We start from the raw sequence: 56,476 nt of genomic DNA, 5'->3' as shown, positions 1-56,476 counted from the left end.
GCGGCGGTCCTCTCGAGATCCAAGGCTGACACCCATAGTCCACATCGGATCCGATCGTCCCGCTGCGCCGCCTCGACCACGAGCTCGTTGAACCCGAACGCCACCGCCGGGTCGGGCACGCCGTAGTTGGGCAACACCAGCGCCCGTTCCGTACCCTCGCGGTCAAGGTCTTTCAGCAGCTCGTCGATGGTCGCGCGGGCGGTCACGTCCGGGTTCACCGGCGGGCCGCCATAGAAGGTGTACGCCGGGAGCATGCCGAGGTGCCGATGGCCGTCGTTCATGCCGCTTTCCACCAGTCGAGGCTGGGGTAGGTCTCGGTCGGCGTCCCGGCCAGCCACGAGACGTCCTCGACGACCCGGCGCCGGCGGGTCTCGACGATCCGGCCGGTCAGGTGCTCGGCGTCCCGGGCCACGCCCGCGAACCGTCCCGACCCCCACGTCCACTGCCACGGCAGCCCGAGGAAGTACAGCCCCGGTTCGCTGGTCACGCCGCGGTCGTGGGTCGGGTAGCCGCGCCCGTCGAAGACCGGCACCTCGATCCAGCGGTGATCCCGGTGGAACCCGGTCGCCCACACCACCGCCGCGACGTCCCCGAGCTCGAGCGCCCGCGGCGACCGGCCCGGCTGCCACACCGGCACGTAGCGGTCCTCGTGCGGCGCCTCGATGTGCGAGGCGGCGATCCAGGCGTCGATGGCGTCCTTGATGCCGTCGGCCACCGCATCGGCGTGATCCAGATGCCGGGCGAGGTCGTCGCCGAAGGTGGCCGTGCCGTCGTCCACGCCGAGCAGCCGCCCGTACAGCCGCATCCCGTCCCGCGCGAACGCCCGCAGATCGATGTCCCGCCCGCCGTCGCGCCCGGTCATGTAGTGGTTGGCCCGCAGCCGCACCTCGTCCGCGTCGCCGAACTGGTCGATCCCCCGCGTGTAGTGCCCCATCTCGGCCAGCCAGGCCAGCGTGTCCCGCCCGCGGTAGCGCCGGGCCGCCCGTGGCGCGCTCCCCACCGCGAGGTGCACGCGCCGCCCGGCCAGATGCAGGTCCTCGGCGATCTGGCAGCCCGACTGTCCCGTCCCGACGACCAGCACCTCACCCTCGGGCAGCTGCTCCGGATTGCGGTACTGCGACGAGTGCACCTGCGCGATGCGACTCGGCAGCCGCTCGGCGAGGCGGGGCACGGCCGCCCGGTGGTAGGGCCCGGTCGCGACGACCACCTGATCGGCCGTGCACGACCCGTCCGAGGTGACCAGATCAAAAACGCCTTCCCGGGTACGCCGTAAGCGCCGCACCTCCACGCCTTCGACGACCGGCGGATCGAACGCGGCGGCGTACTTCTCGAGGAGGTCGACGACCTCGGCGCCGAGCATGAACCCGTCCGGATCGTCGCCCTGATAGGGGAACCCGGGCAGATCACACTGCCAGTTGGGGGTGACCAGACAGAACGAGTCCCACCGCCGGTCCCGCCACTCGTGCCCGACCCGGTCCCGCTCGAACACCACGTGGTCCAGGCCGGCCCGGCGCAGGTGCCAGCTCATCGAGAGCCCGGCCTGTCCCCCACCGATCACCGCGACGCCGTAGTGCATGCGATCACCTCGTCAGCCCCATTCGGCGGCTTGCCAACGAGATTCAGTAGAGGAAGGCGGGGTTTCCCCGCGGTTTCATCCGGAACAACCGGCCGTTAGATAAACCTCTCCGCGACCACGATCCGCTCGCCCGGGAAGACGGCCAGGTCACGGCCGATCGGGGCGAGCAGGCGGCTCCGGTGCTCGTCGGCCCCGAAGTCGTCCCGCACGGTCAGGCCGTGGGCGGCGAGCCGGGCGGCGATCTCGTCCGGGCGGAAGGCGCTGCGCCAGCGGAGGCGGCGGGACCACCAGCCGTCGGCGTTCGCGTCGGCCGCGTCGCGGGGCAGGTAGGTGAGGATCAGGCGGCTGCCCGGCGGCAGGCTCCCGGCGTACGCGAGGAACCGCTCCACCGCCTCGCCCGGCAGGTACATCGTCACGGCCTCACAGAGCAGCAGCGTGGGCGCGTCGCCGAGGCCGGCGCCGGCCAGCACCTCGGCCGCCGCCGGGGAGACCAGGTCGACCGGGGTGTACGTGACGTGGCCGGCGGGCGCGGGCAGCGCCGCCCGCTTGGCCGACTGGACGGTCGGCAGGTCGAACTCCCAGACCCGGGCGGCGGCCAGCTCGGGCATCCGGTACGGCCGGGTGTCGAAGCCCGCCCCGACGATCACCACCTGGTCGATGCCCCCGGCGAGGGCGGCCCGGCAAAGGTCGTCGATGGCTCGCGTACGGCAGACCACCGCGCCGTACAGCCCCGGCCCGATCCGCTCCATCACCCCCAGGAAGAGCCGCCGCAGCGGCGCGTGCGCGGCCATCACCGCCGGCCAGCCGGACAGCATCCGGCCGGACAGCGGGTCGTCGAACAGCGGCGTCCGGGCGTGCTGCTCGATCGCCCGCATCACCGCGACACCGTCGGCGGTCTTCTCGACGCGCATCCGTCAGGCCGCGATCGCCTCGATCACCACATACGGCGGCTGGACCGGTGTGGCCCGGATCCGCCGCAGGCCGGCCGCCGTCAGCAGCTCGTCGAACTCGGCCACCGTCCGTTCCCGGCTGCCCGCCGACGCGAGCATGGCCAGGTCCATCAGGGCGGCGATGCCCGGCGCGTGGTCGTCGATCGCGATCTCGGTGATCACCACCCGCCCGCCCGGGCGCAGCGCCTCACGGCAGTTGGTGAGGATGCGGACGCACTCGTCGTCGGGCCAGTCGTGCAGGATGAACTTCAGCAGCATGAGGTCGCCGGCCGGCACCGCCTGGAAGAAGTCGCCGGGCACCCCGGTGAACCGGTCGTCGAGGCCCTGCGCCACGGCGGCCGCCCGCGCGCCCGGGATGGCGTGGCCCAGGTCGAGCACGATGCCGTCGAGCCCCGGGTGCTTCGCCAGCATGGCCAGCGCGAAGGTTCCGTGCGCGCCGCCCACGTCGACCACGGTGGTCGCGCCGGCCACGTCGATCACCTCGACGGCGTCCTGGATGACCGGCGCCGACATGCTGGCCATCGCCGCGCCGAAGATCGCGCCCTCCTCCGGGTTCGCGGCCAGGTAGTCGAAGAACGGCATGCCCAGCGCCTGCGTGGTCTGCACCTCGCCGCTGCGCACCGCCTCGGGGATGCGCGCCCACGTGCGCCAGGCCCACGGGCTCGACTGGGACGCCGCGAGCCCCCGCAGCGACAGGGGCGCGTCACGGTGCAGCACGGCCAGCGTTTCGGTTCCGGCAAAACCCTTCTCGGCGTACGCGACCAGCCCCATCGAAGCGCAGGCACGCAGAAAGCGTGCCGTCGCCGCCGGATCCGCACCCTCCGCCTCGGCGATCTCCTCGGCCGTCTTCGGCCCGTCGGCGAGGTGTTCGGCCAGCGAAAGATCGACGGCCGCGCGTACGGCCTGAGCCAGCCACGGCCCGATGATGAATCCCATTACCGTCTCATATGGACTCTGCCCCGTCATGCCCGGCAACCTACTGGTAAGGGCCCGTCGGCGCAGCCCGCCATCGGACTGTGCGAATTTCTCCGCACGCGATCCGATCTTCGCCGAGGCCTGCCCCGCCGAGTACGGCACGTCCTGCCCCGACCGCCCGAACGCCGGACCCTGGCACGCGGCCCGGCCCGGTCACGCGGCCGGGCCCAGCAGACCGGTCATGATGCGGGTGACGACGTCGTCGAAGCCGTCCGGGCCGCGGCCGTCGGCCAGCGCGGCGGCCAGATGGGGGTGCCCGCCCTCCCGCGTGACCTGCCGCAGGTAGCCGGTCAGCTCGGCCTGCCGGTCGCCGAGGCCGGTGTGTTCGGCGCGGGCGATCAGCCCGATCACCCCGTTGAGGATGGCGTAGGCCTGAAGTTTGGTCGCCCCCGAGGCGGGATGCCCGGCCAGCGTCGCCAGCACATGCTCGAGCAGCGCGAGCGAATGCGGTCCCACCGTCGGCCGCAACGGCATCGCGACGGTCAGCCAGGGATGCCGCCCCATCAGGTCCCGGGTCTGACGAGCGACCTCGACCACACCACCGAGCCAATCCCCCTCGGCCGACCCCCCGAGAGCCGCCTCCGCCTCAGGCGATTCCCCTGCCCGCGACCCCTCTTCGGGTGGCCCGTCCGCGCGGGGATTCGGCGTGGGTGGCGTCAGTCTGTACTCGGCGGCCACCGCGTCGATCATGAGGTCGAGGAGTTCGTCGCGGGTCTTCACGTAGCGGTAGAGCGACGCGGGCCCGGTGCCCATCGCGGACGCGACGCGGCGCATGGTGACCGCGTCCAGGCCTTCGGCGTCGGCGAGGGTGATCGCGGCGGCGGTGATCTGGGCGCGGCTGCGTTCGGCCGGGCGGCCGATGGCGAAGGTCTCCGGACGTTTCCAGATCGGGCCGTCGGTCATGGGTGCTAGCCTAGTTCGAGAACGATGTTCGCAAACTCTGAGGAGGAGGGTGTCGCGATGCGGGTTCTGCTGATCACGCCGGGGACGCGGGGCGACGTGGCGCCGGCGGCGGGGCTGGGCGCGCGGCTGCGCGCGGCCGGGCATGAGGTGGCGATCGCGGCGAACCCTCCGTACCGGAACGTGGTCGAAGCCTCGGGTTGCACCTGGCGTGAGCTGCCCGGCGACCTCGCGCCGCTGCTCGCCGGCGAAGGGAGCGGGTCCTCATTCCGGCAGCTCACCGCCTACATGGACCTCGCCGCCGAGGGCGCCCTCACCGCCGCCGCCGAGGGCGTCGACGCGATCCTGGTCAACGCGGTGGCGCCGTTCGGCCACGACATCGCCGACCGCCTGGGCGTGCCGAGCGCGGGCGCCTTCCTGCAGCCGATGCATCCGAGCGCGGCCTACCCGCCGATGCTCCTCGGCCTGCCCCGAAGCCTCGGCCCCCGGGGAAACCGCCTGGCCGGGCTGGCCCTGGCCGCCGCCCCGGCGCCCCATGACAAGGCCCGCCGCCGCATCGGCCGCTCCCGGCGCAAGCCGCACGTCTTCCACGGTTTCAGCGAGGTGGTGGTCCCGCGCCCGCACGACTGGCCGGCCCGGCTGAGCATCACCGGCTATTGGTGGCCCGCAATGCCCGCCGGCTGGCAGCCGCCGGCCGACCTGCTGGAGTTCCTCGACGCCGGCCCGCCCCCGGTGTTCCTGGGTTTCGGCAGCAACGGCGCCACCGATCAGGCCCTCATCATCGAAGCCGCCCGCCTGGCCGGCGTGCGAGCGGTGGTCCAGAGCGCTCGCCCGAGCGGGTCCGGCACCCGAACACGGATCGAGGTCGGCGAGGTCCCGCACGAGTGGCTGTTCCCCCGGATGGCCGCGGTGGTCCACCACGGCGGCGCGGGCACCACGGCGGCGGGATTGCGGGCGGGCGTCCCGACCGTGGCGGTCCCCCGCTACACCGACCAGCCGTTCTGGGCGCGACGCGTCCACGCGCTGGGCGCCGGCCCGGCGCCCGTGCCCCACCGCCTGCTGGCCAACCCGCCCCGAGGCGGCACGTCACCGGCGGAGACACTGGCCGCCGCGATCCGGGCGGCCGTCACCGAACCGCGCTACCGGCAGAACGCGCGCGCCATGGCCCGACGACTGTCCACCGAGGACGGCGCCGCGCCGATCGTCAACTGGCTCGAGCAGCCTCGGGCGTGACCTCCACGATCAGCCCGTCCGTCAACACGTGCGTCCCCGGCCTCAACGCCCCCGGCAACGCGCCCACCAGGCCCGGCGGCAGGTCCAGCTCGAGCGCCGCACCATCGGACCGGGCCGCGTAGGTCTCCGCCGGATGGAGCACAGCCGTAGCCCCGTTGGCCGTCAGGGTCAGGCTCCGCCCGTGCGGCAGCCGATCGCGGACGGCATCGGCCACGGACGGCGCCGTCACGTCGCTGAAGCGCAACCGGACCCGGTCGGCCTCGGTGCTCCAGGCGAACCCGGCGACCATCAGCATGCCGGTCGACGAGCCGTCCCGGGCGCGCCCCGCCTCGATCGCCGCGCGGGCCGCCGGGTCGTCGGTGAGCGACGGCCGGTCGAGGTCGGTGACGAGCAGCGGCTGCCGCGCGGCGAGCAGTCCCAGCACACCGGCGGTGTCCCAGTGGCGCGCGGCCGCGTACTCATCGGAGGTCAACCCCACCACCTGCAGGAACTGAAGCCTGCCGTGCGGGGTGTCGATGGCGCCGAGCTCGAGGTCCTCGACGAAGGCCAGCGCGGTCATGGCGGTCGGATGGTCCTGCCGGATCGGCCCGTTGGCGTTCATGTGGTGGCCGGCCTCGAACCAGTTGCCGCTGCTGAACACATAGCGGGCCAGGTTCTGCAGCAGACCGGCGGCCCACAGGGGCGGATCCGTCTCGTCCGGCCGGCGCGCCACCCGGAACGTGAGCTCGAAGCCCCACCCCGACCGGTCCGCCTCCGACGACTCCTTGGCGTAGAGCTCACTCAGCCCGTACCCGACGATGTGCCAGTGCGGCACCGGCTCGACCCGCTGGTAGAAGCTGATGCCGTCAAGCGGGTCGGGCCCACCCAGCGCGAACTTGATGATCGTCCCGTAGTGCTGCGGCTCCACCCCCGGATAGAACTCCGCCAGCCGCCCGTCAATCGCGTCCCACCCGGGAGTCTCCGCATCCACCGGGCGATCATTCCACCCGCCCCGCCGCAAATCTGCCCCGCCAGAAGACCTTGCGAATGCCGTGAACCACCTGCGCGTGGTGGTGGTGGTGAGTCCGTCACCGGGAAGGGCCACCGCACCATCCTGGCCGCCATGCCCTCGGACCGGAGGGTCACGTGCTACCCGGACCTGCCGACAACCAAGGACGCGCAGTACACCTGGGTCAGCCGAGCCCGTGCTCGCCCGGCTGGGTGTTGAGCAGCCACGCAAGCGGCATCGAGGCCTGGACGGTGTAGTGGTCACCGTCCAGGCGGTGCATGGTGACGGTCTGCGCCTGGTCCTGGTCGATCACCCAGTACTGCGGGATGCCGGCCGCGGCGTACTCCACGCGCTTGGTCACCAGGTCGGTGCCTTCCGACCCGGGCGACAGGATCTCGACGACCAGCCACACGTCCGTCACCGGCAGCCAGACCGCCTCAGCCTGAACCTTGCTCCACACCACCAGGTCGGGAATGCGCCCGCCGACACCGCCGTGCCGGCCCAGAATCCGCAATCCGACCGCCTGAGCGACCTGCTTCGCCGGCACCCCGCCCGCCAACAGCCAGCCCATGAGCTCCGTGGCGATGATGGCGTGCGCATAGCCGGGAGGCGGCATTACCGAGAGGACTCCTTCGGGACTGATTTCGTACCGGTGGTGTTCGTCCGCCGCCATCATCGCGGTGAGGTCATCAAGCGTGACCTCCGCGGGCATGTACCTGCCGACAGCTTCCGAGCTCATGACCCATAGCCTACCGGCCACCGCGGCCGGCCCGGGCCGGCTGTGGACAAGGCCGCATCGGCGTCAGCAACGGCCTGACAGAATGACGATCATGCTTCAGCGGTACGACGAGCGGAACGCCGGACTGCGGTACTGGGTCAACGGGGTGCTGCGGCACCGGGATGAGCCGGGCCTCTCGCCCTTCGACTCGGTGGTGCAGGGCGGCGACGCCGTGTGGGAGGGGCTGCGGCTCTACCGGGGCAAGGTCTTCGGGCTGTACGAGCATCTGGCCCGGCTGCGGCGGTCGGCCAAGGCGCTCGGGTTCACCGACATCCCGGCCGACGCCGACATCGTGGCCGCCCTGGCCGAGACCCTTGGGGCCAACGACATGACCGACGGCGTGCATGTGCGGCTCACGCTCACCCGCGGCGTCAAGGTGACCAGCGGCATGGATCCGCGGCTGAACGAGGCCGGCGGCACGCTGATCGTGCTGGCCGAGTTCAAGGCGCCGGTGTACGACACGGGCGGCCTGCGCCTGGTCACGGCCAGTGTCCGGCGCCCGGGCCCGGATGTGCTCGACCCCAGGATCCACCACAACAACCTGATCAATTCGATCCTGGCCAAGATCGAGGCGAACGTGGCGGGGGCGGACGACGCGCTGATGCTCGACGGGCGGGGTTTCGTGGCCGAGACGAACGCCACGCACCTGTTCGCCGTGGCCGGCGGCGCGCTGCTCACCCCGTACGCGATGGCCTGCCCGGAGGGCATCACCCGGCAGACGGTGCTCGACCTGGCGGCGCACCACGAGATCCCGGCCGTGGTGCGCGACCTGTCGCTGACCGAGATGTACACGGCCGACGAGGTCTTCTGCACCGGCACCATGGGTGAGATCGCCGCGGTCACCGAGATCGACGGGCGCCGGATCGGCGACGGCGCCGTAGGCCCGCTGACGTCCAGGATCGCCGCGATCTACCGGGCCCACGCGACCGAGAACGGCGTGCCGGTGATCTAGAGGCGGTGCGCGGCCAGTTCCTCGTAGTAGGGCATGGCCTCGGCGACCAGCGACCGCAGGCGTGCGGGCACGTCGGCCGGGCGCGGGTCGTACGGCGCGAACCCGGTCGACGACTCGACGGACGAGTACCAGTGCGGCGCCCACACCCCGTCGGTGTCGCGCCGGCCGGGCGGCCAGGACAGCATCGCCTCGGTCCAGGGGATGCCGAGGGCCGCGCAGAGCCGCCCGAGCACCCCGGCCGGGTCGCGCAGCAGGTCGGCCGCGTCGATCACCGGTCCGCCGTACGCGCGATAGATCTCGGCCTGCTGGGCATAGCCCAGATCGGCCAGGTCGGGGGTGCCGCGGACCTTCGCGTAGGAGGCCACGACATGCGCCGGGTCGCGGATCAGGAACGCGTTGGACAGCCGGCCGATCCAGTCGCGGCCCACCTCGGGCAGCAGGTGGTGGGTCATGTGCTTCTGGTAGTGCACGGTCACGCCGGCCGGCAGCGGGCCGGTCAGCGACGCGGCCACGTCGGCCCACGCCCGCGGTTGGCCGGCCAGCACGTCGGCCCGGCCCGGGTGGTCGAGGCCGGTGGCCGACAGGTAGTACGCGTACAGCGGCTCGTCCACGACCAGCGTGTCCGGCCGCGCCCCGAAGCTGCGCATCAGGGCCGTGGACACGTTGCGCGGGCCCGACCACATGGCCACCCGGGTCACGTGGCGGCCGGCGCGACGATCGAGAACGTCATGGGCGCAACTTATCGCGTTCGAAACAACTCCGGCGCAGACTGTGCGGTAGGCCTGACCCCTGCGCCCCCGCCCGGCGCGATGTTGCGGGCGGACCTGTCCGGTTGCCGCCGCTCGATCCGCCCGCAACTCAAGACCGCCTCCCGATCGACGGCCTTTTCGTCGCATGCCGGCCACGAGCAAGACCGCGGGCCTCCCTGCCGACGGTCGATTTCCGGCAGGATGGGGATCATGCCCGCCGAACGCCTCGCCCGCGACATCCGGCCGCCGGTCCGCATCGCCCACCTCGGATTAGGCAACTTCTTCCGCGCCCACCAGGCCTGGTACACGGCAACCGCGCCCGACGCCGCCCGCTGGGGCATCGCGGCCTTCACCGGCCGGTCCCGCCCCTTGGCGACGGCCCTGACCAGCCAGGGCGGGCTCTACACCCTGATCGTCCGCGGCCCCGACGCCGACCGGCTCGAGGTGATCGGTTCGGTGGCCGAGGCCCATCCCGGCGACGACATCGCGAGCTGGCGAACCGTCCTGACCCGCCGTGAGCTGTCCGTGGTGACGCTGACCGTGACCGAGGCCGCCTACCGCCGGGGCCGTGGCGGCGGCCTGGACGACACCGATCCCGACGTACGCGCCGACCTGGCCGCCTTCCGCGCCGGCGCCCCGATGGTCACGGTTCCCGGCCGCCTGGTCGCCGGCCTGAACGCCCGCCGCCTGGCCTACGGCGGCCCGATCGCCGTGGTCTGCTGCGACAACCTGCCCGGCAACGGCACCGCCACGGCCCGGGTGGTCCTCGACTTCGCCGGCGCCGCCGAGCCCGCCCTGCTCCCGTGGATCCGCGACAACGTCTCGTTCGTGACGACGATGGTCGACCGCATCACCCCGCGCACCACCCCCGAGGACGTCGCGTCGGTGGCCGCCGCCGGCCGGCCGGACGAGGTCCCGGTGGTGACCGAGCCGTTCACCGAGTGGCTCCTGGAGGGCGAGTTCCCCCGCGGCCGCCCCGCCTGGGATGCCGCCGGCGCCCGTTTCGTGTCCGACGTGACCCCGCACGAGCTGCGCAAGCTCCTGCTCCTGAACGGCGGCCACTCGCTGCTGGCCTACGCCGGCAGCGCCCGAGGCCTGACCACGATCGCCGACGCCGTGACCGATCCGACCTGCCGGGCCTGGCTGGACGAGTGGTGGGACGAGGCCGTCCGCCACGTCCCCCTCCCGGCGGCCGAACTGACCGACTACCGGGCCGCGCTCCTGGAGCGTTTCGCCAACCCGCGCATCCGTCACACGCTGGCCCAGATCGCCGCCGACGGCTCCCAGAAGATCCCGATCCGCGTCCTGCCGGTCCTGCGCGGCGAACGTGCCGCCGGCCGTCCCGCGACGGGCGCCATCCGAGCCCTGGCCGCCTGGATCACCCACCTGCGCGGCCAGGGCGCCCCGATCACGGACGACGGCGCCCAGCCCTATGTGGACCGTGCCGCTTCCCCCCGCGATGTCCTCACGCTGCTCGCCCCCGACCTCGCCGCAGACCGCGACCTGACCGCGAAACTCGACGAACTGACCTGAGAAAGATCAAGATGTCGTGGCGAGGCGGGTGGTGCTGACCGCAGCTCCCGCCGAGGGTCGGCTCGCCTCCGGCGACGCCTCCACGCCCATGCCCACTCACCCTTCTGCGCGAACCCACAGCCTCCCGCCACGCTCAAAGCCCCGCACAACACAGAGCAAGACCCCGGGTGCCATCCCCGCGACCGTGCTTGCTCCGGGGCGAATCACATCGCAGAACGTGCATCGACGGGTCGGACGGGCGAGTGACGGGAGGCGACGGGCTACGTAAGCTCAGCCGATGATCAGTGATGCCCGGGCCACGTTCCGTGAGCTGCACCGCAGCGGGACGTTTGTGCTCCCCAACCCGTTCGACGCCGGGTCGGCCCGGCTGCTGCAGAGTCTCGGGGCCAAGGCGCTGGCCACCACCAGTTCGGGCTTCGCCGCGACGCTCGGCCGTGAGGACCAGAGCGTGACCGCCGACGAGCTGATCGCCCACGTCCGAGCGCTCACCCACGCGGTCACCGTGCCGGTCGCGGTGGACGCCGAGCGGGGCTACGCCGACGACCCCCAGGGTGTGGCCGCCGTGGTCGAGGCGCTGGCCGAGGCCGGCGCCAGCGGGATCTCCATCGAGGACTACGACCCGACGGCCGACGCCATCGAGCCGGTGGCGCGGGCGGCGGAACGGATCGCCGCGGCGGCCGAGGTGTGTGCCCGGCACGGGATGGTGCTCACCGGGCGCTCGGAGAACCACCTGTACGGCGTCGCCGATCTGGACGACACGATCGCGCGGTTGCGGACCTACGCCGAGGCGGGGGCGACCTGCGTCTACGCGCCGGGCCTGACGAACCTGGACGACATCCGCCGGCTGACCGGCGCCATGGACGTACCCGTAAATGTCCTGGCGCTGCACGACGGCCCCAGCGTGCCGGAGCTGGCCGGTGCGGGGGTCCGGCGGGTGTCGACCGGCGGGAGCCTGACCTGGGCGGCCTACGGCGGGCTGGTCGCGGCGGCGACCGAGCTGCTGGAGCGGGGAACCTTGAAGCCGCGGGAGGGCAGCCCTTTCCCAGGAACGGATGACATGCTGAAGTGAGACGGTCGTCACAGCTCGGGAGGGAACCCCATGCTCAACCTGTCGATCCTGCTCGAGGACTCCGCCCGGACGTTCGGTGGCCGGGACGCCGTCGTGCTCGGCGCGACCCGGCTGACCTACGCCCAGGTCGACGCGGCCGCCAAGCAGGTGGCGGGCCTGCTGGTCAGCCGGGGTATCCAGCCGGGCGACAAGGTGGCCCTGTCCTGCCCGAACCTGCCGTTCTTCCCGGTCGTCTACTACGGCATCCTCAAGGCCGGCGCGGTCGTCGTCCCACTGAACGTGCTGCTCAAGGGGCGTGAGATCGCCTACCACCTGGCCGACTCGGACGCCAAGGCGTACTTCTGCTTCCAGGGCACGCCCGAGCTGCCGATGGGCGCCGAGGGCAAGGCCGGCTTCGACCAGACCGACGACTGCGAGCACTTCTTCCTGATCACGGCCGACCCGGGCGCCGCGTCGCCGACCGAGGGCGCCGAGACGATGGGCCAGGCGCTGCGGGGTCAGGCGCCGCTCGCCGAGACGGTGCTGAGGAACGAGTCCGACGCGGCCGTCATCCTCTACACCAGCGGCACCACGGGACAGGCCAAAGGCGCCGAATTGTCGCATTCGAACCTCGTGCTGAACGCGCTGACCTGCAACCGCCTGTTCCAGGCGTCCCCGGGCACCGACACCCACCTGGCCGTGCTGCCGCTGTTCCACTCGTTCGGCTCGACGGTGAACATGAACGCCGGTTTCGCCACCGCGTCGACGCTGGTGCTGCTGCCCCGGTTCGAGGCGGCCGCGGCGGTCAAGCTGCTGGAGCAGGAGTCGGTGACGTTCTTCGCGGGCGTACCCACCATGTATTGGGGTTTGCTCAACGCCCTGTCCGACGGCGTCGACGTGGAGCGGATCGCCCGGAACATGCGGGTCGCGGTCAGTGGCGGGTCCAGTCTGCCCGTGGAGATCATCCACCAGGTCAAGGACCGGTTCGGGCTGCAGATCCTGGAGGGGTACGGCCTGAGTGAGACGTCTCCCGTCGCGACGTTCTCGGATCCGCACTCCGAGCCCCGCCCGGGTTCCATCGGCATCCCGATCTGGGGGGTCGAGGTGAAGCTGATCGACCCGGAGTGGAACACCGTCGATGCCGCGGACGAGATCGGCGAGGTGGCCATCCGCGGGCACAACATCATGCGCGGCTACTACAACCGGCCCGAGGCGACCGCCGAGGTCATGCGGGACGGCTGGTTCCGCAGCGGCGACCTGGGCCGGCGCGACAAGGACGGCTTCTACTACATCGTCGACCGGGCCAAGGACATGATCATCCGTGGCGGCTTCAACGTCTACCCGCGGGAGATCGAGGAGGTGCTGATGACCCACGAGGCGGTGTCGCTGGCCGCGGTCATCGGGGTGCCCCACCCGAGCCACGGCGAGGAGATCAAGGCGTACGTCATCCGTGTCGCCGGCGCCACCACGACCGAGGACGAGCTGGTCGCCTGGGCCAAGGAGCAGATGGCCAGCTACAAGTACCCGAGGATCGTCCAGTTCGTGGATTCGCTTCCGATGACCGCCACCGGCAAACTTCTCAAACGGGAGCTGGACTAGCCACCTCCCGGATTCGCGGGCGCGGCGAGGCCACTGTGCTCGAATCCGGGAGGTGGCTCAGGTCTCATAACATTGCGCGCATGACGGAGGACGCGTGACCACGCTTCAGTTGGACCGGCCCGGGTTCACGCGCGTCGCCCAGTTGCGGCACACCTCCCCCGGGCGGCTCCAGCTCATGCTGTCCGCCCTGCTGGCGCTCGGTCTGCTCACCGGGCTGCTGGCCGGGGTGGCCGCGAGCTCGGCCGACTCGGGCACGGGCGACCTGGGCGGGCGGGCCCAGCCGCTGCTCACCGAGGCCGAGACAATCTACTCGGCGCTGGCCGACGCGGACACCACCGCGGCGCAGGCGTTCCTGGGCGGCGGGCTCGAGCCGGCCGCGCTGACCCGGCGGTACGAGGACGACCTGACCCGGGTCACCACGGCGCTGACGTCGGCGGCCCGGCGCACCCCGGCCGGCGGCGAGTCGGCCGACACGGTGCGCGAGCTGGCCACCGGGGTGACCCGGTACGCGGCGCTGGTGGCGGCGGCCCGGGCCAACAACCGGCAGGGGTTGCCGGTCGGCTCGGCGTACCTCTCACAGGCCTCGGCCCTGAACCGCGAGGTCCTCCAGCCGCAGGCCGACCGGTTGCTCCGGATCGCCCAGCAGGAGGTCGAAGATGGGTACTCGTCGGCCCGCAGCAGCGTCTGGGTGACGTTCTACGTGCTGCTGATGGCGGTGCTGTTCGCCACCCTGCTCCACGTGCAGCTGCGGCTCAGCCGCACCACGAAGCGCACCTTCAACGTCCCGCTGGTGGCCGCGACCGGCCTGCTGGTGGTGCTGGGGCTGATCTCGTCAGGTGTGCTGTTCGCCCAGCGGGCCCACCTGGACACCGCCGAGAAGGACGGCTCGACGCCGGTGACGCTGCTGTCCAAGGCCCGGATCTTCGTGCTGCGGGAACGCGGCGACGAGGCGCTGGCGCTGACCGCGCGGGGCAGCGGCGGGGCCTACGAGGAAGACTTCGGCACCGTCTCGCAGCGGCTGACCGGGCCGTACGGGCTGCTCGAGGTGGCCGCCGGCTCGATCGGCGACGACTCCGCCGAAGAGCATGTCCGCGACGCCATGGTCGCCCACGGGAGATATCTCAACCTGCACCGCAAGGTCCGCGAGCTGGACGACAGCGGCCAGCACGACGCGGCGGTCAAGCTGGCCGTGGGCGCCGAGGCGTCGAACGCCTTCCAGGGCATCAACGACGGCATCGGCGCGGCCATGGACGACCGGATGGCGCTGTTCACCCGCGAGGTCGGCGCGGCCGGCCGGGGCCTGGGCGCGCTGACCGTGCTCGGCCCGCTGCTCGCCCTGATGATCTGCGCGCTGTCCTGGCTGGGCCTGCGCGCCCGGCTGGAGGAATATCGATGACCCGCCGCCACACCCTGGCCGCGGTGGTCGCGGTCGCGCTGCTCGGGGTGACCGCGGGCTGCACGGCCGACCGGGACGGCGCCCGCGTCGAGCCACCCACCGCGGCTCAGCCGTCCGCTCCCCCGCAGGCCGCCCCCGAGGAGTCGTGCAACGCCCGGGCCAGCCTGCGCCCCACCGGCGCGCTGCCGGCGCCGCGGAAGATGCCCGCCGGCACGCACATGGCCGAGATCTTCAAGCGTGGCCGGCTGATCCTCGGCACCAGCCAGGACACCCTGCTGTTCAGCTCGCGCAACCCGTTCACCGGCCGGATCGAGGGCTTCGACGTCGACATGGGCCGGCAGATCGCCGAGGCCATCTTCGGCGACCCCGACAAGATCCAGATCAAGGTCATCGGGTACGACCAACGCGTGCAACTGGCCGCGAACGGCACCGTCGACCTGGTCGCCGACACCATGACCGTGAACTGCGAGCGGCTGGCCGAGGTCGACTTCTCCGCCGTCTACTACGAGGCCGGGCAGCAGGTGCTGGTCAACAAGGGTTCGACGGCCAAGGGCATCGAAGACCTCGGGGGCAAGCGGGTCTGCGCGGTCACCGGCTCGACCTCGCTGGAGAACATCGCCAAGGTCGGCTCGCGGCCGCAGCCGGTCGGGCGGGCCGGCTGGGCCGACTGCCTGGTCGCCTTCCAGCAGAACGAGGTCGACGCGATCTCCACCGACGACACGATCCTGGCCGGGCTGGCCGCCCAGGATCCGTATGCCAAGGTGGTCGGACCGAAGTTCACCTCCGAGCCGTACGCGATGGCCATCTCGAAGCAGTACCCCGAGTTCACCCGGTTCGTGAACCAGGTGCTGGCGCGCAACAAGGCCGACGGCCGATGGAAGAGGACGTACGACACGTGGCTGGGCGACTTCGGGACGGCGCCGGCGCCGCCGCGGGCCGCGTACCGATGATCACCGATCCTCGCGCCGAGCTGGCGCGTCTCGAAGCCGCCGTGGCCCGGGTGGCGGAAAACCTGGTCGAGCTGGACGACAGCGTGGCCAAACGCGACCTCGACGCCCGCGCCCTGACCGGGCGGACCGCCTCGGCGTGGGCGCAGGCCAAGGAGTCGCTGACCCGGCTCTGGGACGGCTACAAGCAGCTGACCACCGCGATCACCGAGGCGCGGGTGCTGCGCGACCAGGGCGGCCCGGCCTTCGCCCACCAGGTGCTGGGCCGGTCGATCACGCTGTCGCTGTCGGTGGTGCCGCTGGCCGAGCGCGGGCTGCTCGGTGCCGGGCAGGAGCGGCGGGCCTGCTCCCCGGGCGAGCTGCTGGCGACGATGGAGGACGCGTTCCGTACGGTCGCCGACGTGGTGACCCGGGCCGGCGACGCGTGGCAGCGCCTGCTCCCGGCCAGCGCCGACGCCGCCGCGGCGGTCGAGAACGTGCGCCGGCTGATCGGCCGTGACCAGCAGGGGCTGGCCGCGCTCGAGGAGGCCGACCGGCGGCTGCGCTACTTCACCCAGACGATGGGTTCCGACCCGCTGGGCGTGGACGAGGCCGAGCTGACCGCCATCCGGGCCCTGGTCGACCGGGCCGACGCCGAGCGCACGTCGGCCGGCGAGCTGAAGGAGATGCTGGCGCAGCGGCTGGCCGAGGCCCACAAGCTGCTGGCCGAGATCGACGCGGCGGAACGGGACGCGGCCGAGGCGGCCGCCCGGGCGACCGACCGGTTCGGGTCCGGGTTCGTCGTGGCCGTCGGCCCCGACCTGCGGCCCGACCTGATGGCGGTGGACGCGCTGGCCTCGGCCGGGCACTGGGCGCTGATCAGCCCCCGGCTGGCCGAGTGGACCCGCCGGGCGCGGGCCCGGCTGGACGAGGTCGCCACGACCGCCGACCGGGCCGGCGAGCTGTTGTCGTCACGCAACGAGCTGCGCGGGCGGTTCGAGTCGTACGAGGCCAAGGCGAAACGGCGCGGGCTCGACGGGTCGCTGGGCCCGGCGGCTGATCGAGTACGCGAGGCGCTCTACACCGCGCCGTGCGATCTGGAGACGGCGCGCGCCGCGGTGAACGCCTACCAGGACGCGTTGCGGGAGGCCGCGTCGTGAGGTGCCTCCGCAACTGTCCGGGTTCCATCATGGATGGCTACTGCGACACCTGTGGCATGGCGCCGGCCCGGGTCGAGGCCACGCCCCCGCCGCCGGTGGTGGCCATCCCGATGCCGGCCGGGCCGACCCCGCGGGTCGAGGAGCCGACGCTCGATCTGGCCGCGCCGGCCCCGCAGCCGGCCCCGGCCCCGGCGGTGGCGCCGACTGTGGCTGTGGCACATGCGCCGACGCCTGCGCCGGTCTCCACGCCGACCCGATCGGCCCGCAGCACCCGGGCGATCTCCACGCGCACCGGAACCCGCCGCCGGCGCTTCGGGGGCGGGCTCGTCGACATCGCCCCGATCACCCAGGCCGACCCGTCGACCGCGGTCATGTCGCCGGCCGAGGTGCCCGAGAACAAGCGGTACTGCGCCAAGTGCAACAAGGAGGTCGGCCGGGGGCGGAACGGGCGCTCCGGGCGTACCTCAGGATTCTGTCCCAACTGCGGTGAAGCCTTCGACTTCAACCCGAAGCTGGTCAAGGGCGACCTGGTCGGCGGGCAGTACGAGGTGGTCGGTCCGCTCGCGCACGGCGGCCTGGGCTGGATCTACCTGGCCATCGACCGGAACGTCTCGGACCGCTGGGTGGTGCTCAAGGGCCTGCTCAACGCCGGTGACGACGACGCGCTCGCGGCCGCGGTGGCCGAGCGCCGGTTCCTGGCCGAGGTCGAACACCCGAACATCGTCAAGATCTACAACTTCGTCGAGCACGACGGCGCCGGCTACATCGTCATGGAGTACGTCGGCGGCGAGTCGCTCAAGGGCATCCTCAAGGACCGGATGGCGGCCAACGGCGGGGTGCACGACCCGCTGCCGGTCGAGCAGGCGCTGGCGTACCTGCTGGAGATCATGCCCGCGTTCGGCTACCTGCACGACCGCGGCCTGATCTACTGCGACTTCAAGCCGGACAACGTGATCCAGACCGGCGACCAGGTGAAGCTGATCGACCTGGGCGGCGTGGTCCAGGAGGACGACCTCGACTCGGCGCTGTACGGCACGGTCGGCTACCAGGCGCCGGAGATCGCCACCCAGGGCCCGAGCCCGGCGTCGGACATCTTCACCATCGGCCGCACCCTGGCCGTGCTCACCACCGACTTCCGCGGCTACCAGAGCACCTACGCCACCAGCCTCCCGGCCCCCGACTCGGTCGACGTCTACCACCGGCACGAGTCGTTCTACCGGCTGCTGGTCCGGGCCACCCAGGGCGACCCGACCGCCCGGTTCGCCGACGCCGGCGAGATGAGCGAGCAGATGCTCGGGGTGCTGCGCGAGGTGCTGGCCGCCGGGGGCGACCCGCGTCCGGCCACATCCCGGCTGTTCACCGGCGAGCTGCGGACCGACCCGCGCAGCGACGCCCCGGAGTGGCGGTTCCTGCCGTCGCCGCTGGTCGACATCACCGACCCGGCGGCCGCGTTCCTCGCCTCGGTCACCGTCACCGACCCGCAGGAGGTGCTCACCCTGCTCGGGCGGGCGCCCGCGCACACCATCGAGGTCCAGCTGCGGGCCATGCGGGCGATGATCGACCTGGGCGCCTCGGCCCAGCACGACCACCCCGGGCTCGACACGTTCTCGCACGCCAAGCGGGCCCGGGACGCGCTCGGCGCGGCGTCACCCTCGGACTGGCGGGTGGCCTGGTACGACGGCGTGCTCGGGCTGGCCTCCGGCGACCTGGGCCTGGCCCGGCGCCGGTTCGACGAGGTGTTCTCGGCGCTGCCCGGCGAGCTCGCGCCCAAGCTGGCCCTGGCCCTCGCGCTCGAGCTGGCCGGCGACCACCAGGTGGCGGCCGGCTACTACGACGTGGTGAGCCGCACCGACCCGGCCTACACGACCGCCTCGGCCGGGCTGGCCCGGTGCCGGATGGCCACCGGTGATCGCAACGGTGCGGTGGAGGCATACCATCGCGTCCCCGGCACCTCGGCGGCCTACCGGAGTTCCCAGGTCGGCGCGGTGCGGGCGCTGGTCCGGCCGCACACACAGGCCACCGCGGCGGTCACCGCGCTGGCCGCGGCGGCCGAGATGATCACCAAGCTGGAGGCGGAGGCGGCGCAGGTGGCCGAACTACGGGCGGAACTGCTCGAACAGGCGCTGGTGGTGTCCGGCGCCGGCACGCCGGTGCCGGGCACGATCCTGGGCCGGGGCGACGGCATCGCGGGCGAACGCGACCTGCGGTTCGCGCTGGAGTCCGCGTACCGGGAGATGGCCCGGGCCACCCACGGCCCGGACCGGGTCCGGCTGGTCGACCTGGCCAACGCCTCCCGCCCGAGGACCCGGACATGACCACCATCGAGTGCGCCGCGTGCGACGACGAGCGCGCGGCCGGGGCCACGTTCTGCGAGGAGTGCGGGCGGCGGCTGATCACCTGCGCCCACTGCGGGGGCGGCGTCGGTGACGACGGATACTGCGAGAGCTGCGGGATGATGGCGGAACGAGAGAGCGACCACGCCGAGGACGACGCCGGGCCGCTCGGGGCGGCGGTCACCGACCGCGGCAAACGACATCACCGCAACGAGGACGCGTTCTTCTTCTCCGCCCGTGCCGCCGACGTCGATCTGGTCGTCTGCGACGGGGTGTCCGCGTCGGCGCGGGCCGACGAGGCCTCCCTGCTCGCCGCTCGCACCGCCGGCGAGGCGCTCAGCTCGGCCGATCCGGCTGACGCGATCGTCGTCGCCGGCAAGGCCGTCAACGCGCTCGGCACCGATCACGACTCGCCGGCCTGCACGATCGTGGCCGCCTCGGTTCGCGGCGACACGGTCAGCTGGGCCTGGGTGGGCGACAGCCGGGCCTATTTCGTGCCCGGTGAAGGCCCGGCCGAACAGCTCACCCAGGACGACTCGTGGGCGCGGCACGCCGTCGATCTGGGCGCCGACCCGGAGAAGGCGATGCTCAGCCCGCAGGCGCACGCCATCACCGCATGGCTGGGAGCGGACGCCCCGGCGTTGCGGCCCTCGTCCGGCTCGAGAGATTTCGACGCGCCCGGGACGCTGGTCCTGTGCAGCGACGGGCTGTGGAACTACCTCGACGACCCGGCCGGCTTCGCCGACGCGGTCCGTGGCAGCCTCGACGGAGGCCCGCTCGCGGCGGCACGGGCGCTGGTCGACTTCGCGAACGAACGTGGCGGCGCGGACAACATCACCGTCGCCCTGACACCTGTGGGAGGTCCGCGTGGCGTACACCGCTGAGGCGTTCCAGAACGAGTTCCTCCCGCTCGGCGGGACCGAGGTGAACGCGATCGTCACGGTCACGTCGACCGGCTCGGCGACCGGGCGGCGGACCACCGGGGCGACCGAGGTGATCATCGTCGACGCGTCCGGCTCGATGCAGGCCGAGGGCCGGATGGCGGCCGCGCGCCAGGCCGCCAAGGCCGCGGTGACCTGCCTCGACGACGGCGTGCACTTCGCGATCATCGCCGGGGTCAGCACCGCCCAGCAGCTCTTCCCCGCGCCCGGGCAGCTCGCGGTGTCCAGCCCGCAGAGCCGCGCCGACGCGATCCGCTCGATCGACCGGCTCCAGGCCAGCGGCGGCACCGCGATGGGCGCCTGGCTCAAGCTCGCCGCGCAGCTGTTCGCCCAGCGGCCCGGCGACATCGCGCACGCCATCCTGCTCACCGACGGCGACAACGGCGAGCACGCCGGCTACCTGGAGAAGGTGCTGGAGAGCATCGGCGGCAAGTTCCAGTGCGACTCCCGCGGCGTCGGCACCAACTGGAAGGTCGCCGAGCTGCGCAAGATCGCCGGCGCGCTGCTGGGCACGGTCGACATCGTGGCCCGGCCGACCGACCTCACCGCCGCCTTCGAGCAGATGATCACCAACGCCATGGGCAAGACCTCGGCCGACGTCCAGCTCAAGGTCTGGACCCCGGTCAACACCAAGATCCGGTACGTGAAGCAGGTCGAGCCGTCGGTCGTCGACCTGTCGGGCAAACGGGTCGAGGACGGTCCCCGGGCCGGCCGCTACCCGCTCGGCGCCTGGGGCAACGAGAGCCGCGACTACCACATCAGCGTCGAGGTGAATCCCGGCCAGGCCGGCGACGAGATGCTGGCCGCGCGGGTGTCCGTGGTCGAGGGCGACGACGTGCACGCCCAGTGCCTGATCCGGGCCGTCTGGACCAGCGACAGCGGGCTCTCCACCCGCATCAACCGGCAGGTCGCCCACTACACCGGGCAAGCCGAGCTGGCCGACGCGATCCAGGCCGGGCTGGAGGCGCGCAAGGCCGGTGACGAGCACACCGCCACCATCAAGCTGGGCCGGGCCGCGCAGCTCGCGCACGAGAGCGGCAACAGCGCCACCACCGAGCTGCTGGCCACGGTGGTCGACATCGACGACGCGGTGACCGGCACGGTCCGGCTGCGCCGCCGGGTGGACGCGGCCGACGAGATGGCCCTGGACACCCGGTCCACCAAGACGGTGCGGGTCGGACGGTCGTCCTCGTGATCTGTCCCCGCGGTCACGACTCGTCGACCGACGACTTCTGCGACGTCTGCGGCGTCCGTATGGGCGTGGCCACGGCGCCGCTGCCGGTACAGACGTTGGCGCCGCCGGCCACGCCGCCCTGCCCGAACTGCGGCGCGGCGCTGCCCGAGTCGGGCCGGTTCTGCGAGGACTGCGGCTACGACTCGAACACCGGCCGGGTGCCGGTCCTGGCCCCCGCGGCGGCCGCCGCCCAGACCGCCGGCGAGTGGCTGGTCACCATCACCGCCGACCGCGCGTGGTTCGACGCCAACTCGGTCGACGGCGTCGTCTTCCCCACCGACCACCTGACCCGCGACGTCCGCCTGCCGCCGCCCCAGGTGCGGGTCGGCCGCAAGAGCGCCTCCAAGGGCACCGACCCCGAGATCGACCTGGCCGACGACCCCGGCGTCTCCCACAGCCACGCCATCCTCACCCAGAACATGGACGGCCGCTGGCTGGTCGCCGACGTCGGCTCCACCAACGGCACCTACGTCAACGACGACTCCCTGCCCCTGGAGCCCGGCCGAGGTGTCGTTCTGGCCGACGGCGACCGCTTCCACGTCGGCGCCTGGACCTGCATCACCCTTCACGCGCCGACGGGGTGAGGTCGCTCCCGCACAGCTGACGTCCCGGGCACCCCTCTTAGTTACCAACTAGTCGGTAACTGACGAGCGCGCCTTGCCCCTCAGGGGTGACCTTCGTGCATCTCGCCACCGCAGGCCTCCCGCGGCGATACCTTCGCGCCGATGAGGGACGAACGGGTGGCCGGCGCGGAACGCCTCGAAGTGCTCGACCTGCTCAACCGCGCCCTCGACGCCGGCGACGTGGCGCTGAGCGACTACGACCGCCGGGTCGCGGCGGTCGGCTCGGCCACGTACACGTCGGAGCTGGTGGCCCAGCTCATCGACCTCCCACCGGAGTACGCCTGGCTCCCCCTGATCGCCGTGGCCCCGCCCGCGCGACGCCCCGTGGCCGGCGCCGACCGCGGTGCCCTGATCCTCGGCATCCTGAGCCTGCCCACCTCGTTCTGCGTCTTCGGCGGCGTCCTCGGCATCATCGCGATCTTCCTGAGCCGCCGGGGCGCCCGCACCCGAGGCTTCTCCCCCGCCCTGCTCGGCCGCGTCTTCGGAATCATCGGCGTGGCCCTGTCGATCGCCGCCCTGATCAGCCTGATCTTCGTCCTCAACAAGCCGACGTCACCCTGAGCCCGTCAGCCTTCCTCACCACGGCCCACCTCACCGCGGCTCATCTCGCCCGGGCCCACCTCATCGCGGCCCGGCCACCTCCACCGCAGCCGAGCCCCCGCCATCACGGCCCAACCCCCGCCATCACGGCCCGCGGCCTTCTGAAATCGCGGTTCACGCCAGGTGGGTGGCGGCCTCGGCGGCCAGCTCAGGGTTCCGCGCGAAGATCGACAGACCACGGCCGGGCCGGGTGTCCCCCGCCCGCGTCCGGTAGTAGCCGCCGGCCTCCCGCACGATCAGCGAGGTCGCCGCGAAGTCCCAGATGTACCCGCTGCTCTGCACCGCCACATCCAGATCACCCCGGGCCACGAGCAGCGGCGGGTGCAGCCGCCACGGCCGCCCCGGAATCGCCGCCAGCAGCACATCCACCTCGGCGACCGACGGCAGCGGCACGACGCTGAGCCGAACATCCGGAGCCGCCGGCTCGGCCGCGCCCACGCTCACGCTGATCTCTGGAGCGGCCGCCCCCACCGCGAGCCGCCGGGCCGACCCGAGGTCATCGAGCGGCGCCTCCCAGGCGCCACCGTCACGTTCGGCCCAGAACACCCGCCGCTGGGCCGGAATCACCGCGACCCCGGCGACGATCTCGCCCTCGTCCTCCAGCGCGACCAGCACCAGCCAGCGATCGTCCCCGGCGACGAACAGCGCCGTCCCGTCGATCGGATCGACGATCCACCGCCGCCCAGCGTCCCCCGACTGCCCGCCCTCTTCACCGAGCACGGCGTCATCGGGCCGCTCCGCCGACAGCACCGTCCGGATCTCCGCCTCAACGGCCCGATCCGCCTCGGTGACCACGGTCCCGTCGGGCTTCATCTCCTGCCGCAGCCGGGCCAGATCGGCGAACCAGCGCATCCCGACCGCGGCGCCGGCCAGAGCCGCCCGCCGCGCAACCTGAAGATCGTCACCCACAATGTTCATCAGACCACGGCCCGCTACCCCGGGCACGCAACCACACCTTCGGCCACCCAACGTTCACCATTTGCCACGGCTCGAAGGGGGTGGCCTGACACAGTGGATGCCCCGGTTGCAAGCGAGGTACCGCTGACGCGTCTCCTACTCGTAGGACGACGACGCCGCGCTGCGGGGTTGCCGCGGCTGACCTGGACGACGCCGATCTCGCGCTCGCCCGGACGATCTACGAGTACGTCGTGCGCGACCGGTCTCCGCCCGGGGACGACGCCCTCGCCTACGTCGAAGATCGACGGACGACGGACGACGGACGGTCCCGGTCGGCCACACCTCCCGCTCCGGGACGACGACGGCGCTCACCCGAGGGTGAGCGCGTACAGGGTCGAATGTCATGTCCAGCGCCGCGGGCAGGTCAGGCGGTGATCCACTCCGTGGCGACCCGCCGCCCGGACACGTCGCACTCGATCCGCACCGGACCGGTTCGGGCCGACGGGAACGAGAAGCACCCGACCTCGTCGGCGGTGGTCTCGGCGACCGGGCCGCTGGCGTCGAGCAGCCACACCCGGCCCGGCTCGGGCGGGATCAGCTGCCCCTCGATGCCCTCGTCGCTGATCTCGATCTCGACCCGGATCTCGCCGAGGGAGAAGACCAGGCTGCGCGGGGCGCCCGAGATCGGGCCGCGGACCGCGGCGAGACCGTCCACCCGGGAGTCGTAGGTCAGCGCGGCCAGCGCCTTGTCCAGGTCGGTCACGTGGTAGGCGAAGACCAGCCGACCGGCCGCCATGATCTGCTGCTCGAGCGGCTCCGGGCGTACCGCGTCGGCGATGTCGCGCATCAGCTCGTCGTCGTCGCTCCAGTTACGCCAGGGCATCACGGACACCTTCCCATCTGTGCGGATCGATCCGCCTCGAGATATGCCCGCACGGCGTCTGTATCACGCAGCTTTTCGAGCACTCGGCTGCGGGTCGGCCCGATGCTGCCGATCGGGATGCCGAGGATCCGGCTGATCTCCGCGTATGAGTAGGGCGGGTCGGCGGACAGCATCAGCAGCAGCTCACGTTGTTGAGGGGCCAGTTCGCCGAGGCCGTCGAGCAGCACCTGCCGGCGCTCCACCGCCAGCAGCATCTCGTCGACCTCCGGCGCGGCGGACCGGTCCTCCCGCATGGTCATCGGGTCCACGGCCACGCTCCGGCCGTTGACCCGCAGGTATCGCTCGCACTCGTGGCGCGTCGTGGTGGCCAGCCAGCCCGGCAGGGCGGCCGGTTCCCGGATCTGTCCCAGGTGTTCGACCAGGCGCAGCCAGACCAGTTGGCTGACGTCCTGGGTGTCGGCCGCGGAGAGCCGGTAGTGCCGGATGACGTACGCGACCAGTCCGGCGAACCTCCGTACCAGCTCGTTCCACGCGTCCTCATCGTGATCGATGCTCGCTTTGACCAGCTCGGACAGGTCCCAGTCGTGCATGTCCGATGTGTCTGATGCCATGTCGTCCCCGCTCTGCCGCGACGTGGACCGGACGGCCCCCCAGCCGTCCGGTCCATCACTTGGTCCGGAGCCGTGCACGGGATCAACCGAGCCCCTGCAGGATCCGCATCGCCTTGCCGTACCCGGCGATCGCCTTGCCGAAGTCGTCCAGCCTGTCGACGGCCGCGCGTGGCTCCAGGCCCTCTTCCTGGCAGATCCGCGCGACCGCGCCGGCGATCTGGGGCGCCGCGAACGACGTCCCGCTCCAGAATGCCCACGCGTCGGTCCCGAAGGAGTCGGGCGAAGGGTCGAAAACCGGCGACTCGACGCCGCTCACGTAGGTGGAGCGGATGCCTTCGGCCACCGCCGAGAAACGTACCTTGTCGCCGTAGGACGACCACGGCGCCGGCGTGAGATACGCGGTCAGCCCGGCCACCGACTCGACACCGTCCAGGTCGGCCGGCCACACCTTGGCCTGGTCGCCGTGGTTGCCGGCGGCCGCGATCAGCACCGTCCGGCCCCCGGACTCGTCGAGCACCCTGCGGACGGCGGCCTCGGTGGCCGGCGGTGGCAGGTCGTCGACGGTGCGTACGCCGAGCGACAGGTTGATCACCTGGGCACCGTCCTCATGGGCCTGCAGGATCGCCTCGGCGATGTCGTAGTCGGTGGCGAAGCCGTCGGTGTCGGCCGCGCGGTACATGCTCAGCTCGACCCCGGGCGCCACCCGCGCGATGATGCCGGCCACGAAGGTGCCGTGCCCGGCCTGGTAGTCGAGCAGCCCGTCCGGCCCGGCGGGCAGGACGTCGAGCTCGTCGATGTTGTCGTCGCGCCGCTCGACCGCGTTGAGCCAGCCGTCGTCGCGCGTCGCCCGCGGAATGCCGGTGTCGATCACCGCGACCTTGATCGGAGCGTGACCGGACCCGCGGGGCAGAGTCGCGGGCCCGGCCACGCTGTCCGGGGCCGGCGGCGCGGCCAGTTCGGGGCCGCCGGTCAGGGTGCCCAGGCCGGCCGTCGCCGGGTCGGGCGTCGGCTCGGGCGGCGGGGGCGTGGGCTCGGGACCGCCGACGCCTTTGCCCACCGCGGCCATCGTGGCCAGGTAGTTGGGGAAGGCGGCGAGCTTGGCCGCCTCGCTGGCGGAGACCACGGCGTCGAGGTCGGTGGGCGCGGCGGCGGGTCGCCGCACCAGCACATTCCGGGTACGCCCGGAGCCGTCCCGCGCGGACTCGTAGTCGCCGAACAGCGATTTCGCCTCGTCGGCGGCCCACGTCTCGGACGGCAGCACCACCTCGCCGCGGGCCCGCAGGCTGACCGTGCCGTCGCGGCGGCCCCGGAACTCGAGCTGGGGCCGGGCCTGGTCGCCGCAGCGCCGGCCGATCAGGATGCCGAGCAGGCGCTGGTCGTTCGCGGCGGTGCCGGCGCCGAGCTGGCCGGTCTGCTGCGCCAGCGTCGCCCTGAGCCGGGCGGCGTCGGCCGGCCCGTAGGATTCGGGATAGTCCCCCTCAAACGCGTAGCCCAGGCGGTCTTGCTCGAATCTCATGGCGTGTCCCCGGTCATTCGCACGGCGGAAGTTGGTCTTTTGGCAGAAGTAGAGACGCCAGTCGACCTCGTGATACACGCCAGGCGTGTCCACGAGGGAATAATTTCGGATCCCCGCCGCTACGGCTCGGTCGCAGCCGATCTCGTGCGGCGGGCGCGGCGGTCCGGTCCGCCCGCGGCACTGGCCCTCGCACTGCGCGCCCAGGCCTGGGGACACCGCGCGCTGTTCGCCGCGGCCGAGGCGAAACGCCTGCTCGACGAGGCCGCGACGGTGGCCCGGCGACACCGGCTCGACCACGTCCTGGCCGAGGTCCTGATGACTCGGTCGGTGGTCAATCAGGAGCTGGGCAACATGGCCGGCGCCTCCCGTGACCTTGATCACGCCAGGCCGATCGTGGCCGCGGACCAGGCGATCGAGCTGGCCTTCCAGCGCGCGGTGCTGGACCAGAACCTCGGCCGGCTGGGCCCGGCGGCCGAGGCGTACCGAAGCCTGCTGGCCGACGACGGGCTGTCGGCGCGGCTGCGCGTGGTGGCCGGCAACAACCTGGCCATGATCGAGTCGCAGCACGGCCGGCACGCCGACGCGCTGCGGTTGCTGGCCGACGCCGGCCGGGCCGCCCCGGGTGTCGGGCCGGCCCACGTGGCGATGGTGAGCGAGACGCAGGCCTGGGTGACCGTGCACGCCGGCCGGCTGGGCGAGGGCATCCGGCTCTTCGACGAGGCCGCTCGCGCGCACGAGGCCGCCGGGCTGCCGCTGGGCGAACACTACGTGGAGTACGCGGACGCGCTCATCGACCTGCGCCTGATCCCCGAGGCGGCCGGCGCCGCGCAGGCCGCCGCCGCCGAGTTCGAGCAGCACGGCGTGCCGCTGATGGGCTCCGAGGCCGAGCTGCGGGTGGCTCAGCTGGCCCTGCTGGCGGGCGACCCGGAACGCGCCGAGGAGGCGGCCACGGCGGCCGCGCGCAGCTTCGACCGGCAGGGCCGGCGGGCGTGGAAGGCCCGGGCGGCGCTGGTCCGGGTGGAGGCACGGTTGCAGGCGGGCACGGCCGGCGGCGGCGACCTGCGCGAGGCCCGGCGGATCTGCCGGACCCTGGAGGAGCAGGAGACCTGGGCGTACGCGGTGGACGCGTACGTGATCGCCGGCCGGCTGGCCGCCCGCCTGGGCCGTCGCACCGACGCGGTCGGCCTCTGGGAGCGGGCCGCCGAGCTGGGCCGCAAGAGCCCGGTGCTGGTCCGGATGCGCGGGAGCGTGGCCGGGGCGAACGCCGCCGCGATCCGGGCCGACGACGCGGGCGTCCTCGCGTACTGCCGTAGGGGTCTTTCCGATCTGGCCCGGCACCGGACCGCCCTGGCCTCCGTCGAGCTGCGCGTGCTGGCCTCGGGACACGGCGCCGAGCTGGGGCAGCTCGGTCTCGAGGTGATGGTCCGGGGCGGATCGGCGCCGCGCGCGCTGGACTGGATGGAGCGCACCCGGGCGGCCGCGCTGCTGGCGGTCGAGCCCCCGGACGGCGCCGACGGTGACGACCTGGACGAGCTGCGCGGCCTGCACGCCGAGCTGGAGAGCCTGACCACCGAGGGCGACCGGCAGCTGGCGCCGCCGGAGCCGCTGGTCGCCAAGCAGAAGACCATCGAGGACCGGATCCGCCGGGCGAGCTGGCGGCGCCGGGCCGGCGACCAGGCGGTGACCAGCCCGATCCGACCGGCCCGGCTGCGGTCCGAGCTGGGCGGCCGGGTGCTGGTCGAGTACGCGAACCTCAAGGGCGATCTGGTCGCGGTGGTGGTCGAGCCGCGCAACAGCCGGCTGGTCCGGCTCGGCCCGGTGGCGGCGGTGCTGAGCCAGGTCCGCACGCTGTTCTTCGCCCTGCGCCGGATGACCCAGGAGCTGCCCGAGTCGTCGCTGGCCGCGGCCCGGCTCAGCGCCGACTCCCGGGTGGCCCGGCTGCGCCGGATGCTGCTGGCCCCGCTCGGCCTGCCGCCGGACGCCGAGCTGGTCGTGGTCCCGGTCGGTCAGTTGCACGGCATCCCGTGGTCGGCGCTGTGGGACCAGCCTCTGTCGCTGGCCCCGTCGGCCGGCGTGTGGGCTCGAACGGCCGCCGCCGCGGACCGGATGTCCCGGCGGGCCGGCCGGAACGGCGGACCGGGCCCGACGGTGCTGGTCGAGGGGCCGAGCCTGCCCGGCGCGACGACCGAGGTGCTGCGGCTGCGCGAGCTGTACCCGGCGGCGACCGCGCTGAGCCCGCCGCAGAGCACGTCCGGCGAGGTGCTGCGCCTGCTCGACGGCGCGGCCCTGGTGCACCTGGCCTGCCACGGCTGGCTGCGCGCGGACAACCCGCATTTCTCCTCGCTGGTGCTCAGCGACGGCCCGCTGACCGTGCGGGAGCTGCACACCAGCGGGGTGGCACCGCACCGGCTGGTGCTCGCCTCCTGCCAGTCCGGCGCCGATGTCGCGTACGCCGGGGACGAGGTCGTGGGTTTCATCAGCTCGCTGCTGGCCCGGGGCACCGCGGGCGTGGTGGCCAGCGTCGCCGCGGTGCCCGACGTGGCCGCGGTCGACCTGATGTACACCCTCCACGAGCACCTCGCCGGCGGGCAGACGCTGGCCCGGGCCCTGCACGCCGCGCGCTCCGAACTGGACCGAACGGAGGCGGCCAACTACGTCAACTGGTGCACCTTCAGCGCCTACGGAGCGGCTTGATCACCCTCCGAAGTCGATGTATCAAGGCCGACAGTCAGGTCTCTGACTCTGCGTGGATGTCGGACTGGAGCACGACAAGCACAACGGTTCTGGGCACCGGCGGCAGGCCGCCGTGCTCTTCGCAGATCTGACCGGCTTCACCGCGCTGGTCGAGACGGTCGAACCCGAGATCGTCTATCAGGTGGTGCGACCGCTCATGGATGACCTGGTGGCGATCGCGGAACGGCACGGCGGCGAGATCCAGCAGGTGCTGGGTGACGGGTTCATGTGTGTCTTCGGCCTGCGGGAGACGGCCGGCGACGAGGCCGACCGGGCGGTACGAGCGGGGCTGGCACTGGTTGCCGCCGGTGGCAGCCGCGCCGTTCGTCCGTCGGTGCACGCGGGGGTCGAGTGGGGCGAGGTCTTCGTGACCCCGTCGTGGCCGCCCGCGGGGTACGGCGTGTGGGGACGCGCCGTCAACCTCGCGCAGCGGTTGTGCGGCCTGGCCGGTCCGGGCGAGTTGCAGATCGGGCCGGGGGCGTACGCGGTGGCGGGTCGCGTCAACGGGGGGGTCCCGACCGGGCCGGCCCTCCTCAAAGGGATCCGGCAGCCGGTGCTGAGTCACCGGGTGCCGGCCCGCGGCGGGCGGGCCGGCGGGCCGTTACAAGCTCGTCTGATAGGCCAGCACGCCCCGGTTGACCGCGGTGATCGCCTTGCGGGCGGTGTCGCGGACGCCGGGCGAGGCGGAGGACGCGTCGCGTAGCTGGGTGAGCAGGTCGAGGACCTGTCTCGCCCAGCGTACGAAGTCACCGGCGGGCATCTCCGAGTCGTAACTGGTGGAGCCGCTGGACAGCACCCGGGCCAGCGGCTCGCCCTTGGCCCAGCGATAGATCGGCCAGACGAAGCCGGTGTCGGGCTCACGGGTCAGCGACAGACCGTGCTCGGCCTCGTCGGACTCGATCTCACCCCACAGCTTGGCGCACGCCTCGACCGCGGCCATCGTCGCTCCCTTGGGGACCGAGACGCGCTCGTCGCTCTCCCGGCGCGACTCGTAGAGCACCATGGACACGGCGCCGGCGAGTTCCTCGGGGGTCAGGTCCTCCCAGACGCCGCGGCGCAGGCACTCGGCCACGAGCAGGTCGGCCTCGGTCCAGATCCGGCCGAGCATCCGGCCCGCCTCGGTCACCTCGCCGTCGGCGGTGAGGTAGCCGCGGGCGGCGAGGATCGCGCAGACCCGGTCGAACGTACGCGCCAGCGAGCCGGTGCGGCCGGCCACCTTGGAGCGCAGCGCGTCGGTGTCGCGGTCGAGCCGGTGCCGCCGCTCGGCGACCCGCGCGTGGTCTTCGCGATCGGAGCAGGCGTGGCAGGGATGTTGCCGCATCTGCACCTTGAGCAGCGCGATCTCGGCGTCCTCGGCCGCGCCCGCCTGGGGGTTGTTGCGTTTGCGCCGCGCGTCGCCGTGGCGTTCGAGGCCGGTGGTGGCGATCAGCGCGGCCAGGTCACGTCGCGCGCCCGGCGACCGCGGGTTGAAGTGTCGTGGCACCCGGATCCGGTCGAGCACCTCGACCTCGCCGTTGAACTCGCCGCCGCTCACCCGCCCGGCCCACCGGTCCTGGGTGACGACCAGCGGCCGGGGCTCGCTGAACCCGCCCGCGCCCGGGTCGACCACCACGGCCAGCCCGGCCCGGCGCCCTTGCGGCACCCGGATCACGTCGCCGATGCGCAGCTTCTGCAGCGAGGCCGCCACGGCCGCCCGGCGCTGGGCGGTGCCCTGCCGGGCCAGCGCTTTCTCCCGGTCGGCGATCGCCACGCGCAGCGCGAAATACTCCTCGAAGTCGCCGTGGTGGCAGGTCATGTCCCGGTCGTACGACTGGATCGTCTCGGCGTTGCGCTGCACCTGCCGGGCCAGCCCGACCACCGACCGGTCGGCCTGGAACTGCGCGAAGGACGACTCCAGCAGCTCACGTGACTTGTCGGCGCCGACCGACCCGACCAGGTTGACGGCCATGTTGTACGACGGGCGGAACGACGACCGCAGCGGGTAGGTGCGGGTGGACGCCAGCCCGGCGACGTGCCGTGGATCGACATCGGGGTTCCACAGCACCACCGCGTGGCCCTCGACGTCGATGCCACGCCGCCCGGCCCGGCCGGTGAGCTGGGTGTATTCCCCCGGCGTGAGGTCGACGTGGGCCTCGCCGTTGAACTTGACCAGCCGTTCCAGCACCACGCACCGGGCCGGCATGTTGATGCCCAGGGCCAGCGTCTCGGTGGCGAACACCGCCTTGACCAGGCCGCGGACGAAGCACTCCTCGACCGCCTCCTTGAAGGCCGGCAGCATGCCCGCGTGGTGGGCCGCGACGCCGCGTTCGAGGCCGTCGAGCCACTCCCAGTAGCCCAGAACGGTCAGGTCTTCGCCCGGGATGCTCGCCACCTTGGCCTGGGCGATCCGGCGGATCTCGGCCCGCTCGTCGGCGCCGGTCAGCCGCAGGCCCGCGCTCAGGCACTGTTGCACCGCGGCGTCGCAGCCGGCGCGGCTGAAGATGAAGACGATGGCGGGCAGCAGCCCCGATCGGTCGAGCCGGTCGATCACCTCGGCCCGTGGCGGCGGCGTCCAGCGCCGGCCGCGCCCGCGCGGACCGGCGGCGCGGTCGGTCAGCTCGAGCCGCCGCTGCATCTCGCGCGAGTAGCGCAGCAACTCGGGGTGCACGTCGTGCTTGCGGGCGGCGTCGGCGTCGTGGAACAGGTCGAACATCCGCTTCCCGACCAGCACGTGCTGCCACAGCGGGACCGGCCGGTGCTCACTGACGATGACCCTCGTCTCGCCGCGCACGGTGACCAGCCAGTCGGCGAACTCCTCGTAGTTGCTGACCGTCGCGGACAGCGAGACCAGGGTCACCGAGCCGGGCAGGTGGATGATGACCTCTTCCCAGACCGCGCCCCGGAACCGGTCGGCGAGGTAGTGCACCTCGTCCATCACCACGTAGGCCAGCCCGTTGAGGCTGGCCGAGCCCGAATAGAGCATGTTGCGCAGCACCTCGGTGGTCATCACCACCACGGGCGCGTCCCCGTTGATCGCGTTGTCGCCGGTCAACAGGCCGACCCGCTCGGCGCCGTAGCGCTGCACCAGGTCGTGGTACTTCTGGTTGGACAGCGCCTTGATCGGGGTGGTGTAGAAGCACTTTCGGCCGCCGCCGTTCAGCGCCAGATGCACCGCGAACTCGCCCACGACCGTCTTGCCGGCGCCGGTCGGCGCGCACACCAGCACGCCGCTGCCCTTCTCCAGGGCCTCACACGCCTCGCGCTGAAAATCGTCCAGGTCGAACCCGACGTCCTGCATGAAGTCGTCCAGCGCGGGAAACTCGGCGACCCGGGCCGCCCGCCGTCTCGACTCCGCGTAACGCTCCGCGGGACTCGTCATGGCTCAACAGTAGGCCGTATGTGTGACAGCTTGCGATCCCGATGGTTGCCTGCGGGGGTGTCGTGGGCAGTCGGTATGGTTCGAGGCGTGCCGGAAACTGAGCATCGTCCCGTTGATGCCGTGCTCTTCGACTTCCACGGCACGCTCGCCCAGGTCGAAGACCCGGTCGCCTGGGTGGTCGCGGCGGCCGCGTCGTGCGGCGCCGCGCTCGACCGGGGCCGGGCCACCGTTCTCGCCGACCGCCTGGTCACCGCGGGCCGCGCCGGCGGTCCCCTGCCCCACCGCGTGCCACCCCATCTGGCCGAATACTGGGCCGACCGCGACCTGTACGAACACAGTCACCGCGCCGCCTACACCGGCCTGGCGTCGACCGTCCAGACCGACGTCGAGGGTCTCGCCGACGCCCTGTACGACCGCCTGCTCGGCCCCGACGGCTGGCTGCCCTATCCGGACACCGAGCCGACGCTGCGCACCCTGCACGACGCCGGCATCCGGGTCGGCGTGGTCAGCAACATCGGTTTCGACATCCGCCCCCATTTCGCCGCCTGGGGCCTCGACGCGCTGGTCGACGCGTTCGCGCTGTCCTACGAGGTGGGCCGCTGCAAGCCCGACCCGGCCATCTTCCTGCGCGCGTGCGGCATGCTCGGCGCTGATCCGGAGCGGACCCTGATGGTCGGCGACACCCCGGCCGACGCCGGCGCCGTCAAGGCCGGCTGCGCCGCCCTGGTCCTCCCGGCCGCCGAGCCCGGCCACACCAACGGCCTCGGCGCGAGCCTGGCCCTGGCCCGCTGTGCTTGATGGCTCCGCTTCGCTCCGCGGGCGATCGGCCCCTTGATGCCGTTGAGATGACTCACGGTTTTCTGACGCCCGCAAAGAGCGACGGGCGTCAGAAAACCGCGGGCCATCTCAACGACGGGCCGATCGCGGGACGGGGTCCCACCGCCACCACGGTCGGGGACGGACAACCGCCTACTTGAACTACTTCAACAGGCGGACGGCCCCGGGAACGCAGGTGATGGTCACCGGCAACGGGCCAGTTCGCTCGCCGTCGGCGTACCCGACGATGTCGTCCGCGTGGATCCGCACCTCGCGCGCGCGATAGGTGGTGACCAGCGGGTCGGTCACGTGGGTGCCCTTGATCAGGCGCGGGCGCAGCGTGGCCAGCTTGAACCGGCTCATCGGCGCGGCGACCACCACGTCGAGCAGCCCGTCGGTGGGGTCGGCGCCGGGCAGGATGCGCATGCCGCCGCCGTAGCTCTCGCACACCCCGATCGCGACCAGCACGCCCTCGAAGCCGCGGTCGACGCCGTCCAGCTCCAGCGCGTACACCCGGGGCCGCAACCGCGCCATCTCCAGCACCATCGCGATGTCGTAGCGCCGCGGCCCGCGTGGCCAGCGCAACCGGTTGGCGCGCTCGTTGACGATCGCGTCGAAGCCCGCCGCCAGCACCGCGCCGAACCACCGCACCTCGCCGTCGGTGCCTTCGATCCGGCCCAGATCAATGCGGTGGTGACGCTTCTCGGTCAGTGCGGCCGCGATCGCCTCGGCCGCCTTCAACGGCGCGAGGGGTACGCCCGTGCCGGCCGCGAAGTCGTTGCCGGTGCCGGCGGGGACCACGCCGAACGGCACGTCCCGCCCGGCCACGGCCTGCAACGCCTGATGCACCGTCCCGTCGCCGCCGACCGCGACCAGCGCGGCCACGCCCTCGGCCACGGCCCGATGGCAGGCCTTCTCGGCCTCCTCGGCCGTGGTCGCGTCGACCAGCTGAACCACCAGGCCGCTGGTCCCCAGCCGCTCGACGACCTGGGGAAGCAAGCCGCGGTGCCGGCCGCGCCCCGCAGAGGGGTTGGCCAGCACCGCGATCGTGTTGTGTGTCACAGGCAGAGAGGTTACCGGTCAGGTCATGTCGTCGAAACGGCGCTCCAGAGGCAGTGGCTTGGCCACCGGCTCCGGAGACTCGACGGAGGCCGGCCCGTCCACCCGATCGGCCGCGCCGACCGGCGTGCGATCGTCTTCCAGCGGCGACGTCTCGTCGTCGTCCAGCCCGGCGTAGATCTCCTTGTCGCGGCCCCTGCGCCGGTCGTTGATGAACGCCACCCCGGTCGCCGCCAGATAGAGCGCGACCATGCACAGCGCCAGCAGCGTCATGCCGAACGGGCCCGGGTCGGGCGTGGCGATCGCCGAGAAGCCGAAGGACAGGAACACCACGACCCGCCACCAGCTCAGCAGCCGGCGCGCGCTGACCACACCGGTGAAGTTGAGCATCAGCAGGATCAGCGGGAACTCGAACGCCGCCCCGAAGATCAGGATCATGCTGGTCACGAAGCCGATGTAGGCCCCGACCTCGAGCTGGGTGGTGTCGCCGATGACACCGGCCTCCATGATGAACGGGAGGCTGTGCGAGATGACGAAGTAGGCCAGCACGGCGCCGCCGATGAACAGCGGTGCGGCGATCGCCACGAAGACGTAGGCCCACTTGCGCTCGTGCTTGTGCAGGCCGGGGGCGATGAACGCCCACAGCTGGTAGAGCCAGACCGGCGCGCCGACGATGAGACCGACCCACAGCGCGATCTTCAGCCGGAGGACCAGACCGTCGGTGGCGCCGAGCACGACGAACCGGCACTTGCCGTCGATCCACGAGCTTTCCAGGCCGCAGTACGGCCCCTCGAGGATGTGGAACACCCACTGCGACACGATGAAGCCGACGATCAGGCCGACGACGATGCCGATGGAGGCGAAGAACAGGCGGTTACGCAGCTCCCGGACGTGCTCGATGAGCGTCATGGAGCCGTCGGAGGCCTGCTCGAACTTGGTCGGCCCCTGACGGCGCAGGGAGATCGCCACGACCGATCAGCGGTCGTTGGTGCGCTGCTGCACCGGGTCGACGTACGGCTGCTGCTGCGCCTGAGCCGGACCCTGGCCGTTGCGGCGCGGGTCGTGGATCTCAGTGGGCTGCAGCGGCTCGCGGGCGTGTTGTGGCTCCGCCTTCTCAGCGGTGTCGTTGTTGTCGTCCACCAGGCCCTTGGTCTCGGCCTTGATGATCCGCAGCGACCGGCCCAGCGAGCGCGCGGCGTCCGGCAGCCGCTTCGCGCCGAACAGCAGCACGAGGACGACGACGAAGACAATGATGTGCCATGGCTTGAGGGCGCCCATGGATAACTCCAGTCGGTCGGATCATGTCAGGGGTGTGCCGGGGTCCATCGTACGTGTGGTTTCGGCGATGTAACCGGTCGCGGTAGCTGTGTATTGGCCGGGTGCGGATGAAGTTCCTGACAACTCGGCCTTAACCGCACGTCAGGGACGTTCTACCCAGGCGTGTTTGCCGGTCGGTTCGCCATGGCCGGCCTTGATCAGGGCCAGCCGTTCCTGCATCGTGTCGGTCCGTTGCTGCATCCCGAGCAGAGTTTCCTGCAGCTGCTCGGCGTTGGCCTGCAGTTTCATCGCCTCGGCCTGGCGGCGCTGGAGGCGCTCACCGGCCCGGCGCAGGTTGCCCAGCTTGCCGAGCAGCGGCACGGCCACCACGGCCAGGATGATGAGGCCGAGGACGCCGGCCCCGATCAGGATCCACATCGTCACGGCCGTAAGACTACTTGCCTGGTGACGCGTACTGGTCGAGGGCCGTCGTCGCCTGCGCGCGGATCCGCTCGACCAGCTCGGCCGGGCCGGTCACGGTCACCTCGGGCCCGACGCTGCTGAGCAGCCGCTGCGCCCAGCCCAGGTCGGTCACCCGCATCGTGACCACCCACTCGTCGCCGTCCTCGCGGACCGACTCGACCGGGTAGTACTCGGTGATCCACCGCCCGCCGCGGCCGACCCGCATGGTCATCAGCGGCAACTCCGGCCCCGGGTGGAACACGCCGTCGCTGACGTCGGCCGGGGTCGCCTCGGCCGGCGGGCGGGCCGGCTCGTCCAGCTCGGTCCAGGCGTCGATCCGGTCGATCCGGAACATCCGGGTCGCCTCGGCCCGCCGGCACCACGCCTCGAGGTAGGCCTTGCCGCCGACCATCAGCATGCGCATCGGGTCGACCGTGCGCTCGGTCGTCTCGTCCCGGGCCGCAGTGTAGTAGGTCAAATGCAGAGCGTGGCGCCGGTCGACCGCCGCCCGGATCCGGTCGAGCCGTTCCGCGTCGGCCGGCAGGCGTACGGACACGGGCGCGCCGGCCAGGTCACCGGCAGCGTTCTCGATCTTGGCCAGGGCGCGCTCGATCACGTCGCGGTTACCCGTACCCGGCGTCTCGGCCAGCATCCGCAACGCGACGACCAGCGCGAGCGCCTCGTCCTGGGTGAGGCGCAGCGGCCGGTCGATCCCCGCGTCGTGGGTGATCGTCACCCGGTCGCCGTCCAGCACCATGTCGATCAGGTCGCCCGGGCCGTAGCCGGGCAGCCCGCACACCCAGAGCAGCTCCAGGTCGGAGCGCAACTGCGGCTCGGTGATCCCCAGCTCGTCGGCCGCGTCGGCCATCGCGATCCCCGGCCGGGCCATCAGGTACGGCACCAGGCTCAACAATCGGCCCAGCCGGTCGCCGGACGCCCGGGGCGGGGTCGTGCCGCGCTGCTGCGGTGGCATCACGCGGGCACCACGTGCTCGTGTCGCGCGACGATCTCCTTGAGCTGCTGGATGACCGCCTCGCGCAGCTCCGGCGGGCCGTCCGCGCGCACATCGGCGCCGTAGCCGACCAGCTGCGCGGCCAGCCGCTCCGGGTCGGAGTAGGGGATCGTCAGCACGTCGCCGTCCGGCCCGGGACTGGTCGCGACCGCCCAGCGCCGCAGGCCCGCCGCCCGCCCCGGCCGCACCGTCACGGTCGCCCGCCCGTTGTGGGCCACCGGCCCGGACCAGCGGGACACGTGCTGGATGAGGTCTTCGTTCTCGGGCGGGGTGTACGCGTCGGGGCGCCCGGTGAGGCGCACGTTGCCGACGATGCGGGAGAGCCGGAAGCTGCGGGAGGCCTTGCGGTCCCGGTCGTACCCCACCACGTACCACCGCCCCTGCCAGCACACCACGCCCCACGGCTCCACCCGCCGGGTGGCCGGCTCGTCCCGCTCGGGCACGCGGTACGAGAACGTCACCGCCCGCCGCTCGCGCGCCGCCGTGGTCAGCGGCCCGAACGCCGGGTCGACCGTCACCACCGGCTCCACGCCCAGGGTGGCCTGCGGGTCGACCTCGACACCGGCGGCCCGCAGCTTGGCCAGACCGGACGACGCGGCCGCGGCCAGACCGGCGTGTTGCCACAGCCGGGCGGCGATGCCCACGGCGGCGGCCTCGTCCGGTTCCAGCAGGATGTCCGGCAGCGCGTACTCCCGGTGGGCGATCCGATAGCCGATCTCGTCGTCGAACGCGTTCGGCCGCGCCATCTCGAGCGGAACGCCCAGCTCACGCAGCTCGGCCTTGTCGCGCTCGAACTTGCGCTGGAACGCCTCGTGGTCCTTGGGATCGTCCGCGTCGTGCTCGTAGCCGGGGACGGTCGCGGCGATCTGCGCGGCGGTCAGGAACCGTCGCGTGGACAGCAGGCAGATCACCAGGTTCACCAGGCGCTCGGTGCGGGTCCGCGACACGAGAAGACGCTAGCAGCCCCGAGGCGGCGCGGTTATCCGGCGACGCGCCTGGGCATGCTGATCAGGTGCCAGAAAGCAACACGACGCCGGTCGGCCTGGCCGGCGCGGCCGCACCCGTCGAGGAACAACAGAGCGAGAGCGTCGGCACGGTCGTCGTCGCCGGGCTCGCGAACCTGGTCATCGCCGTCGCCAAGCTGGTCGCCGGCATGGTCTCGGGCTCGGCGGCCATGCTGTCCGAGGCGGCCCACTCGCTGGCCGACACGGTCACCGAGGTCTTCCTCTACGTCGCGCTGAGGCGCGGCGGCAAGCCCGCCGACGAGCGACACCCGTTCGGGTACGGCAAGGAAAGCTTCGTCTGGGCCTTCATCGCCGCCCTGTTCACCTTCATCGGCGGCGCCGGCTTCTCGATCTACCACGGCGTCACCACGATCATCTCCGGCGAGCACAGCGGGCACTATCTGATCTCGTACATCGTGCTCGCGGTGTCCTTCATCGCCGAGGGCACGAGCTTCCTGAAGGCGCGCCGCCAGGTCCGCAACGAGTCGGAACGCTGGCAGACGACACCGTCCCGGTTCCTCCGGCTCACCCCGGACACCACGGTCAAGGCGGTCTACTTCGAGGACTCGGCCGCGCTGATCGGCCTGGTGCTGGCCGCCGTCGGCATCGGCCTGGCCCAGCTCACCGGCACCGAACTGTGGGACGGCGTCGCCTCGATCGCCATCGGCCTGCTGCTCCTGCTGGTCGCCGGCACGCTGGCCCGCAGCAACGTGTCACTGCTGGTCGGGCGGGCGGTGCCGCGGCGCATGCACCAGCAGATCGCCGACGACCTGGCCGCCATCCCCGTCGTCACGGCCGTGCCGACCCTGCTCACCATGCAGCTCGGGCCCGGCGACATCCTGGTCGCGGCCAAGGTCGACTTCGACGACAACGTCAGCGGCGCCGAGATCGAGGCCGCCTCCGACGACGCCGAACAACGCCTCCGCCACCGCTACCCCGGCATCCGGTACGTCTTCCTCGACCCGACGCGCGGATCGGCCGGACGCAACCATCGCGAGGGCGGCACCGACCTATAAAGTCCCGGTTCATGGTGCGCTGGCGGTCCGGAACGGTCCTTTCCCTCCGCCGGGCGTGGCACGGCGCCGTCGAACTGGACGTCGGCGTGGACGGCGCCACGGTTCGCGCCCTGGCGTACCCAGAACTGGTCGGAAAGCCTGTGACCGGCGACCGGGTGCTGCTCAATGTGGGCGCGCTGGTGATGGGCCTGGGCACAGGCGGGTACGCGATGGTCGTCGCCATCCCCGACCGCCTGCCCGCCGACCCGGTCTCGGCCGGCACCACCCGCGACGCCGGCCACCTGGTCAAGGCCCGCTACACGCCACTGCAGCCGATCCTGCTCGGCGTCGACGAGGAGGCCTCACCCCACCGAGGGCTGATGGAGTCGGCCGACTCCCTGGACGGCCTGCCCGTCGTCACGGCCGACCTGCATTCCGCGCTACCGGCGATCCTGGCCGCCATCCACGCCGACCGCCCCGCCGCCCGCGTCGCCTACGTGATGCTCGACGGCGGCGCCCTGCCCGCCTGGTTCTCCCGAACCCTGGACGGCCTGGCGTCTTCCCTGGCCGGCACGATCACCACCGGCCAGTCCTTCGGCGGCACCCTCGAGGCGAGCACCGTGCACACCGGCCTGCTGGCCGCCCGCCACGTCCTGCGAGCCGACGTGGCAATAGTCACGCAGGGCCCCGGCAACCTGGGCACCGGCACCCCCTGGGGCTTCTCCGGCGTGGCGGTCGGCGAGGCCATCAACGCCGCAGCCACCCTGGGCGGCCACCCCATCGGCTCCCTGCGCATCTCCTCGGGCGACGGCCGCGCCCGCCACCAGGGCATCTCCCACCATTCCCTGACCGCCTACGGCCGGGTGGCCCTGGCCCCCGCCGACATCGTGACCCCGGCCGACCTGCCCGCATCCCTCTCAGCCGGCCTGTCCTCCCTGACCCGCCACCACATCGTCCCCGTCCCCACGGACGGCCTGGAGCAGGCGCTGCTCGCCTCCCCCGTGCCGTTGTCGACGATGGGCCGCCCGTACCCGGAAGACCCTTGGTATTTCCTGGCCGCCGCAGCCGCGGGCCGACACGCGGCCAGCCTCATCTGACCCGCGCCAGAACCAGAACGTCAGCGCGCCGGGTGAGCGATCCGTCACGACGTCGGCCACCGCCAGTGACAGCCCCTCCCCACCTTCGGCCCGCCTCCACTGCCGCCAAATGAACTCCAGCCCGGCCGCCTCGGAACAGTTCCGCGGCACCGTAGTGCCCTCGGGGATCCGCGGGTCCTCAGCCGCCGCCCGCACGCAATCAACGTCGTTCTCCCGCCACCGACGCAGCCGCCACAACCTCGTCAGCAAGGTCCGGCTCGGGATAGATCAGCACGACAATCCGACGCTACGCGGAGTCACGCCTGTGGATAACGCCCCCGATTCGTCACACCCATCCGCTACATTCCTACCCACCCAGAGGGGTGGGGGGCGGCGGCGGTGCGCGCACTCCGATTTAAAGATCAACACCGTCGTTTCCCCAGGCCAGCGCGCTTCCGGCTGGCCCCGCTCGTCCTGCCCGCTCAGAGACTCGGGGTGCCACGCGGCCCCGAAATGCGCTCTCCACCAAGACGCCGCCACGGTTTCCACGTCCGCTCTTGAGAAGCTCGACCACGCACGCAGAATGAAGGGCGCGCGGCTCTGTTCTGGCCGCCCGCGGCCTTGGAGCCGCGCGCCCGCCCCCGGCGGGAGCGACGGTCAGCACCACCCACCCAGCGACGACATCACGCACTTGATCCTGAAGTTGACCCGGCGGCTTCCGTGCGGGGCAGCAGGAACACCAGCGCCAGCAACCCGGCCACGCAGCAGCCGACGATGTACCAGCTGATGCCGACACTCGATCCCGTCTCCTGGAGGATCTTCGTGGCGATCAGCGGCGCCGGCCCGCCCGCGATCACCGACGCCAGCTGATAGCCCAGCCCGGCGCCCGAGTACCGCAGGTTCGCCCCGAACCGTTCGGCGATCAGCGCCGCCTGCGGCCCGTACTGCATGTCGTGGAAGATCAGCGAGATCACGATCGCGAGCAGGATCAGGCCGGACGACTTGGTGTCGAGGAGGCCGAAGTACGGGAAGGCGAAGGCGCCGGTCAGCACGATGCCGACGCCGTAGACGCGTCTTCGGCCGAAGCGGTCGGAGAGGTGGCCGAAGAGCGGGACGCTGATGACGCCGATGGTGGCGGCGATCAGGATGTCGTCGAGCAGGCCGTCGCGGTTCAGGCCCAACTGCTTGGTTCCGTACGTCAGGACGAAGCTGGTGAACAGGTAGAACGGCGCCTGTTCGCCGAGCCGGACCAGGGCCGAGCCGAGGATGGTGCGCCACTCGGTGCGGATCACCTCGACCAGCGGGCGGCGGGCCACCGCGCCGGTGTCGACGACGGCGGTGAACTCGGGGCTCTCCATCACCCGCAACCGCACGTACAGGCCGATGCCGATCAGCACCACGCTGAGCAGGAACGGGATCCGCCAGCCCCAGCTGTCGAAGGACGGGCCGGTCCAGTCGCTGGTCAGCCGGACCACGCCGGTCGAGGTGACCAGTCCGAGCGGCACACCGACCTGCGGCCAGCTGGCGAAGAACCCGCGCCGGCCGGGTGTGCCCCATTCCATCGACAGCAGCACCGAGCCGCCCCATTCGCCGCCCACGCCGATGCCCTGCCCGATGCGCAGCAGGACGAGCAGGACGGGCGCGGCGTACCCGATGGACCCGTACGTCGGCAGCACGCCGATCAGCGTCGTCGTGACACCCATCAGCAGCAGCGTGGCGATGAGGGTGGCCTTGCGGCCGATCCGGTCGCCGTAGTGCCCGAAGATCGCCGCGCCGACCGGCCGCGCCACGAACCCCACGAACTGCGTGCCGAAGGACAGCAGGATGCCGGTGAAGGGGGCGTGGTTGGGGAAGAACAGTGCCGGAAAGATCAGCGACGCGGCCGTGTTGTACAGGAAGAAGTCGTACCACTCGATGGTGGTCCCGACGGTGCTGGCGACAACTGCGCGGCGGCGGTGCGCCGGGACGACGGTAGCCATGCCTCAATATCGGCCAACATCAATACCAAGGCAAGCGATTCGGGGGTACGGTGCGGATCACGCATGTGGATCTTCGGCTTGGTCCCGGGCGGCCGTCAGGATGTGATGATCAGGTAGAGCCAGCCGGCCACGATGACGCCCAGGACGGCGGCCAGGACCCAGGTGGGGACCTTGTGGCCGCCGGCGCGGTTCCGCTTGATCTCGTCGCGGATCCGTGCGCGCCGGCGTTCCACCCGGCCCCACATCACGTCTTCGATGGTGCGTTCCGGCTTGGCCGCCTTCTTCTGCTCGGACAACGCCATCACATGCTGGCGATGAGACGTTCGACGCGCTCGTCGTACGCCCGGAACGGGTCCTTGCAGAGCACGGTGCGCTGAGCCTGGTCGTTCAGCTTGAGGTGCACCCAGTCGACGGTGAAGTCGCGGCGCTTCTCCTGGGCGTGCCGGATGAACTCGCCGCGGAGCCGGGCCCGCGTGGTCTGCGGCGGCGTCTCCTTGGCCTCGTAGATCTCGAGGTCGTTGGCGATCCGGTCGACCTGCTTACGCTTCTCCATCAGCGCGTACAGGCCGCGGCCGCGCCGGACGTCGTGGTAGGCCAGGTCGAGCTGGGCGATCCGCGGGTGGCTCATCGGGATCTGGTGCTTGGCCTGGTAGCGCTCGATCAGCTTGAGCTTGCTGACCCAGTCGATCTCGCGGGAGACCGGGTCGAGGTTGCCGGACTCGATCGCGTTGAGGACCCGGCCCCACAGCTCGACGACCCGCTTGGCGGTCTGGTCGCCGCCCCGGCGCTCGACGAACTCGGTCGCCTTGGCCAGGTATTCCTGCTGGATCTCGAGCGCGCTGACCTCTTTGTTGTTGGCCAGGCGGATCTTGCGGCGGCCGGTGGTGTCGTGGCTGACCTCGCGGATGGCCCGGATCGGGTTCTCCAGGCTGAGGTCGCGCATGACCACGCCCGCCTCGATCATGCGCAGGACGATGTCCGCGCTGCCGACCTTGAGCAGCGTGGTGACCTCGTTCATGTTCGAGTCGCCGACGATCACGTGCAGGCGGCGGTAACGCTCGGCGTCGGCGTGCGGCTCGTCGCGGGTGTTGATGATCGGCCGGCTGCGGGTGGTGGCGCTGGAGACGCCCTCCCAGATGTGCTCGGCCCGCTGCGACAGGCAGAAGACGGCGCCCCGCGGGGTCTGCAGCACCTTGCCGGCGCCGCAGATGAGCTGGCGGGTGACCAGGAACGGGATCAGCACGTCGGCCAGCCGGCCGAACTCGCCGTGCCGGCTGACCAGATAGTTCTCGTGGCAGCCGTACGAGTTGCCGGCCGAGTCGGTGTTGTTCTTGAACAGGTAGATCTCGCCCGCGATGCCCTCGTCGTGCAGCCGCTTCTCGGCGTCGACGAGCAGCCCCTCGAGGATCCGTTCACCGGCCCGGTCGTGGGCGACCAGATCGGTGACCGAGTCACACTCGGGCGTCGCGTACTCAGGGTGGGAACCAACGTCGAGGTAGAGCCGGGCACCGTTGCGGAGGAACACGTTGCTGCTGCGGCCCCAGGACACCACGCGACGGAACAAGTACCGGGCCACCTCGTCCGGGGAGAGCCGCCGCTGCCCCCGGTACGTGCACGTGACGCCGTACTCCGTCTCCAGGCCGAAAATTCGCCGCTCCATGCCGAAACACTAGCCGCCCCAGACCCGTGATTGGCAGTCACAACCCGCGCTTTCGCCGTTCCGATGCGTAACCGTGCCGAAGATCATGGCCGCCACCTGCACATTCACTCGCCCGACGGACTCTGAGGCAACAATGGTTCCGTGCCGGTTTCGAGTTGGCTCGGGCGCCTGAAGTGCTCGTCGAGCTGAGCGCTCCGCACGAGGGAGAGCAGGTGATCTCTTCGGTCGGTCGTCCCCCACCCCTCCGGATCCGCGCCGGGAAAGGCGAGGTCACCGCGCCGGTAGGCGGCCGCGACGTCGGCCACGCCGTCAGCGGGACGGTACCTGGGCCTCCATTCCGGGAAGGTCGTGGTGAATCGATCGAAAGCGACGCTGTACGTCCGCGCGTCCTCGGATCCCACGTTCATGATCTGCGCCTCAGGAAATGTGCCGGACACCAGGTCGGCCACATCGGAGACCCGGAAGTTCTCGCCGGGCCGGCCCACATTGAAGATCCTGCCGGTGACCAGGGCGGGGTCGCCGGCAACGGTCGCGCAGATCGCCGCCGCGGCGTCGGCGACGTGCAGCATCGGCCGGATGGCGGCGCCCGTGCCGCTGGTGTTGATCCGCCCGAATCGCCATGCCGTGCTCACCATCCGGTTAACCATGAGGTCACTCCGGAATGACGGCGAATAGCCGTAGAGTGTCGCGAATCGTAGTGCGGTGGCACCGAATTCCGGACCGCCCAGGGCAAGCACGTCGCGTTCGGCATTCAGCTTGCTCGCGCCATAGGCGGTCAGCGGTTCCGGTGCGTAGTGCTCATCGGCGTAGACGTCCCCAGCCGCGCCGTAGACACTGCACGATGACGCGAGCACGAACGAGCGGACGCCGGCGTTCCGCGCGGCACGCGCGAATTCCGTTGTGGCGGCATGATTCAGCGCCTCGGTCGCCGTCGCCACGATCTCGCCGGAGGCGTCGTTGCAGACCGCAGCCAGGTGGACAACGGCGTCGAAGCCGCGGAGCTCGCCCTCCCCCAGGTCGCGGAAATCACACCGCTCCCCGGGCGTCCCGGGCGGGTCGAACCAGCCGGCATCGCACCCGCGAATCTCCAAGCCGCAACGCGAGAGCTCACGCTTGGTGACTTCTCCTAGGTAACCTCTGTCCCCGGTGAGTAGAACGCGCACGGAACTCCCCCTCGGCGGCCGCAATTGATCATGCTAGCAAGATGGTCACCGAAAGCAGGCCCGAGCGGGCCTCACATTGGACGCGCGTCACCGGCGCAGCGACTGAATTCCCGGCGACGGAACCGACGTTTACACCGTCTATTTCGGCGTTATGAATCTGTCGGCATATTCGTGTCCGGGTGACCTCGCAGCGAGCGCACACCGGTCCGCCTCCTCTCGAAGACGGACCGGCGACTACGGCCTTGCCCAAAGCGGTCTAGAAACGATCACTCATCGTTGGAGTCGGCGCCCTCGGAAGCGGCGCTCGTCGTGGGCTTGTCCTCGCCGGGAGCCGGAGCGCCGGCGTCGCCGGGCTCCTTCTCGGGCACGTCCTTGCCGCCCTCGAGCAGGCTCGTCAGCGCCGCCCCGGTGATGCGGCGGAAGGCACGGCCCTTGCGCGCGCGGTCGAGGACCGCCACCTCGAGCTGCTTGGCCTCGAGCTCGCGCCGGTTGCCGTTCTCGCCGCCGACGCTGCCCAGGGCCTCCACGGCCAGCTTGAGCGCCTGCGGGGCGTCGGCCGACGCGTCGTGCCGGTCCTTCAGCACCGCGGCGATGGCCTCGGCCTGGCCACCCATGGCCATGAAGCCGGGCTCGTCCATGACCGAGCCGTCGTAGGTGATCCGGTACAGCTCGTCCGCCTCCGGCGAGGTGCCGACCTGCGCGACGCAGATCTCCACCTCGTACGGCTTCTGGGTCTCGCTGAAGATGGCGCCGAGCGTCTGTGTGTACGCGTTGGCCAGCGCCCGCCCGGTCACGTCGCGCCGGTCGTAGGACAGCCCGAGCATGTCGGCCATCCGGATACCGGCCCGGCGCAGGCTCTCGAACTCGTTGTACCGTCCGACGGCCGCGAATCCGATCCGGTCGTACAGCTCGCTGATCTTGCGCAGCGATGTCAGGTTCTCGGCCACCAGCAGGATGCCACCGGTGTACGAGAGCACGACGGCGGACCGGCCCCGCGCGATGCCCTTGCGGGCGTACTCCGAGCGGTCCCGCTGGACCTGCTCGGGTGATGCGTAGAACTGCATGGCCACGGGTGGCTACTCCTTCTTCGGTTGTCTCGGCGCGGGGTCAGCCGCCCGGGTTCTCCATGCGTCCCGCGACCACCCGCTCGGCGACCGCGGTGATCTCGGTGTCGGTGAGGCGGTGGGTGCCGTCGGCGGTCGCCGTCATCACGACCGGGTAGATCTTGCGGGTGAGGTCGGGCCCGCCGGTCGCGGTGTCGTCGTCGGCGGCGTCGTAGAGCGCCTCGACGGCCAGCACGATCGCGTCCTCGGTGCTGACGCCGGCCCGGAACTTCTTCTTCAGCGCCGACTTGGCGAACAGCGAGCCGGAGCCGACCGCGTCGTACCCGGTCTCCTCGTAGAGCCCGCCGGCCACGTCGTAGCTGAAGATCCGGCCGGCCTTGGCCGGGTCGGCGGGCGTCAGGTCGTACCCGGCGAAGAGCGGCACCACGGCCAGGCCCTGCATCGCCGCGCCGAGGTTGCCGCGGATCATCGAGGCCAGCCGGTTCGCCTTACCGTCGAGGGACAGCATCGTGCCCTCGGTCTTCTCGTAGTGCTCCAGCTCGACCTGGAAGATCCGCATCAGCTCGATGCCGATGCCGGCCGTCCCGGCGATGCCGATGAGCGAGTACGCGTCGGCCGGGTGCACCTTCTCGATGTCGCGGCTGGCGATCAGGTTGCCCATCGTCGCCCGCCGGTCGCCGGCCATGATGACGCCCTCGGCGGTCTGGATCGCGATGATCGTGGTGCCGTGCGGCGCCAGATCACCGCCACTCAGCTGCGGCGGCACCGGCCGCCGCCCGGGCAGCAGCTCCGGGGCGGCCTTGGTCAGGAACTGCGTGAAGGAGGACGTCCCCGGCTCGAAGAACACATCTGGTAGACGCCCGGATGGATCAAAATCCGCTGCCACGTGGTTCCCTTCAAATACTCGATCGCGCTGGCCAGGAACAGCTGGTTGTCCCGGAACTGCCCAAGACCGCCGTTGCAGTTGAAGCACAATATCCCGCGGACCCAGCCGGTGCGATGGTCGTGATCGACGTGTTGAGGGTCGGCCGCGCCACAGATCGCACACACGCCACCTTGCTCCGCGAGCAACTCGTCGAAGTCAACCTGACCAATGCCATAACGACGCCGGAGGTGGTACTCCCGCGACCCGCCACGACGCTCCACACTTGCTTTGCCCCGAAAGTTGTGACAGGGCTTGCAGTAGCCGCCATAGCCGCCTCTGCCCGCCTTGCTCTGGGGAAAGTCCGTCAACGGCTTCGCGGCCTCACAGTCAGGGCAGTACCGGTGCCCGTCTGGCACCGTTCGCCCTTCGCGAACCTGGCGTCCAAACTTTTCCTGGACGCGCTTCGCGTAGCTCCGCTTGGACCGCTCGTTGAAGCAGTCCTTGCAATAGCTACCGCGGCCGCCTTTCCGCTTCGGGCTGGCGTGGAAATCGGTGAGTGGTTTGATCCCGCCGCAATCGCGGCACATCCGAACGCCGTCCCCCATCTTGGACGAGTCGGACATTAAGGATCACTCCCCGCCTTTCTGCACATATCCGCGCACAAATTCTTCAGCGTTTTCCTCGAGGACGGAGTCGATTTCGTCGAGCAGGTCGTCCACGTCCTCGGTGATCTCCGCGTGGCGCTCGGCCACCTCGGGGTTCGCCTCGGTGGTGACGTCTTCGATCTCCTGGTCGCTCTTGCCCTTGCCGGACTGGGACTGGCCGCCGGTGTCTCGGGTTGCCATCGGACTCCCCCTTCGTTCCCGCCCGCCTCAACGGGATGTTGAAAACCTACCTCGCCCGTACGACAAAACGCCTCACCGGCTCGTGATCACCTCGAGCAGATCCTTGGCGCTCTCGCACTTGTCGAACAAGGCCCCGACGTGCTTCTTGGTGCCGCGCTCGGGCTCCATCATCGGAACCCGGACGAGCGACTCCCGTCCGACATCGAAGATCACCGAGTCCCAGCTCGCCGCGACCACTTCGGACGCGTACTGGGCGAGGCACCGGCCGCGGAAGTAGGCGCGGGTGTCCTCGGGGGGCTCGACCATGGCGCGCCGCACGGCGTCGTCGTCGAGCAGGGTCTTCATCGAGCCCCGGGCCACCAGGCGGTGGTAGAGGCCCTTCTCCGGGCGCACGTCGGCGTACTGGAGGTCGACCAGCTGGAGCTTGGGCGACGACCAGCCCAGGTCCTCCCGCTCGCGGTAGCCCTCGAGCAGCCGCAGCTTGGCCACCCAGTCGAGGGTGTCGGAGCAGGTCATCGGGTCGCGGCCGAGCCGGTCCAGGATGTCCTCCCAGCGGTCCAGCACGTCGGCGGTCTGGTCGTCGATGTCGGCGCCGTACCGCTCGTCGCAGAACGCCTTGGCCCGCTCGAAATACGCCCATTGGAGGTCGAGCGCGGTCAGCCGGCGGCCGTCGCGCAGCCGCATCAGGTGCTTCAGGGACGGGTCGTGGCTGACCGCCTTGAGCTCGCTGACCGGGTCGGCGATGCCCAGCTCGCCGGTGAACACCTTCTCCTCGATCATGGCCAGCACCAGCGCCGAGGTGCCGACCTTGAGGTAGGTGGCGATCTCGGACAGATTGGCGTCGCCGATGATCACGTGCAGCCGGCGGTACTTGTCGGCGTCCGAGTGGGGCTCGTCGCGGGTGTTGATGATCGGCCGCTTGAGCGTGGTCTCCAGCCCGACCTCGACCTCGAAGAAGTCGGCGCGGGAGGAGATCTGGAAGCCGGACCCCGAGCCGTCCTGGCCGAGGCCGACCCGGCCGACGCCGGTGAAGATCTGCCGGGTCACGAAGAACGGGGTCAGGTGGGCCACGATGTCGGCGAACGGGGTCTGCCGGCGCATCAGGTAGTTCTCGTGCGAGCCGTACGACGCGCCCTTGTTGTCGGTGTTGTTCTTGTAGAGCTGAATGCGGTGGGCGCCGGGGATGGTGGCGGCCCGGCGGGACGCCTCGGCCATCACCCGCTCGCCGGCCTTGTCCCAGCGGACCACGTCCATCGGGTTGGTGCATTCCGGGGTGCTGTATTCCGGGTGGGCGTGGTCGACGTAGAGGCGGGCGCCGTTGGTCAGTATCACGTTGGCCAGGCCCAGGTCTTCGTCGGCGAGCGCGTCGGCCGGGTCGTAGGCGGCGCCGGAATAGGTGAAGCCGCGCGCGTCACGCAGCGGCGACTCCTCCTCGTAGTCCCAGCGGGCACGCCCGCCGCGGGTCAGTTCGGGTCGCGCGCCGTACGCGTTGACCACCTGCGAGGAGGTGACCATGGGGTTGGCGCCGGGCTGGCCGGGGACCGAAATGCCGTACTCGACCTCGGTGCCCATGATCCGTCGAACGCTCATGCCGCTGCTCCACCCGCCGTCATTGCCGTGCCCTTGTATCGAGCCTAGACGGTTCGCGTTCCCTTGACGCGCCGGGCAGTGCGCGCCGAAGCACGCTGCGTGCCCGACCAGCATATTTCGCGCTCAGCGTAGAAAAAAGCGGACGGAAGAAGCTTCCGCCCGCTCTTTCCCCACAAATTTTACAGGTACTGACCGGTGTTGCTGGCCGTCTCGATGGAGCGGCCGGCCTCGGCGCCCTTGCCGCCGGAGACGAGCGTGCGGATGTAGACGATCCGCTCGCCCTTCTTGCCGGAGATGCGGGCCCAGTCGTCCGGGTTGGTGGTGTTCGGCAGGTCCTCGTTCTCGCGGAACTCGTCGACGCAGCTGTCGAGCAGGTGCTGCAGGCGCAGCCCCTTCTTGCCGGAGGTGAGGAACTCCTTGATCGCCATCTTCTTGCCGCGGTCGACGATGTTCTGGATCATCGCGCCGGAGTTGAAGTCCTTGAAGTACAGGACCTCCTTGTCACCGTTGGCGTAGGTGACCTCCAGGAAGCGGTTCTCCTCGGTCTCCGTGTACATCCGGAGCACGACCGCCTCGATCATGGCCGCGACCGTCGCGTCGGGGTTGCCACCGTGCTCGGCCAGGTCGTCCGAGCTCAGCGGCAGGCCGGTGAGGATGTACTTGGCGAAGATGTCCTTCGCCGCCTCCGCGTCCGGGCGCTCGATCTTGATCTTCACGTCGAGCCGGCCCGGCCGCAGGATGGCCGGGTCGATCATGTCCTCACGGTTGGAGGCGCCGATCACGATCACGTTCTCCAGGCCCTCGACGCCGTCGATCTCGCTGAGGAGCTGGGGGACGATCGTGTTCTCCACGTCGCTGGAGACACCGGAGCCACGGGTACGGAAGATCGAGTCCATCTCGTCGAAGAACACGATGACCGGCGTACCCTCGCCGGCCTTCTCCCGGGCCCGCTGGAAGACCAGGCGGATGTGCCGCTCGGTCTCACCCACGTACTTGTTGAGCAGCTCGGGGCCCTTGATGTTGAGGAAGTAGCTGGTGTGCTTCTCCTCACCCCGGCGCTCGGCGATCTTCTTGGCCAGCGAGTTGGCCACCGCCTTGGCGATCAGCGTCTTGCCGCAGCCGGGCGGGCCGTAGAGCAGGATGCCCTTCGGCGGGCGGAGCTGGTGTTCGCGGAACAGCTCGGCGTGCAGGAACGGCAGTTCCACGGCGTCGCGGATCTGCTCGATCTGGGAGTGCAGGCCACCGATGTCGGTGTAGTCGACGTCGGGAACCTCCTCCAGGACGAGCTCCTCCACCTCGCTCTTCGGGATCCGCTCGTAGGCGTACGCCGACCGCGGCTCGATCATCAGCGAGTCGCCCGCGCGCAGCGTGCCGCCGATCAGCGAGTCGGCCAGGTGCACGATCCGTTCCTCGTCGGCGTGCGAGACGACCAGCGCGCGGTCACCCGGCCCGCCGGCCGGGTCGGCCAGCACCTCCTTGAGGAGGACGACCTCACCGACCCGCTCGTAGCCGAAGGCGTCGACCACGTTGAGCGCGTCGTTGAGGAGCACCTCCTGGCCCCGCTTGAGTTCCTCGACCTCGAGGCTCGGCGAGACCGCGACGCGCAACTTGCGGCCGCCGGTGAAGACGTCGACTGTGCCGTCCTCATGGGCGGCGAGGAAAACGCCGTAGCCGCTGGGCGGCTGGGCGAGGCGGTCAATCTCCTCTTTGAGAGTGACGATCTGAGCCCGGGCTTCCTTGAGGGTCGCCACGAGCCGGTCGTTGTTCTCGGTCAGTCGGGCCAGCTGCGCCTGCGTCGTCGCAAGCCGTTCCTCGAGCTGCCGGACGTGTCGGGGGCTTTCGGTCAGCTTGCGCCGTACCAGAGCGAGTTCTTCCTGCAGGAACGCAACCTGGCTGGAGAGATCGTTGGCTTCTTTCTCCCAACGTGCGGCGCCAGACGCCTCGTCGCTACGTGCCACGTCCCACCTCCCCGGGGGCTCGAACGTCTTGAGAGATAACACTAACCGCTGAAGGGCGGATTTAGACCTTTGCTCTCCCGGGTGTCCGCGTCAAGATCGTTGCGCCAAGCCGCCCCGAACGTCTTGTCACACCGGTCGGTTACGGTGGAGGGGACTGCTCCGAGGGGGGACGACCGGTGACCACCGAGACCGAGACCGCACAGCTGGAGGTCTGGGTCGACCAAGACCTCTGCACCGGCGACGGACTGTGCGTGCAGTACGCGCCCGAGGTCTTCGAGTTCGACATCGACGGCTTGGCGTATGTCAAGGACAGTGCCGGTGAGCTGCTGCAATCCCCCGGTGTCCGCACGGGCGTGCCGGCCCATCTCCGCCTCGAGGTGATCGACGCGGCCAAGGAGTGCCCGGGCGACTGCATCCACGTGGTGCGCCAGGCCGACGACGTCGAAGTGGCCGGCCCCGATGCCGGCTAGGGCGGCCCGCCGGCCATAGCAAGAACGTTTTTCGGTCCGGTGAACGGCCGCTGGGTTAAATCTCACAGGCCTACAAGAGGCGACGGAAGCCTCATTCATCACAAAGTGGGTCGCCCGACGAGCGACGCCACCACGCGTGAGAACTCTTCGAGCCGCTGGATCTGGCCCGGACCACCGTCGTCGAGCGTCTTGCCGAAGCGCAGCGCGTCGTGCCGCAGCGCCGCCCGCGTCTCCTCCTCGGCCATCCCGGGTGGCGGAACCGCGTCGTCGACCGAGCTGAGCAGCAGGTAGACGTCGATGCTGTCGACCCGCGCCTGACCGGTCGAGGTGCGGGTGAGCCGCCGCCGGCAGCCCACCTCGGTGACCGTGGAGAGCGGCACCACCCGCAGCGACGACGTCATCGAGCCGACCGGGCCGTCGCCGGGCGCCACGTCTTCGCCGTGCCACAGCACCAGGCGGCTGCCGTCGCAGATGACGACCTCCTGCCAGACGCCGTTGACCTCGTTGACGAAACGTTCCAGCGTGAAACACAGCACCTCGGCGCCCCGCAGCACGCCGAACAGGGCGTCCAGGGCCACCTCGGGGTCGCGCAGGTAGGCACGGGCGGCGGAGTCGAGGTCCTGGTAGGGCGACCAGTCCGGGAAGACCGCCGGCATCTCGTTGCTGCCGCCGAACGGCGGAGAACTCATCGCGCCCACCCGGTCCCTCCCGCTTGTCACACGTTCCGCCCCGGCAGGAAAACTACCCGACACGCTCCGGACGGTCACACCCCGGTGTCGTCCCGTTCCGCGGCGATCGCCTCCCGGGCGGCCTTACGCAGCGCGTACGCCTCAGCGCCCTTGCTGGGCTTGCGACGACGGGGCGGAGCGGTCACACCCGGGGCGAGCCGGCGGGCCGAGACGAGGAACGCGGTGTGCGCCACCATCCGGTGGTCGGGGCGCACCGCCAGGCCCTCCGCGTGCCAGTCGCGGACCAGGGACTCCCAGGCCCGGGGCTCGGTCCAGCCGCCGCGCTCGCGCAGCGCCTCGACCAGTTCCGACAGCTGCGGGGTGGTGGCCACGTACCCGATGAAGACGCCGCCCGGCACGAGCGACCGCTCGACCATGTCGAGGGCCTCCCACGGGGTCAGCATGTCCAGGATGATCCGGTCGAAATCGGTCTCCTCGGCCGAAGCCACGTCGCCTTCGTGCAGGTGCCAGGCGGGGTGTGGGCCGCCGAAGAAGGCCTCCACGTTCTTGCGGGCGATGGCCGCGAAGTCGTCGCGCAGCTCGTACGAGTGGAGCTCACCTCCGGCCCCGACGGCGCGCAGCAGGGAGCAGCTCAGCGCGCCCGACCCGGCCCCCGCCTCCAGCACCTTGGCGCCCGGGAAGATGTCGCCCATCGCGACGATCTGGGCCGCGTCCTTCGGGTAGATCACCTGCGCGCCGCGCGGCATCGACAGCACGTAGTCGCTGAGCAGCGGCCGCAGGGCCAGGTAGGCCGTGCCGCCGGCCGAGCTGATCACACTGCCCTCGGGCAGCCCGATCAACGCGTCGTGCTCCAGGGCGCCGCGGTGCGTGTGGTACGCCTTCCCCGGCTCGAGCACGATCGTGTGCATCCGGCCCTTCGGGTCGGTGAGCTGCACGCGGTCGCCGGGCCGGAACGGGCCCCGGTGCGACGGTGTGGTCTCGGACTCTTCGGCCAGGTGCTGGGTGGTCACGATCTCTCTTTCGCCTGTGCGACGGTTCTCCGGGGCTCCAGCACCGCGGCCAGGTCGGCCACGTGCAGGACGCCGACCACATCCTCCCCGGAGACCACCAGGTACTGCGCACCCGGGTAGGCCTGGATCGCCCGCACCACCTGCTCGCCGGTCAGATCGGACTTGAGCGCGGTCAGCTTGCCGACGTCCCGGGCCACGTCGTCGACCGGCACCCACGGTCGTCGATCGACCGGCACCTTGGCCGCCGCGGTCACGTCGACCAGGGCCACCAGCCGCCCCGACGAGTCCTCCACGCCCAGCGCCGTCCGGTCGCGCTCGTCCGCGGCCCCGCGCCGTTCGGCCTCGGCCAGCGGCGTGCCCGACGGCACCCCGAGCACCGGCCGGGCCAGCCGCCCGAGGTCGACCAGCGGGAACCGGGACGTCATCCGGGCCAGCCGGATCGACTGCCCCGCGCCCTGCCACAGGGTGACCACCACGAGCAGGATGAACAGCATGCCGAACAGGGTGATGAATTCGAGCCGGTAGAGCACCAGCACGGCCACCGCGGTGGCCACCGCGATCACACGACCGGCCCAGCCGGCCACCACGGTCGCCCGGGCGCGGTCGCGGACGATGGCCCAGACCAGCGCGCGCAGCGCCCGCCCGCCGTCCAGCGGCAGGCCGGGGAGCACGTTGAAGAACGCCACCAGGATGTTCGAGGCGGCCAGCTGGAAGGCGATCTCGCCGGCGATGGTCCGGTCCGGCAGCAGGTGGTAGGCCAGCGCGGCCAGCCCGCCGAGGATCAGCGACACGGCCGGTCCGGCCAGCGCCACCAGCGCGTCGACCCGCGGGCTGGGCGCCTCACGATCCATCTCGGTGTAGCCGCCGAGCAGCTCCAGCGTGATGCCGCGCACCCCGATGCCGAACCGCCGCGCGGTCAGCGCGTGTCCGAGCTCGTGCAGCAGCACCGACCCGAGCAGGCACAGCACGAACCCGAAGCCGACCAGGTAGCTGACCGGCCCCGGCAGACCGAGCGACCCCTGCACGAAGCCGCCGTAGACCACGGTGACCAGCACGGCCAGCACCAGCATGGACGCGTTCAGGTAGAGCGGGATGCCCAGCACGCGGCCAACCACCCGCCCGGAGCGACGAGGCTGTTCAGCTCGGTCATCCACGGGTTCGATGGTACGGAAGAGGACGAAGATCAAAATCAAGTGCTTGAGGTCGTAGGTCGGTGGGTGGTGCTGACCGTCGCTCCCGCCGAGGGTCGCTTCGCTCCACCTGCGTGCGGGGTCGCCCTTTTTCAAGGCCTTGCCGCGCGAATTTCTGTCATACCCGGCCGATAGCCTTGTCGCATGACGGTGACCGAATCCTCCGGGACTGCGACCACGTTCGCGGGCCCGTCGTTGTCGCCTTCGCGGGCAGCCGATTTCAAGACGTGCCCGCTGCTGTTCCGCTTCCGCACCATCGATCGGCTGCCCGAGCAGCCCACTCCCGACCAGGTTCGCGGAACGCTGGTGCACGCGGTGCTCGAGCGGTTGTTCGACCTGCCCCCGCTGGAACGCACGCCCGGGGCGGCGGCCGCGCTGATCGAGCCGCAATGGCTGCGCCTGGTCGACGAGGAACCGGTGCTCGCCACGCTGTTCGACCAGATCGAGCCCCCCGCCGCCTCCTCGACCGCCGCCGACGCCGCGCCTGCGGAGCCGATGCTCGACGGAATGCCGCTTGACGCCGATGGGCGGCTCGAAGCGTTCTTCGCCAGCGCCGAGGGCCTGCTGGGCGGCTACTTCGAGGTCGAGGACCCGTCGCGGCTCGAACCGGCCGAGCGGGAAGCGCTGGTGTCCACGTTGGTCGACGATCAACTGCTGATCCGGGGATACATCGACCGGCTCGACGTGTCGCCCGGCGGCGATCTGCGGGTGGTCGACTACAAGACCGGTGGGGCGCCACGAGAGGCGTTCGAGGGGCGGGCGCTGTTCCAGCTGAAGTTCTACGCGCTCGTGCTCTGGCGTACCCGCGGGGTCGTTCCGAGGGTTCTGCGCCTGCTCTATCTGAAGGATCAGGAGGTCTGCGACTACAGCCCCGACGCCGAGGAGCTGGAGCGGTTCGAACGCACGCTGGTCGCGCTGTCCCAGGCGATCGAGCGCGCCAAGGAAGACAAAGACTTCCGGGCCAAGCCGAGCAAGCTGTGCGGCTGGTGCAGCCATCAGGCCCGGTGTCCCGAGTTCGGCGGCACTCCCCCGCCCTATCCCGAGCGTGCCCCCGAGCCCAGCGCCCCGCCCGAAGACCTGCTGAGCACGGCCGACTGACCGACCGCCCGCTCCCCCGACAACGGGAAGCGGGCGGTCGATGCGGTCACCCGAGCGTCGGGCCGCGGGCCAGCGGATAGCGTCCCGGCCGGTGACGCCTGCTCGCGCGGCGAGAGGTCAGGACCCGGTGCCCGAGGCGTGCTGCGGGCGGGTCGCGGTCCTGGCGAGCGCTCGTGATCAGGCCGCTCACGGTCAGGCCGCTCATGGTCAGGCGGCTCATGGTCAGGCCGCCAGCTTGGAGGTCGAGTCGGTGACCCGGCGGATGTCGATGTCGCCGCTCGCGGTGCGGATGCGCAGCTCGAGCTGGGCGCCGGTGGACGCGGCGGTGGCGCCGGGGGCGTCGGCGCCCATGGCCAGCTCGTTGCGGGTGCGGCCGGCGGCCGTGCTCACGTCGAGCCAGACACCGGTGCCGGCCAGGACGCCGACCCGCACGTCACCGGAGGCCGCGCTGAGCCGGGCCTCGCCGGCGCGCAGCAGGCCGACCTTGATGTCACCGGACGCGACCTTGACCGTGGCCGAGCCACCGACGCCGTGGATCTGGATGTCCCCGGACGCCGCCTCGGCCTTGACGTCACCGATGACGTCACCGGTGCGCTGGTCGCCCGACGCGGTGTTGATCCGCAGCGATCCGCCGACCTGCCCGACGGTGAGGTCGCCGCTCGACGACTCCAGCGCGGCGTCGGCGGTGACGTCGCCCAGGCGGAGGTCGCCGGAGGCCAGCT

The 56,476-nt window shown here is 71.4% G+C and carries 54 protein-coding genes (2 of these 54 only partly in view); 20 read left to right on the top strand and 34 right to left on the bottom strand.

The genetic code is table 11. The features are described 5' to 3' along the window. The 5 genes from AB0M54_RS28185 to AB0M54_RS28165 form a co-directional block, all read right to left on the bottom strand. Positions 1-281 carry the beginning of an amidohydrolase family protein gene (locus tag AB0M54_RS28185; protein ID WP_364474558.1) on the bottom strand. The gene continues 523 nt to the left of window position 1, outside the view, so the window shows 281 of its 804 coding nt (coding positions 1-281); the start codon lies at positions 279-281; the stop codon falls past the left edge of the window. After that, positions 278-1,576, bottom strand: coding sequence for an MSMEG_0569 family flavin-dependent oxidoreductase (locus AB0M54_RS28180; RefSeq protein ID WP_364474556.1), 1,299 nt, complete (start codon positions 1,574-1,576; stop codon positions 278-280). The genes AB0M54_RS28185 and AB0M54_RS28180 overlap by 4 nt, the downstream gene beginning before the upstream one ends. Positions 1,577-1,671: 95 nt before the next feature. Next, on the bottom strand, positions 1,672-2,487 hold the full coding sequence (locus tag AB0M54_RS28175; protein WP_364327454.1) for an SAM-dependent methyltransferase: 816 nt from the start codon (positions 2,485-2,487) through the stop codon (positions 1,672-1,674). 3 nt (positions 2,488-2,490) lie between these two features. Next, on the bottom strand, positions 2,491-3,462 hold the full coding sequence (locus AB0M54_RS28170; protein WP_364327457.1) for a methyltransferase: 972 nt from the start codon (positions 3,460-3,462) through the stop codon (positions 2,491-2,493). A 192-nt stretch (positions 3,463-3,654) separates the two neighbouring features. Continuing rightward, positions 3,655-4,404 carry a TetR/AcrR family transcriptional regulator gene (locus tag AB0M54_RS28165; RefSeq protein WP_364474554.1) on the bottom strand — a complete coding sequence of 250 codons (750 nt, stop codon included), beginning with the start codon at positions 4,402-4,404 and terminating at the stop codon, positions 3,655-3,657. A gap of 57 nt (positions 4,405-4,461) precedes the next feature. Here AB0M54_RS28165 and AB0M54_RS28160 point away from each other — a divergent pair, with 57 nt between their 5' ends. Next, positions 4,462-5,634, top strand: a complete 1,173-nt coding sequence (locus AB0M54_RS28160; RefSeq protein WP_364474552.1) for a glycosyltransferase — start codon at positions 4,462-4,464, stop codon at positions 5,632-5,634. Here AB0M54_RS28160 and AB0M54_RS28155 read toward each other — a convergent pair. Then, a complete protein-coding gene (locus tag AB0M54_RS28155; protein WP_364474550.1) occupies positions 5,606-6,604 on the bottom strand; it encodes a suppressor of fused domain protein in 999 nt (332 codons plus the stop codon). The genes AB0M54_RS28160 and AB0M54_RS28155 overlap by 29 nt on opposite strands. A gap of 202 nt (positions 6,605-6,806) precedes the next feature. Then, positions 6,807-7,361: a Uma2 family endonuclease gene (locus AB0M54_RS28150; protein WP_364474548.1), complete on the bottom strand. Its 555-nt coding sequence runs from the start codon at positions 7,359-7,361 to the stop codon at positions 6,807-6,809. Between the two features lie 91 nt (positions 7,362-7,452). Between AB0M54_RS28150 and AB0M54_RS28145 the strand changes: the two genes are divergently transcribed. Then, positions 7,453-8,352: an aminotransferase class IV gene (locus AB0M54_RS28145; RefSeq protein ID WP_364327473.1), complete on the top strand. Its 900-nt coding sequence runs from the start codon at positions 7,453-7,455 to the stop codon at positions 8,350-8,352. Here AB0M54_RS28145 and AB0M54_RS28140 read toward each other — a convergent pair. Beyond that, complete coding sequence (locus AB0M54_RS28140) at positions 8,349-9,035, bottom strand: HAD family hydrolase (protein ID WP_364327831.1); 687 nt, start codon at positions 9,033-9,035, stop codon at positions 8,349-8,351. The two genes, AB0M54_RS28145 and AB0M54_RS28140, sit on opposite strands and share 4 nt — an antisense overlap. Positions 9,036-9,311: 276 nt before the next feature. Between AB0M54_RS28140 and AB0M54_RS28135 the strand changes: the two genes are divergently transcribed. The 11 genes from AB0M54_RS28135 to AB0M54_RS28085 all read left to right on the top strand — a co-directional run bounded on the left by AB0M54_RS28135 (position 9,312) and on the right by AB0M54_RS28085 (position 22,455). Beyond that, complete coding sequence (locus AB0M54_RS28135; protein ID WP_364474546.1) at positions 9,312-10,634, top strand: mannitol dehydrogenase family protein; 1,323 nt, start codon at positions 9,312-9,314, stop codon at positions 10,632-10,634. A gap of 277 nt (positions 10,635-10,911) precedes the next feature. Continuing rightward, the gene (locus tag AB0M54_RS28130) at positions 10,912-11,703 is read left to right on the top strand and encodes an isocitrate lyase/phosphoenolpyruvate mutase family protein (protein ID WP_364474544.1); all 792 of its coding nucleotides are present in this window, start codon (positions 10,912-10,914) and stop codon (positions 11,701-11,703) included. 30 nt (positions 11,704-11,733) lie between these two features. Beyond that, entirely contained in the window at positions 11,734-13,281 is a 1,548-nt protein-coding gene (locus tag AB0M54_RS28125) for a long-chain fatty acid--CoA ligase (protein WP_364474542.1), read from the top strand. Positions 13,282-13,375: 94 nt separating this feature from the next. After that, a complete protein-coding gene (locus tag AB0M54_RS28120; RefSeq protein WP_364474540.1) occupies positions 13,376-14,677 on the top strand; it encodes a hypothetical protein in 1,302 nt (433 codons plus the stop codon). Further along, a complete protein-coding gene (locus AB0M54_RS28115; protein ID WP_364474538.1) occupies positions 14,674-15,627 on the top strand; it encodes a glutamate ABC transporter substrate-binding protein in 954 nt (317 codons plus the stop codon). Before AB0M54_RS28120 ends, AB0M54_RS28115 begins: the two co-directional genes overlap by 4 nt. Then, positions 15,573-16,763, top strand: a complete 1,191-nt coding sequence (locus AB0M54_RS28110; RefSeq protein ID WP_364327491.1) for a hypothetical protein — start codon at positions 15,573-15,575, stop codon at positions 16,761-16,763. Before AB0M54_RS28115 ends, AB0M54_RS28110 begins: the two co-directional genes overlap by 55 nt. Before the next feature lie 29 nt (positions 16,764-16,792). Continuing rightward, the gene (locus tag AB0M54_RS28105) at positions 16,793-19,078 is read left to right on the top strand and encodes a tetratricopeptide repeat protein (protein WP_364474536.1); all 2,286 of its coding nucleotides are present in this window, start codon (positions 16,793-16,795) and stop codon (positions 19,076-19,078) included. Then, positions 19,075-19,980: a protein phosphatase 2C domain-containing protein gene (locus tag AB0M54_RS28100; protein ID WP_364327497.1), complete on the top strand. Its 906-nt coding sequence runs from the start codon at positions 19,075-19,077 to the stop codon at positions 19,978-19,980. Before AB0M54_RS28105 ends, AB0M54_RS28100 begins: the two co-directional genes overlap by 4 nt. Beyond that, positions 19,964-21,232, top strand: coding sequence for a VWA domain-containing protein (locus AB0M54_RS28095; RefSeq protein ID WP_364327500.1), 1,269 nt, complete (start codon positions 19,964-19,966; stop codon positions 21,230-21,232). Before AB0M54_RS28100 ends, AB0M54_RS28095 begins: the two co-directional genes overlap by 17 nt. Further along, entirely contained in the window at positions 21,229-21,855 is a 627-nt protein-coding gene (locus AB0M54_RS28090) for an FHA domain-containing protein (RefSeq protein ID WP_364327503.1), read from the top strand. Before AB0M54_RS28095 ends, AB0M54_RS28090 begins: the two co-directional genes overlap by 4 nt. Before the next feature lie 141 nt (positions 21,856-21,996). Next, a complete protein-coding gene (locus AB0M54_RS28085; RefSeq protein ID WP_364327506.1) occupies positions 21,997-22,455 on the top strand; it encodes a DUF1707 domain-containing protein in 459 nt (152 codons plus the stop codon). A 153-nt stretch (positions 22,456-22,608) separates the two neighbouring features. Here AB0M54_RS28085 and AB0M54_RS28080 read toward each other — a convergent pair whose 3' ends face one another. The 4 genes from AB0M54_RS28080 to AB0M54_RS28065 all read right to left on the bottom strand — a co-directional run bounded on the left by AB0M54_RS28080 (position 22,609) and on the right by AB0M54_RS28065 (position 26,401). Further along, the gene (locus AB0M54_RS28080) at positions 22,609-23,412 is read right to left on the bottom strand and encodes an inositol monophosphatase (RefSeq protein ID WP_364474534.1); all 804 of its coding nucleotides are present in this window, start codon (positions 23,410-23,412) and stop codon (positions 22,609-22,611) included. Between the two features lie 403 nt (positions 23,413-23,815). After that, on the bottom strand, positions 23,816-24,274 hold the full coding sequence (locus AB0M54_RS28075) for a hypothetical protein (RefSeq protein WP_364327512.1): 459 nt from the start codon (positions 24,272-24,274) through the stop codon (positions 23,816-23,818). After that, complete coding sequence (locus AB0M54_RS28070) at positions 24,274-24,864, bottom strand: sigma-70 family RNA polymerase sigma factor (RefSeq protein ID WP_364327515.1); 591 nt, start codon at positions 24,862-24,864, stop codon at positions 24,274-24,276. Before AB0M54_RS28070 ends, AB0M54_RS28075 begins: the two co-directional genes overlap by 1 nt. A 103-nt stretch (positions 24,865-24,967) precedes the next feature. Next, positions 24,968-26,401: a S8/S53 family peptidase gene (locus AB0M54_RS28065; RefSeq protein ID WP_364474532.1), complete on the bottom strand. Its 1,434-nt coding sequence runs from the start codon at positions 26,399-26,401 to the stop codon at positions 24,968-24,970. Positions 26,402-26,545: 144 nt separating this feature from the next. Between AB0M54_RS28065 and AB0M54_RS28060 the strand changes: the two genes are divergently transcribed. Together AB0M54_RS28060 and AB0M54_RS28055 are read left to right on the top strand one after the other, a co-directional pair. Further along, positions 26,546-29,095: a CHAT domain-containing protein gene (locus AB0M54_RS28060; RefSeq protein ID WP_364474530.1), complete on the top strand. Its 2,550-nt coding sequence runs from the start codon at positions 26,546-26,548 to the stop codon at positions 29,093-29,095. 52 nt (positions 29,096-29,147) lie between these two features. Next, positions 29,148-29,837 (top strand): adenylate/guanylate cyclase domain-containing protein, encoded by a 690-nt coding sequence (locus tag AB0M54_RS28055; RefSeq protein ID WP_364474528.1) that lies wholly within the window; start codon positions 29,148-29,150, stop codon positions 29,835-29,837. Here the strand turns inward: AB0M54_RS28055 and AB0M54_RS28050 are convergent. Beyond that, entirely contained in the window at positions 29,736-32,492 is a 2,757-nt protein-coding gene (locus AB0M54_RS28050; RefSeq protein ID WP_364327526.1) for a DEAD/DEAH box helicase, read from the bottom strand. The two genes, AB0M54_RS28055 and AB0M54_RS28050, sit on opposite strands and share 102 nt — an antisense overlap. An 87-nt stretch (positions 32,493-32,579) precedes the next feature. On the opposite strand from AB0M54_RS28050, the gene AB0M54_RS28045 reads away from it, so the two are divergent. Continuing rightward, complete coding sequence (locus tag AB0M54_RS28045) at positions 32,580-33,290, top strand: HAD-IA family hydrolase (protein WP_364327529.1); 711 nt, start codon at positions 32,580-32,582, stop codon at positions 33,288-33,290. Between the two features lie 180 nt (positions 33,291-33,470). On the opposite strand, the gene AB0M54_RS28040 is transcribed toward AB0M54_RS28045, so the two are convergent. The 6 genes from AB0M54_RS28040 to AB0M54_RS28015 form a co-directional block, all read right to left on the bottom strand. Beyond that, positions 33,471-34,370: a YegS/Rv2252/BmrU family lipid kinase gene (locus AB0M54_RS28040; RefSeq protein ID WP_364327532.1), complete on the bottom strand. Its 900-nt coding sequence runs from the start codon at positions 34,368-34,370 to the stop codon at positions 33,471-33,473. Between the two features lie 18 nt (positions 34,371-34,388). After that, on the bottom strand, positions 34,389-35,336 hold the full coding sequence (gene tatC, locus AB0M54_RS28035) for a twin-arginine translocase subunit TatC (RefSeq protein WP_364327535.1): 948 nt from the start codon (positions 35,334-35,336) through the stop codon (positions 34,389-34,391). A 6-nt stretch (positions 35,337-35,342) separates the two neighbouring features. Next, positions 35,343-35,645: a Sec-independent protein translocase subunit TatA gene (tatA, locus tag AB0M54_RS28030; protein ID WP_364327538.1), complete on the bottom strand. Its 303-nt coding sequence runs from the start codon at positions 35,643-35,645 to the stop codon at positions 35,343-35,345. 141 nt (positions 35,646-35,786) lie between these two features. Next, a complete protein-coding gene (locus AB0M54_RS28025; RefSeq protein WP_364327833.1) occupies positions 35,787-36,062 on the bottom strand; it encodes a hypothetical protein in 276 nt (91 codons plus the stop codon). A gap of 16 nt (positions 36,063-36,078) precedes the next feature. Then, positions 36,079-37,059: a YafY family protein gene (locus AB0M54_RS28020; protein WP_364327835.1), complete on the bottom strand. Its 981-nt coding sequence runs from the start codon at positions 37,057-37,059 to the stop codon at positions 36,079-36,081. Then, the gene (locus AB0M54_RS28015) at positions 37,059-38,045 is read right to left on the bottom strand and encodes a WYL domain-containing protein (protein ID WP_364327541.1); all 987 of its coding nucleotides are present in this window, start codon (positions 38,043-38,045) and stop codon (positions 37,059-37,061) included. The genes AB0M54_RS28020 and AB0M54_RS28015 overlap by 1 nt, the downstream gene beginning before the upstream one ends. Positions 38,046-38,140: 95 nt before the next feature. Here AB0M54_RS28015 and AB0M54_RS28010 point away from each other — a divergent pair, with 95 nt between their 5' ends. Continuing rightward, positions 38,141-39,118: a cation diffusion facilitator family transporter gene (locus AB0M54_RS28010; protein ID WP_364474608.1), complete on the top strand. Its 978-nt coding sequence runs from the start codon at positions 38,141-38,143 to the stop codon at positions 39,116-39,118. Positions 39,119-39,129: 11 nt separating this feature from the next. Then, positions 39,130-40,194, top strand: a complete 1,065-nt coding sequence (locus AB0M54_RS28005) for a DUF3866 family protein (RefSeq protein WP_364474526.1) — start codon at positions 39,130-39,132, stop codon at positions 40,192-40,194. A gap of 662 nt (positions 40,195-40,856) precedes the next feature. On the opposite strand, the gene AB0M54_RS28000 is transcribed toward AB0M54_RS28005, so the two are convergent. From AB0M54_RS28000 to arc, 10 genes are all read right to left on the bottom strand, one after another. Beyond that, on the bottom strand, positions 40,857-42,152 hold the full coding sequence (locus tag AB0M54_RS28000; protein WP_364327547.1) for an MFS transporter: 1,296 nt from the start codon (positions 42,150-42,152) through the stop codon (positions 40,857-40,859). 95 nt (positions 42,153-42,247) lie between these two features. Beyond that, positions 42,248-42,448, bottom strand: a complete 201-nt coding sequence (locus tag AB0M54_RS27995) for a hypothetical protein (protein ID WP_364474610.1) — start codon at positions 42,446-42,448, stop codon at positions 42,248-42,250. Positions 42,449-42,453: 5 nt separating this feature from the next. Beyond that, positions 42,454-43,812 (bottom strand): Pup--protein ligase, encoded by a 1,359-nt coding sequence (gene pafA, locus AB0M54_RS27990; RefSeq protein ID WP_364327550.1) that lies wholly within the window; start codon positions 43,810-43,812, stop codon positions 42,454-42,456. Positions 43,813-43,916: 104 nt separating this feature from the next. Beyond that, positions 43,917-44,975, bottom strand: coding sequence for an SDR family oxidoreductase (locus AB0M54_RS27985; protein WP_364474524.1), 1,059 nt, complete (start codon positions 44,973-44,975; stop codon positions 43,917-43,919). Between the two features lie 266 nt (positions 44,976-45,241). Then, entirely contained in the window at positions 45,242-46,045 is an 804-nt protein-coding gene (gene prcA / locus AB0M54_RS27980) for a proteasome subunit alpha (protein WP_364327555.1), read from the bottom strand. 37 nt (positions 46,046-46,082) lie between these two features. Then, the gene (prcB, locus tag AB0M54_RS27975) at positions 46,083-46,925 is read right to left on the bottom strand and encodes a proteasome subunit beta (RefSeq protein WP_364327558.1); all 843 of its coding nucleotides are present in this window, start codon (positions 46,923-46,925) and stop codon (positions 46,083-46,085) included. Continuing rightward, positions 46,844-47,527: an endonuclease VII domain-containing protein gene (locus AB0M54_RS27970; RefSeq protein ID WP_364474522.1), complete on the bottom strand. Its 684-nt coding sequence runs from the start codon at positions 47,525-47,527 to the stop codon at positions 46,844-46,846. The genes prcB and AB0M54_RS27970 overlap by 82 nt, the downstream gene beginning before the upstream one ends. A gap of 6 nt (positions 47,528-47,533) precedes the next feature. Then, on the bottom strand, positions 47,534-47,749 hold the full coding sequence (locus AB0M54_RS27965; protein ID WP_364327564.1) for a ubiquitin-like protein Pup: 216 nt from the start codon (positions 47,747-47,749) through the stop codon (positions 47,534-47,536). A 72-nt stretch (positions 47,750-47,821) separates the two neighbouring features. Continuing rightward, positions 47,822-49,339, bottom strand: a complete 1,518-nt coding sequence (dop, locus tag AB0M54_RS27960; protein ID WP_364327567.1) for a depupylase/deamidase Dop — start codon at positions 49,337-49,339, stop codon at positions 47,822-47,824. 179 nt (positions 49,340-49,518) lie between these two features. After that, positions 49,519-51,297, bottom strand: coding sequence for a proteasome ATPase (arc, locus tag AB0M54_RS27955; protein WP_364327570.1), 1,779 nt, complete (start codon positions 51,295-51,297; stop codon positions 49,519-49,521). A 176-nt stretch (positions 51,298-51,473) separates the two neighbouring features. Between arc and AB0M54_RS27950 the strand changes: the two genes are divergently transcribed. Continuing rightward, complete coding sequence (locus tag AB0M54_RS27950) at positions 51,474-51,767, top strand: ferredoxin (protein ID WP_364327573.1); 294 nt, start codon at positions 51,474-51,476, stop codon at positions 51,765-51,767. Between the two features lie 98 nt (positions 51,768-51,865). On the opposite strand, the gene AB0M54_RS27945 is transcribed toward AB0M54_RS27950, so the two are convergent. From AB0M54_RS27945 to AB0M54_RS27935, 3 genes are all read right to left on the bottom strand, one after another. After that, complete coding sequence (locus AB0M54_RS27945; protein WP_364327576.1) at positions 51,866-52,456, bottom strand: hypothetical protein; 591 nt, start codon at positions 52,454-52,456, stop codon at positions 51,866-51,868. Between the two features lie 74 nt (positions 52,457-52,530). Then, positions 52,531-53,466 carry a tRNA (adenine-N1)-methyltransferase gene (locus tag AB0M54_RS27940; RefSeq protein WP_364327579.1) on the bottom strand — a complete coding sequence of 312 codons (936 nt, stop codon included), beginning with the start codon at positions 53,464-53,466 and terminating at the stop codon, positions 52,531-52,533. Beyond that, positions 53,463-54,536: a site-2 protease family protein gene (locus tag AB0M54_RS27935; RefSeq protein ID WP_364327840.1), complete on the bottom strand. Its 1,074-nt coding sequence runs from the start codon at positions 54,534-54,536 to the stop codon at positions 53,463-53,465. Before AB0M54_RS27935 ends, AB0M54_RS27940 begins: the two co-directional genes overlap by 4 nt. A 264-nt stretch (positions 54,537-54,800) precedes the next feature. Between AB0M54_RS27935 and AB0M54_RS27930 the strand changes: the two genes are divergently transcribed. Beyond that, positions 54,801-55,754 (top strand): PD-(D/E)XK nuclease family protein, encoded by a 954-nt coding sequence (locus AB0M54_RS27930; protein ID WP_364474520.1) that lies wholly within the window; start codon positions 54,801-54,803, stop codon positions 55,752-55,754. A gap of 46 nt (positions 55,755-55,800) precedes the next feature. Here AB0M54_RS27930 and AB0M54_RS27925 read toward each other — a convergent pair whose 3' ends face one another. Together AB0M54_RS27925 and AB0M54_RS27920 are read right to left on the bottom strand one after the other, a co-directional pair. Next, complete coding sequence (locus AB0M54_RS27925) at positions 55,801-55,974, bottom strand: hypothetical protein (RefSeq protein WP_364327585.1); 174 nt, start codon at positions 55,972-55,974, stop codon at positions 55,801-55,803. 2 nt (positions 55,975-55,976) lie between these two features. Then, positions 55,977-56,476, bottom strand: the 3' portion of a protein-coding gene (locus AB0M54_RS27920; RefSeq protein ID WP_364474518.1) for a DUF4097 family beta strand repeat-containing protein. The gene runs 331 nt beyond the window's last position; only the last 500 of its 831 coding nucleotides appear in the window; the start codon falls outside the window, past its right edge; the stop codon is at positions 55,977-55,979.

The sequence above is a fragment of the Actinoplanes sp. NPDC051470 genome, assembly GCF_040682035.1.
In the GTDB taxonomy this organism is placed as follows: Bacteria; Actinomycetota; Actinomycetes; order Mycobacteriales; family Micromonosporaceae; genus Actinoplanes.
The sequence above is the reverse complement of the archived record's forward strand: the minus strand, read 5'-3'. Positions and strand labels throughout refer to the sequence as shown.

What these genes read in the sequence shown, in the direction of transcription:
- AB0M54_RS28105 (WP_364474536.1), top strand. Translation starts at nt 16,793, where the DNA reads ATGGATGGCTACTGCGACACCTGTGGCATGGCGCCGGCCCGGGTCGAG.
- AB0M54_RS28000 (WP_364327547.1), bottom strand. Translation starts at nt 42,152, where the DNA reads ATGGCTACCGTCGTCCCGGCGCACCGCCGCCGCGCAGTTGTCGCCAGC.
- AB0M54_RS27935 (WP_364327840.1), bottom strand. Translation starts at nt 54,536, where the DNA reads ATGCTGGTGCTGGCCGTGCTGGTCACCGTGGTCTACGGCGGCTTCGTG.
- AB0M54_RS28005 (WP_364474526.1), top strand. Translation starts at nt 39,130, where the DNA reads ATGGTGCGCTGGCGGTCCGGAACGGTCCTTTCCCTCCGCCGGGCGTGG.
- AB0M54_RS28025 (WP_364327833.1), bottom strand. Translation starts at nt 36,062, where the DNA reads ATGTGGATCCTGATCGGGGCCGGCGTCCTCGGCCTCATCATCCTGGCC.
- AB0M54_RS28130 (WP_364474544.1), top strand. Translation starts at nt 10,912, where the DNA reads ATGATCAGTGATGCCCGGGCCACGTTCCGTGAGCTGCACCGCAGCGGG.
- AB0M54_RS27945 (WP_364327576.1), bottom strand. Translation starts at nt 52,456, where the DNA reads ATGAGTTCTCCGCCGTTCGGCGGCAGCAACGAGATGCCGGCGGTCTTC.
- AB0M54_RS28160 (WP_364474552.1), top strand. Translation starts at nt 4,462, where the DNA reads ATGCGGGTTCTGCTGATCACGCCGGGGACGCGGGGCGACGTGGCGCCG.
- AB0M54_RS28115 (WP_364474538.1), top strand. Translation starts at nt 14,674, where the DNA reads ATGACCCGCCGCCACACCCTGGCCGCGGTGGTCGCGGTCGCGCTGCTC.
- AB0M54_RS28140 (WP_364327831.1), bottom strand. Translation starts at nt 9,035, where the DNA reads ATGTGGTCGGGCCCGCGCAACGTGTCCACGGCCCTGATGCGCAGCTTC.
- AB0M54_RS28020 (WP_364327835.1), bottom strand. Translation starts at nt 37,059, where the DNA reads ATGCCACCGCAGCAGCGCGGCACGACCCCGCCCCGGGCGTCCGGCGAC.
- AB0M54_RS28050 (WP_364327526.1), bottom strand. Translation starts at nt 32,492, where the DNA reads ATGACGAGTCCCGCGGAGCGTTACGCGGAGTCGAGACGGCGGGCGGCC.
- dop (WP_364327567.1), bottom strand. Translation starts at nt 49,339, where the DNA reads ATGAGCGTTCGACGGATCATGGGCACCGAGGTCGAGTACGGCATTTCG.
- AB0M54_RS28165 (WP_364474554.1), bottom strand. Translation starts at nt 4,404, where the DNA reads ATGACCGACGGCCCGATCTGGAAACGTCCGGAGACCTTCGCCATCGGC.
- AB0M54_RS28150 (WP_364474548.1), bottom strand. Translation starts at nt 7,361, where the DNA reads ATGAGCTCGGAAGCTGTCGGCAGGTACATGCCCGCGGAGGTCACGCTT.
- AB0M54_RS27965 (WP_364327564.1), bottom strand. Translation starts at nt 47,749, where the DNA reads ATGGCAACCCGAGACACCGGCGGCCAGTCCCAGTCCGGCAAGGGCAAG.
- AB0M54_RS28065 (WP_364474532.1), bottom strand. Translation starts at nt 26,401, where the DNA reads ATGAGATTCGAGCAAGACCGCCTGGGCTACGCGTTTGAGGGGGACTAT.
- AB0M54_RS27925 (WP_364327585.1), bottom strand. Translation starts at nt 55,974, where the DNA reads ATGAGCCGCCTGACCATGAGCGGCCTGACCGTGAGCGGCCTGATCACG.
- AB0M54_RS28170 (WP_364327457.1), bottom strand. Translation starts at nt 3,462, where the DNA reads ATGGGATTCATCATCGGGCCGTGGCTGGCTCAGGCCGTACGCGCGGCC.
- AB0M54_RS28125 (WP_364474542.1), top strand. Translation starts at nt 11,734, where the DNA reads ATGCTCAACCTGTCGATCCTGCTCGAGGACTCCGCCCGGACGTTCGGT.
- AB0M54_RS27970 (WP_364474522.1), bottom strand. Translation starts at nt 47,527, where the DNA reads ATGTCCGACTCGTCCAAGATGGGGGACGGCGTTCGGATGTGCCGCGAT.
- pafA (WP_364327550.1), bottom strand. Translation starts at nt 43,812, where the DNA reads ATGGAGCGGCGAATTTTCGGCCTGGAGACGGAGTACGGCGTCACGTGC.
- AB0M54_RS28145 (WP_364327473.1), top strand. Translation starts at nt 7,453, where the DNA reads ATGCTTCAGCGGTACGACGAGCGGAACGCCGGACTGCGGTACTGGGTC.
- AB0M54_RS28100 (WP_364327497.1), top strand. Translation starts at nt 19,075, where the DNA reads ATGACCACCATCGAGTGCGCCGCGTGCGACGACGAGCGCGCGGCCGGG.
- AB0M54_RS28085 (WP_364327506.1), top strand. Translation starts at nt 21,997, where the DNA reads ATGAGGGACGAACGGGTGGCCGGCGCGGAACGCCTCGAAGTGCTCGAC.
- AB0M54_RS28070 (WP_364327515.1), bottom strand. Translation starts at nt 24,864, where the DNA reads ATGCACGACTGGGACCTGTCCGAGCTGGTCAAAGCGAGCATCGATCAC.
- AB0M54_RS28075 (WP_364327512.1), bottom strand. Translation starts at nt 24,274, where the DNA reads ATGCCCTGGCGTAACTGGAGCGACGACGACGAGCTGATGCGCGACATC.
- AB0M54_RS28135 (WP_364474546.1), top strand. Translation starts at nt 9,312, where the DNA reads ATGCCCGCCGAACGCCTCGCCCGCGACATCCGGCCGCCGGTCCGCATC.
- AB0M54_RS28175 (WP_364327454.1), bottom strand. Translation starts at nt 2,487, where the DNA reads ATGCGCGTCGAGAAGACCGCCGACGGTGTCGCGGTGATGCGGGCGATC.
- tatA (WP_364327538.1), bottom strand. Translation starts at nt 35,645, where the DNA reads ATGGGCGCCCTCAAGCCATGGCACATCATTGTCTTCGTCGTCGTCCTC.
- AB0M54_RS27930 (WP_364474520.1), top strand. Translation starts at nt 54,801, where the DNA reads ATGACGGTGACCGAATCCTCCGGGACTGCGACCACGTTCGCGGGCCCG.
- AB0M54_RS28080 (WP_364474534.1), bottom strand. Translation starts at nt 23,412, where the DNA reads ATGAACATTGTGGGTGACGATCTTCAGGTTGCGCGGCGGGCGGCTCTG.
- AB0M54_RS28180 (WP_364474556.1), bottom strand. Translation starts at nt 1,576, where the DNA reads ATGCACTACGGCGTCGCGGTGATCGGTGGGGGACAGGCCGGGCTCTCG.